Origin of the sequence: Streptomyces sp. NPDC006326 (assembly GCF_040612915.1) — a bacterium.
In the GTDB taxonomy this organism is placed as follows: Bacteria; Actinomycetota; Actinomycetes; order Streptomycetales; family Streptomycetaceae; genus Streptomyces.
In genome coordinates this window covers 1-53,242 of sequence record NZ_JBEXRC010000048.1, presented here as the reverse complement: position 1 = coordinate 53,242, position 53,242 = coordinate 1, and the positions used below count along the sequence as shown (strand labels likewise).

The following is a 53,242-nucleotide window of genomic DNA, read 5'->3' as shown; positions in this document are numbered from 1 at the left end:
GCTCTCTTCGTTCGCGTCGCTTCGCGATGGCCTTCGGCCACCCTTGACCGCCCGGCCCGCCCCGGAAAGACAACAGACTGCCGGGAAGCCCCCGAGGAATGGCCGGGGGGTACGCGTTCCGGGACGGGCCCATCAGCGATGCCCGGGCCGTCTCCCGGTGTCACCACGGTCTCAACGTGCCCACCTGTACGGCGCCGAGGTCGAGGACGGACGCCTCCGCCCGGAACTCCTCGGGCCGCTACGGGGTGACCGCGAAGTGTGCCAGGATCGCGTCGGCCAGTCCGGCGTCGCCCTCGACCTTGACCCGGTCGGCCACCGCCTGGTGCCTGACCCGGCCCGCCGCCAGGCGGACGTACGTCTCCCAGTCCATGGCCAGCGTCACCGCCGGACCGAGCGAAGGCGACTTGTCGACCGTGCCGCGGCCCTCCGCGTCCACCCGTACCGTCCGCATGAACTCCAGCGGTCCGTGCACGTCCAGGACCACCGCCGAGTTGGCCGGGGCCCCGGCCTCCTTCGCGACCACCTTCGGCAGCCCGGCGAGCAGGAGGTCCCGCGCCACGTACGCGCCCGGGGAGTCCCAGTTGCCCGGCACGCCCAGCGCCGTCCGCAGGTCCTGTTCGTGGATCCACACGTCGAACGCCCGCAGCCGCAGCGCGAGCTCCAGCGTCACCTGCTCGCCCAGCGGTCCCCGCACCATCGTGGCCGGATCCCGCTTCTCGTTCCGCAGCTGCCGCGAGCGGCGGATGATCGTGTACTCCAGCTCGGAGGTCATCTCGGGCGCGGTGTGGTGGCGCCGGACGTCGACCTGCACCTCCATGTACCGGCTGAACTCGTCGACCACGTGCCGCAGGTCGCGCGCCACGGTGTGGATCGGCCGCGGGTCCCCGAGCATCTCGCACTCGATGCCGATGATGTGTGACACCACATCACGCACGGACCAGCCCGGGCACGGCGTCGCCCGGTTCCACTCACCTTCCGTCAGGGGGAGGACCAGCTCGGATATCGCCTCGACGGAGTGTGTCCACGCGTCGGCATAGGGCTGGAGGCTGGGATGCGGCTGGACGGTCAACGGGACCCCTCGCGGTGCTGTTCAGTGGCGCGTGGCGCGTTTTTTCGGAAGCGTGTGGACTGGTTCCAAAACTACGCTGCCGGTGAGCACCCCGGCAGTGCTTTCGTGTGACGATCGTAGGCCCGAGTCGAGGGCCTGAACGCCAGGACGGTGGTAGTGTGCGCGCCTCTCTGATCCAAATCGCGGTCCACGACGGGGAGTCGGTGGCCGCCCGCCGGTCCCGGGCGGCCGGTCTCGTCCGCGACCAGGCCGGTTCGGACCTCGTCGTCCTGCCCGAACTGTGGACGGTGGGCGCCTTCGCCTACGAACTCTTCGAGACCGAGGCCGAGCCGCTCGACGGACCCACCTTCGAGGCCATGTCCAATGCCGCCCGCGACGCCGGGGTCTGGCTGCACGCGGGCTCGGTCGTGGAGCGCGCGGGCGACGGCTCCCTCTACAACACCGCCCTCGTGCTCTCCCCGGCGGGCGAGCTGGCCGCCAGTTATCGCAAGATCCACCGCTTCGGTTTCGACCAGGGCGAGGCGGTGCTGATGTCCGCCGGGGACACCCTGACCACCGTCGCCCTGCCGGAGCAGACCCTCGGTATCGCCACCTGCTACGACCTGCGCTTCCCCGAGCTGTTCCGCGGCCTCGTCGACGCCGGTGCCACCACCATGGTCGTGGCGGCCGGCTGGCCGGCCCGCCGCCGGTCCCACTGGACCCTGCTGAACCGGGCGCGCGCCGTGGAGGACCAGGCGTACGTCCTGGCCTGCGGGCTGGCCGGCACGCACGCGGGCGTCGAACAGGCCGGCCACAGCCTGGTCGTCGACCCGTGGGGCGAGGTGCTGGCCGAGGCGGGCCCCGGCGAGGACGTCCTCACCGTGGACCTCGACCCGGCGAAGGTCGCGCAGACCCGCGAGCAGTTCCCGGCGCTGAAGGACCGCCGGCTCGGCCGCTGAGCGCACGGTTTGGAAACCGCCGCAGCGGGTACACCGCGGCGGGAAACGGGAACGGGAAGCCGAGCAGGGGGGACGGGGTCGTGTCCGAGCAGACCGAGGAAGCCGAGGCCGCGATCGAGGCGGCCCTGGAGCCGCACGAGCCCACCCCCGGTGAGATCGCGGCCCGGGACCGGGTGCGGGCCGAGGCCACCGGCATGACGCACCACCAGGCGGCGGCCGCGCTGGAGAAGGCCCTGGAGGCCGCCGGCGACTGGTCGCGGGCGGATGCGTCCGTCCGCGCCGCCCTCGCCGAATGGCAGCGCGTCACCGACCTGACCCTCGACCACGGCGGTCCCTACACCCCGGACACCGACGCCTACGTCCAGGGGCAGCTCGCCGCCCGCAGCCGCCACCGCGGCCGCCGCTGAGCAGCCGGCCGCCCGGCCGCCGCCGCGAGCCGCCTGCGGGGCCCGCGATAGGTTTCGGCCATGGCCCTCCTCTACGTGACCGACCTGGCGTACCCGGCGCGCGGCCGCCGCTACGGCGACGAGGACGTCCTCCTCACCGCCCGGCTGCGCGAGTCCTTCGACCTGGCCCTGTGCCATCCGCGGGACGCCGAGGCCCTCATACCCCTGGGCTTCGACGCGGTCGTCGTCCGCAACAGCGGGCCGGTCCTGCACTACCAGGAGGCGTACGACTCCTTCCGCGCGGCGGCGCTCGCCGCCGGGACCCGCGTCTACAACCCCCTCACCGGCCGTGGCGACATGGCGGGCAAGCAGTACCTCCTGGACCTCACCGAAGCCGGCTACCCGGTGATCCCCACCATCGACGACCCGGCCCGGCTCGCCCTCCTGCCCGACGTCCCCTCGTACGCGGTCAAACCCAAGCAGGGCGCCGACTCCATCGGCCTGACCTTCACCCCGCACCCGGCCGGCCCGGCGGGGGAGCACCTCATCCAGCCGCGGATCGACTTCGCGTACGAGGTGTCCTTCTACTTCGTCGACGACGCCTTCCAGTACGCCCTGTACGCCCCGGACCCGGAGCGCCGCTGGGAGCTGCGCCCGTACGAGGCGACGCCGGCGGACCTGGACTTCGCGCGGACCTTCATCGCGTGGAACACCCTCAGCCACGGCATCCAGCGCGTGGACGCCTGCCGGGCGCCGTCCGGGGAGCTCCTCCTGGTCGAGCTGGAGGACCTCAACCCGTACCTCTCCCTGGACCTGGTGCCCCCGCAGACCCGGGACGCCTTCGTCACCGCACTCACCGCATCCCTCCACTCCTTCCTCACCCTCTGATGTCAGAGGGGGGTGCCAGGCTTCCCCCATGGACACGCAGACGTTCTGGAAGCTGATCGAGACCGCCCGCGCGGAGGCCGGACCGGACCATGTGGCCCCGTGCGCCGCGCAGTTGCTGGCGCGCCGCCCGGCGGCCGAGATAGCCGCCGCCCAGCAGGTGCTGTGGGACCTGCTGGCGCAGTCCTACCGCAGTCCCCTCTGGGCGGCGGCGTACGTGATCAACGGAGGCTGTTCGGACGACGGCTTCGACTACTTCCGCGGCTGGCTCCTGACGCAGGGCGAGGCGGTCTTCACCCGGGCGCTGGCCGACCCGGACTCCCTCGCGGAGCACCCCGCGGTCCGCGAGGCCGCGGCGGAGGGTCTGGAACTGTGGGACGAGGCCGCCCTGTCCATCGCCTGGACGGCGTACGAGTCCGCGACGGGCTGCACCCTGCCGGCGGACTCCTTCACGATCAGCTACCCGCCCCTGGACCCGGCCTGGGACTTCGACTTCGACGACACCGCCGAGACCGGAGCCCGCCTCCCCCGCCTGAGCGCTCTCTTCGCCGCTTCCTAGCGTCCTAGAGCCCGCTGGTGTCGAGGTCGATCCCGAAGGGCTCCGGCAGCCGGACCGTCTCCCCGAACGGGTGCGGCCCGTCGACCTCGGTGTAGCCGAGCCGACCGGGCCCGGAGAACAGGGTGACGGTCTTGTCCAGCCGGTCGACGAGCAGGTACAGCGGTGCGCCGTACTCGGCGTACCGCTTGCGCTTGACGACGCGGTCGGTCTCGGCGTCCGACTCCGAGGTCACCTCGACGATCAGGAGGGTCTGGTCGGGCAACAAGGCCCCGCCGCCCTTCGCCGGCTCTTTCGGAGCCACGGCAAGGTCCGGTACGTACCAGTTCGCCGAGCCCGGGAGGTCGAGGTTGCCGGAGCCGGTCACGCAGCCGAGTTCCCTGACCCGCGGCTTGATCTGATCGCGGATCTCCTCGGCGGCGTTCTCGTGATCCCAGCTCGGCGTCACGTGGTTGAGCACCCCCTCGACGATCTCCGTGCGGTCCCCGAACCAGCGCTGGAGGGCGTACTTCATCGCGCGCTCGGGATCGATGCCCTCGCTGTAGTCCGGTGCGGTGGTCATGCCGGACGCCTCCTTCAGCTGCCTGCGCCCAGCGTCGCACGGCTGTGCGGGCCGCGTCCTCACCCCGGAGGGTGGACCTGCCCGGCGGGGGCCGCTTCGCACGGCCGTGACCGGGCGTTCATGCGCGGATGGCAAGCTTGAAGCATGAACGATGTCGCCCCGGCGCCCACCCCCGCGCCCGCGCCCCGCCGTGCCCGTGTCCGTGCCCCCGAGCTGATCGGCAAGGGCGGCTGGCTGAACACCGGAGGCAAAGACCTCACCCTCGCCGACCTGCGGGGGAAGATCACCATCGTCGACTTCTGGACCTTCTGCTGCGTCAACTGCCTCCACGTCCTCGACGAGCTGCGGGAGCTGGAGGAGAAGCACCGCGACACCGTGGTGATCATCGGCGTGCACTCGCCGAAGTTCGTGCACGAGGCCGAGCACGCCGCCGTCGTCGACGCCGTCGAGCGGTACGAGGTGCACCACCCCGTGCTGGACGATCCCGAGCTGGCCACCTGGAAGCAGTACGCCGTGCGCGCCTGGCCGACGCTGGTCGTGATCGACCCCGAGGGCTACATCGTCGCGCAGCACGCCGGTGAGGGGCATGCGCACGCCCTCGCACGCCTGGTGGAGGAGCTGGAGGCCGAGCACGAGGCCAAGGGCACCCTGCGGCGCGGGGACGGGCCCTACGTGGCGCCCGAGCCGGTGGCCGGCGACCTGCGGTTCCCCGGGAAGGCGCTCGTGCTGCCGTCCGGGAACCTGCTCGTGTCGGACACCACGCGGCACCAGCTGGTGGAGCTGGCCGCGGACGGCGAGAGCGTCGTGCGCCGCATCGGCAGCGGTGAGCGCGGCTTCGGGCCCGAGGCCTTCAGCGAGCCGCAGGGGCTCGCGCTGCTGCCCGACGGGCGGGTCGTCGTCGCCGACACCGTCAACCACGCGCTGCGCACCTTCGACCCCGCCACCGGCGCCGTCGAGACCGTCGCCGGGACCGGCCGGCAGTGGTGGCAGGGCTCCCCCACCTCCGGGCCGGCCCTGGAAGTGGACCTGTCCTCGCCCTGGGACGTGGCCTGGTGGCAGGGCAAGGTGTGGATCGCCATGGCCGGCGTGCACCAGTTGTGGACCTGGGACCCGCAGGCGGGCACCGTGGCCGTCTCCGCCGGCACCACCAACGAGGGGCTCCACGACGGGCCCGCTGCGGAGGCCTGGCTCGCGCAGCCGTCCGGGCTGGCCGCGGCCGGGGACCGGCTGTGGTTCGCCGACTCCGAGACCAGCGCCCTGCGGTACGTGGAACCCGAGGGCGAGGGGTACGCCGTACGGACCGCCGTGGGCACCGGCCTCTTCGACTTCGGGCACCGGGACGGCGACGCCGGGCAGGCCCTGCTCCAGCACCCGCTCGGCGTGACCGCGCTGCCCGACGGCTCGGTCGCGGTGTGCGACACGTACAACCACGCCCTGCGCCGCTTCGACCCGGCGACCGGGCAGGTCTCCACGCTGGCCACCGACCTGCGCGAGCCCAGCGACGCCGTCCTGGCCGGCGAGGACATCGTCGTGGTCGAGTCGGCCCGGCACCGGCTGACCCGGCTGCGGCTGCCCGAGGAGGCCGTACGGGTGGACGCGGTCGCCCACCGCACGCAGCGCGCCGCCACCGAGGTCGCCCCGGGCACGCTCCGCCTCGACGTGGTCTTCCAGGCGCCGGGCGGCCAGAAGCTCGACACCCGCTACGGACCGTCGACCCGCCTGCTGGTGTCCTCGACCCCGCCGGAGCTGCTGGCGGCGGGGGAGGGGGCGGGGACGGACCTGTTCCGGGAGCTGGTGCTGAACCCGGACGTCACCGAGGGCGTCCTGCACGTGTCCGCGATGGCGGCCTCCTGCGACGACGACCCGGAGAACGAGTACCCGGCCTGCCACGTGCACCAGCAGGACTGGGGAGTCCCGGTGACCGTCACCGCGGACGGCGCCACCAGGCTCCCGCTCGTCCTCGCCGGGCTCGACGCCTGACCGGGCCGGCCGCCTGACCCGCTGCCCGGGGCCGGCCGCCTAGCCGCGGTCGCCCCGGGCCCCGTGGCCGCCGCGGCCCGGCCCGTCCTTGGCGTGCTTGGCGTCCTTGCCGTCCTTCTCGGCGTCCGCGACGCGGGCGATCAGCAGGTTCGGGTCGGGCTGCTCGGTCGTGAAGGAGGCGCTGGGCACGTACACCGTGTGGCGGCGCACCGCGACCGACGTGGGGCCGGACAGCCCGTCCCGCGCCGTCAGCAGGACGGTGCGGGTGCCGTCGCGGCGTACCAGGACGAGCTCGTTGCCCGGGTTCAGGGCGGCGAGGACGGTCTCGCTGCGCCCGGCGAAGGCGAAGTCGTCGATTCCGTCGAGCCCGTCGGCACGAGTGGTGATCGCCCCGGCCGAGCCGTCCGCCCCGACCGGGATGCGCAGCAGCGTGCCCCGGTCGTAGTTGGACACCCACACCGCCTGGTGGTGGACCTTGATCCCGTTGGCGCCGATGAACGTGGTGGGTGCGAGGGCGGTGCCGGTGGCCCAGGCCGTGACGGAGGCGTCGCCCAGGGAGATCCGCCGTACCGCGCCGAGGACGGAGTCGGCGGCGTACAGCGCGCCGTGCTTCTCGTCGAGCGCGAGGCCGTTGGCGAAGCCGTCCGGCGGCAGGTCGGCGAACTTGGCGACGGTGCCGTCCGGGGTGATCCGGTAGACGCCCGTCTCGGTCGTGCCGGTGTTGTAGGCGACGTAGAGGGTCCCGTCGTGGGTGCGGACGATGCCGCTGACGACGGCGGCGCCGACGAGGGGCGTCTGCGGGTCGGCCACGGCGGGGAGCTCGGCGAGGACCCGGGTGTTCCCGTGGGGGTCGACCCGGGCCACCTGGCGCGCGAGGGCGAAGGTCAGGTCCGCGGAGCCGTCGGGTTCGAGGGCGATGTTCTCGGGCGTCTGCCCGGCGGCGAAGTCGAAGTGCGCGACGGTGCGCGGATCCTCCAGCGTGAGCGACTCCGAGGAGCCCTGCACCGACGGACCCTGCGTCCGCGGGCCCTGCGCCAAAGGCCCCTGCGCCGCGGCAGCGGGTACGGGAGCGGGCGCCGGCTCGGCGGTGGCGGAGGCCGGTGCGGGCGCCGAGGAGAGCAGGGCGAGGAGGAAGGCCACCACGCCGGAGGCGGCGACCCGCGGCATGCGGAGCCGGACGGGGAGCGGAAGCCGGAGACGCAGCCGGCGGACCGCTCGGTGCTCGCCTGCGGCGGGGGGCGTACGGAGCACGGGACTCTCCTTCTCGACCGGGCACTGCCTGCCGTGCGTGAGGAGAGTCCAGCAGATCATGACGCAGTGTCACGGTCGGTTCATCACACCGCAGTGCCGGCCGGGGATCGCCCGCCCGGCCGAGCCCCCGGGTCTCCCGGCGGGCTCCGGCCGTCGGTCGCGGACCGCCCCGTGCGTCGGCCGTGGGCCGTGGGCCCTCAGCCCTCCAGGAACGCCACCAGCGCGTTGGCCAGCAGGTACGGGTCGTCCGCACCGCACAGCTCGCGGGCGCTGTGCATCGACAGGATCGCGACGCCGATGTCGACCGTCTGGATGCCGTGGCGGGCGGCCGTGATCGGGCCGATCGTCGTACCGCACGGCATCGAGTTGTTGGAGACGAACGTCTGCCACGGCACGCCGGCCCGCTCGCAGGCCGCCGCGAACACCGCGCGCCCGCTGCCGTCCGTCGCGTACCGCTGGTTGACGTTGACCTTCAGGATCGGGCCGCCGTTGGCGCGCGGGTGGTGCGAGGGGTCGTGCCGCTCCGCGTAGTTGGGGTGGACGGCGTGGCCCGTGTCCGAGGACAGGCAGATGGTGCCCGCGAAGGCGCGCGCGCGGTCCTCGAACGAGCCCCCGCGGGCGAAGACTGAACGTTCCAGCACGTTCCCCAGCAGCGGTCCGTCCGCCCCCGTGTCCGACTGCGAGCCGTTCTCCTCGTGGTCGAACGCGGCGAGCACGGGAATGTGGTCCAGCCGCTCGGCGGTCGAGACGGCGGCCAGCGCCGCGACGCCCGCGTGCACCGAGAGCAGGTTGTCCATCCGGGGCCCGGCGAGGAGCTCCTGGTCGCGGCCCAGGTAGGCGGGCGGCTCGATCGAGTGGACCATCAGGTCCCACCCGGCCACCGAGCCCTGCTCCAGGCCCTCTTCCTCTTCCAGGAAGGCGATCAGATCGCCCTCCTGCACCTCGCCCAGGCCCCAGATCGGCTGCATGTGCCGCTGCTTGTCGAGCTTGAGCCCGTCGGAGTTGACCGACCGGTCCAGGTGCACCGCCAGCTGCGGGACGCGCAGCAGGGCGCGGTCCACGTTGACCAGCCGCTCGGAGCCGTCGCGCAGGGTGAGCCGCCCCGCCAGGCCGAGGTCCCGGTCGAGCCAGGTGTTGAGCAGGGTGCCGCCGTAGATCTCGACCGCGATCTGCCGCCAGCCCTGTGAACCCGTGTCAGGCATCGGCTTCACCCGCAGGTTCGGGGAGTCGGTGTGCGCGCCGATGATCCGGAACGGAGTGTGCGCGGCGGCTCCTTCCGGGACGAACCAGGCGACGAGTGCGCCGCCGCGGAGCACGAACCGGCCCCCGCTGCCCGCGTCCCAGGCGTCCGTTTCCGCCAACTGCCTGAAACCGGCCTTCTCCAGCCGCTCCGCCGCCTCGGCCACGGCGTGGTACGGCGACGGACTGGCCGCCAGAAAGGTCATCAGATCGTCGGTGTGTCCGCGGTCGAAGCGGGCGGGAGAGCTCATGTGGTTCACCTTAACGACGGTCGTGTTCGCCATGGCCGGACTGCGGCGGATAGCCGATGCGCCCGGGAGTGCGGGCTGTGTCTCCGCTGTTCCGGCGGCGGCTCAGCCCGGCGGTCGCTCGAATCGGCGCTGCAGCTGCCTGCGCTCGCCCCGGCGGATGCGCGGGAGCATCTCCGGGGTCGTCGCGGAGCGCTGCGCGCGTCTCTTGCGTCCGGCGCAGAAGATACAGGCCTCACCGGGCGGCGCGTCGGGGTCGATCGGCGCGCCGGGATGTTCGGAGCATCCCGAGGCGTTGCGCGGCCGGGACAGTTCGCGGGCCACGATGAACGCGCGGTGGAGATCGTCCGCGATGGCGACGAAGTCCTCGGCGGGCGAGGAGAAGCCCAGGTGGAACCGGCGGTCCTCCACGGTCCGCAGGTGGGCGCGCAGGGCGTGCAGGGTGTACGGGGGGTCCGGTACGGGATAGCCCAGCCGGCGCTGCTCCCCCGCGGGCGGGGCGGCGGCCGGGCGGGCGCCGCGCCCGCCCTGGGCGCGCAGGCCGAGCCGGCGCCGGTCGTTGCAGATCAGGCAGCGGCCCCAGCCGTCGGGCGCCTCGGGGTCGAGGGCGCCGTTGGGGTGCTCGGGGCAGCCGGTGTAGCTCTTGGCCGGGGCGAGCCCGGCGGCGGTCTGGAACGCGGTGTAGAGGGCGTCGGCCACGGCCTCGTACTCCGCGGGGTGGGAGCCGTCGTACAGCTCCCGCAGGTGGTCGCCGAGGCTGCCCAGGGCGGCTTGCAGCTCCCGGAGGGCGTACGGCCGCCCGGTCGGGACGGAGTACCCCCTGCTGTTGCCGTGCTGCTCCTGTGGGCTCATGCCCTCCAGCGTCGCACGGGGGACCGACAACGGGGGAATGCCGGTGCGCCGCGGGGGGCGCCGCAACGGCAGCGGCCGGACCTCCCGTACGGAGATCCGGCCGCTGCGTGTACGTACACCGCGCACAGATGTGGGGGCGAGCCCCGCAGCCTAGAAGGCGGCCTCGTCGAGCTCCATCAGGGAGTTGTCGACGGCCTCGGCCAGGCTGCGCTGGACCGAGACGCCCGGCAGGACCTCCGCGGCGAAGAACTTCGCCGCCGCGATCTTGCCCTGGTAGAAGGGGACGTCCTTGCTGGAGGCGCCGGCCAGCTTCTCGGCGGCCACGGCCGCGCCCTTGAGCAGCAGGTATCCGACGACCACGTCACCCGAGGCCATCAGCAGGCGGGTGGTGTTCTGGCCGACCTTGTAGATGTTCTTGACGTCCTCGCCGGTGGCGGTGAGGTCGACGATCATCTGGCCGACGATGGCCTCCAGGTCGACGGCGGCCTTGGCCAGCGCGTCGCGGGCGCCGGCCAGCTCCTCGCCGCCGACGGCCTCGGCCAGGAACTTCTTGATCGTCTCGGAGAGGACGTTCAGCGAGGCGCCCTGGTCGCGGACGATCTTCCGGAAGAAGAAGTCCTGGCCCTGGATGGCGGTGGTGCCCTCGTAGAGGGTGTCGATCTTGGCGTCCCGGATGTACTGCTCGACCGGGTACTCCTGCAGGTAGCCGGAGCCGCCGAAGGTCTGCAGGGACTGGGCGAGCTGCTCGTAGGACTTCTCGGAGCCGTAGCCCTTCACGATCGGCAGGAGCAGGTCGTTCAGGCCGACCAGCGCGGTGGTGTCCTCGCCCGCGGCCTGCTTGATCTGGATCTCGTCCTGGACGGACGCCGTGTAGAGGACGAGGGCGCGCATGCCCTCGGCGTACGCCTTCTGCGTCATCAGCGAGCGGCGCACGTCGGGGTGGTGCGTGATGGTGACCTTGGGCGCGGTCTTGTCCATGAAGTTCGCCAGGTCCGGGCCCTGCACGCGCTCCTTGGCGTACTCCAGCGCGTTCAGGTAGCCGGTGGAGAGCGTCGCGATGGCCTTCGTGCCGACCATCATGCGGGCGAACTCGATGATCATGAACATCTGGCGGATGCCGTCGTGCTTGTCGCCGATCAGCCAGCCCTTGGCGGGGTGCTGGTCGCCGAAGGTCATCTCGCAGGTGTTGGAGGCCTTCAGGCCCATCTTGTGCTCGACGTTGGTGGCGTAGACGCCGTTGCGCTCGCCCAGCTCGCCGGTCTCCCAGTCGAAGTGGAACTTCGGGACCAGGAAGAGGGACAGGCCCTTGGTGCCCGGGCCGTGGCCCTCGGGGCGCGCGAGGACGTAGTGGAGGATGTTCTCCTCCATGTCGTGCTCGCCGGACGTGATGAAGCGCTTCACGCCCTCGATGTGCCAGGAGCCGTCCTCCTGCTGGATCGCCTTGGTGCGGCCGGCGCCGACGTCGGAGCCGGCGTCCGGCTCGGTGAGGACCATGGTGGAGCCCCAGCGCTTCTCGACCGCGATCTGGGCGATCTTCTTCTGCGCCTCGTTGCCCTCCTCGAAGAGCACGCCGGCGAACGCCGGGCCCGAGGAGTACATCCAGACGGCCGGGTTGGAGCCGAGCAGCAGCTCCGCGTAGGCCCAGATCAGGGAGCGCGGCGAGGTGGTGCCGCCGATCTCCTCGGGCAGGCCCAGGCGCCAGTACTCGGAGTCCATGAAGGCCTGGTAGCTCTTCTTGAACGAGGCCGGGACCGGCGCGGTGTTGGTGGCCGGGTCGAAGACCGGCGGGTTGCGGTCGGCGTCCGCGAAGGACTCGGCCAGCTCGTTCTCCGCGAGCCGGGCGATCTCGGACAGCACGCTCTTGGCGGTCTCGGTGTCCATCTCGCCGAACGGGCCGGTGCCGTACAGCTTGTCGCGGCCGAGCACCTCGAAGAGGTTGAACTCGATGTCGCGGAGATTCGACTTGTAGTGCCCCATGGCGACGGCTCCGTTAAGGCTCGGGGAGACAGATTCCTCGTACATACCAATCGGTAACAACATGATGCTACCCGCGGGTAATAACGGCAACCCTCCGGTGACGACTGTGACCAGTGTCAAATCGCGCGCACGAGCTTCGGTCTCGGACCGGCGGAGAACCCCTGGAGCGCGCCCGGCGGCCCCGCGCCCTCGGTAGGCTGACCGCCATGTACGGCTACGACCAGAACCCGGGTGCCCAGCAGCAGTACGCCCCGCCGCAGCAGCAGATGCCCGGCGCCGGGTACGGCGAGCAGCCGCTGTACCCCGAGCCCTCGCCGCCGTCGCTCGCCGACGCGGTCCGGGCCTTCACGACCGGGTCGCTGTCGGCCGAGGACTTCCAGCAGATCTTCGCCACCTCGAAGGTGTACTGCCCGCGCGGCGAGACCCCGGGCTTCCTGGCGCTGCACAACACGCAGCAGCCGGTGATCCCGATGTTCACCACCCTCAAGGAGCTCCGCCGGTACGCGGGCAAGGAGTCCAAGTACTTCGTGATCACGGGGGCGGAGGTGATCGACCTGCTGCCGACCGGGTACGGCTTCGTCCTCGACATGGAGGGCGACCACCGCATGGTCTTCGACGCGAAGGCCGTCGAGCAGATGGTCGACTTCGCCATGCGCCGCATGTACGGCTGACCGCCCGGCCCCCGGCGTAAAGCCCGCCCCCTCCGCCCCGTGCGGCCGGGCGGGCCTTTCGCGTTCCGGGGACCTCAGGCGGTGCGGCGGGAGCGGCGCCACAGCACCGCCGCCGCCGCGCCGGCGGCCAGCGCCCCGGCCGCGTACGCCCACAGCGGCGTCAGCCCCGGCCGGTGGGCGAGCGAGAGCCGGATGCCCGCGAAGGCGAGGACGGCGACGACGTAGTCGGTGCCCTCGGCCCCGTCGCGGGCGGTCGCCCACCGCAGCAGCAGGCAGCCTGCCAGGCACAGCGCGCCCCAGGTGGCCAGGTACGGCCACGGGGAACCGGGCAGCGGGCTCATCGGCATTCCGGTGGCCGCCCACCGCCACGCCGCCCACCCGAGGGTGACGAGCGCCGCCGAGGTGCCGAGGGCTTTGCCCAGCGGCTTCAAGAAGGTGCCGAAACGCTTGGCCATGCCGTCTCCCCAGGCGGTCATCCGGACGCTTTCCCCTGGAAGGACGGCGTTTGCGGTCCCCGGGTTGACCGCGGGAATGACGGGGCGCGGGGCGCTGTTCTGCCGGGTGTGGCAGAAAGTTCGAGTTTCAACTAAACTCGGCGCAGAAGGAGGTTCCGACCATGCCTGCAGTGACTGTGGAAAACCCGTTGACGCTCCCGCGCGTCGCCGAGCCCACCGCGGAGACCGCCGCCCGCAAGGTGCTGGCCGTCACGACCGCCCCGGGTGGTTTCGAGGGCGAGGGATTCCCGGTGCGCCGCGCGTTCGCCGGGATCAACTACCAGTACCTCGACCCGTTCATCATGATGGACCAGATGGGCGAGGTGGAGTACGCCCCGGGCGAGCCGAAGGGCACCCCGTGGCACCCGCACCGCGGCTTCGAGACCGTGACCTACCTGATCGACGGAACCTTCGTCCACCAGGACAGCAACGGCGGCGGCGGAGTCATCAACGGCGGTGACACCCAGTGGATGACCGCAGGCTCCGGCCTCCTGCACATCGAGGCCCCGCCGGAGTCCCTCGTCGTCAGCGGCGGGCTCTTCCACGGCCTCCAGCTGTGGGTGAACCTCCCGGCGTCCGACAAGATGATGCCCCCGCGCTACCAGGACATCGGCGGCGGCAGCGTCCAGCTGCTGTCCACCCCCGACGGCGGCGCCCTGCTCCGCGTGATCGCCGGTGAACTCGACGGCCACGCCGGCCCGGGCATCACCCACACCCCGATCACGATGATCCACGCGACGATCACCCCGGGCGCGCAGCTCACCCTGCCGTGGCGGGAGGACTTCAACGCCCTCGCCTACGTCATGGCCGGCCGCGGCAGCGTCGGCACCGACCGCCGCCCGGTCCACACCGGCCAGACGGCCGTCTTCGGCGAAGGCGGCTCGCTGACGGTGCGGGCGGACGAGTCCCAGGACTCCAACGCCCCGGACCTGGAGGTCGTCCTGCTCGGCGGCCGCCCGATCCGCGAGCCGATGGCCCACTACGGCCCGTTCGTGATGAACACCCGCCACGAACTCCAGCAGGCCTTCGACGACTTCCAGGCCGGCCGCCTGGGCACCATCCCCACCACCCCCCGCTGACCCGCTCCCGCCTCCAGAGCCTGGAACCCCGGTGACCACCCGTCACCGGGGTTTTGCCGTCGCCCCCTGCGCCGGGCCGCCGTCGGCGGGGGGGCCGCGGAGTTCTGAGGCCACGCCGGAGGCGGCTGCCGTCAGGGGGACGGCGAGGAGCATGCCGAGGATGCCGGCGACGCTCGCGCCGGCCGTGATGGCCAGCATGACCACCGCCGGGTGCATCTGCACCGTCCGGCTCTGGATCAACGGCTGGAGGACGTGCCCCTCCAGCACCTGGACGGCGAGTACCACGCCCACCGCCCACAGCCCGATGACCCAGCCCCGGTCGGCGAAGGCGACCAGGACGGCGACGGTCCCGGAGATGAAGGCGCCGAGGTAGGGGATGTACGCGCCGACGAACACCAGCGCGCCGAGCCCGACCGCGCCGGGGACCCGGAGGATCAGCAGTCCGGCGGTGATGAAGACGGCGTCGATCAGGGCGATGAAGGTGGTTCCCCGCATGAACCCCTCGACCGCCCGGAAGGCGCGGCGGGCGATGGCCACGACGGTGTCACCGGTCGTGCGGGGCGCCAGCGAGCGCAGCGCGCCCGCCGCGCGGTGGGAGTCGCGCAGGAAGAAGAAGATCAGCAGCAGTGCGAGGACGGCGGTCGCGATCACCTCCGCGACGACGCTGATGCCGGTGATCACTCCCGAGGCGGCCGTGGCGCCGAACTTGCCCAGCAGCTCCTTGGCGTGCGAGGCCACGTCCTCCAGGGAGGTGCCGGCGGCACCGAAGTGGGCCGCGAGGTCGTGGCCCGCGCGCTTGAGGGAGCCGACGATCTGGTCACCGGTGCTGATCAGCGCGTGTACGACGACGTACGTGGCCCCGCCGGCCACCGCGAGCACGGCGAGGCAGGTGAGGGCGGCGGCGAGCGAGCGCTGCACCTTCATCCGGACCAGCCGGCGGTACAGCGGCCCGAGCAGGGCGGTTCCGAGCAGGGCGAGCAGGACGGGCGTGACGGCGGTGCGGAAGACGTAGCACAGCCAGATGCCGACCGCGAGCACACCGGTGACGAGCAGCACGACGACGCACCAGGCGGCGAGGCGGCGTACCGGCTCGGGCAGGAGGGTTGAGCTCAGCACGCGGTCATCCAACCACGGGGGTGCTTCTCCGCCCCGTACGTTGCGCGGCGCCGTGCCGGGTCAGGAGCGGCCGGGTCGGGAGCGGCCGGGTCAGGCAGGGCCGGGCTCGGGGTCCGGGTCCCGGTCGCGGTCCGCGTCCAGGAGGTCCAGCTCCTCGTCCAGGAGGTCCACCCCGTCCAGGCCGTCCAGGCCCTCCAGCCCGTCCAGCCCGTCCAAGTCCGCCAGGCCGTCCAGGCCCAGCGCCGCGGCCAGGTCCGCCCCGGCGGGGCGTGCGTCCGGGGCGCCGGAATCCGGTGGGGAGAGCTCCTGCAGCTCGAACCAGATCGACTTGCCCTCGCCCCGCGGGTCCACGCCCCAGGAGTCGGCCAGCATCTCCATCAGCAGGACGCCGCGGCCGCTCGACGCCATTTCCCCGGGCTGCCGCTTGTGCGGCAGTTCGTCGCTGCCGTCCGCCACCTCCACGCGCAGCCTCCGCCTCCCCAGCTCGCCCACCGCCTCCGCCACGAGGAGCGCGTCGCCGTCCGTGTGCATGAGGACGTTGGTCACCATCTCGGAGACCATCAGCACCGCCGAGTCCACCTGCTCCGGGTCCGCCCAGTCGTGCAGCAGCTCCTTGATCTGCTGCCGGGCACCCGCGATTCGCTCGGGCTCGGCCTGCGCCACGGTCAGCATCGTGCGGCGCCCCGGCCGCGCGGGGTGCGCGGCGTCGGTGCCGCAGCCGCAGCGGCCGCCCTCGCGGCACAGCAGGACCAGGGCTATGTCGTCCTCGCGCCGGTCGGCGAGCGGGCCGGTGGTGTGGTGGGAGGAGGGGCCGTGTACGGCCTGGACCAGCAGGTCGGCCAGTTTTTCGAGGTGTCCCCGAGCCTGCCCCCGCCCCTCGCGCCCCTGCGCCCCGGGTCCCCGCGCCCCGGGTCCCCGCGCCTCGTCGCCCCCGTGCAGGTCGGACTCCAGGATCGCCCGCAGCCGGGCCCAGCCCGTGTCCAGGTCGTGCCCGCCGGTCTCGATGAGCCCGTCGGTGCACAGCATCATCGTCTCGCCGGGCTCCAGGGTGAACCGCGTCGTCGGGTAGTCGGTGTCCGGGACGATGCCGAGCGGCAGGCCGCCGGAGGTGGGCCGCATCATCACCGTGCCGTCCGTCATCCGGACCACCGGATCGGGGTGGCCGGCCCGGGCCACCTCCAGCAGCCCGCTCTGCGGATCGCACTCCGCGTACAGGCAGGTCGCGAAGCGGGGGCTGTGGAAGTCGGAGTCCGGGTCGGCCTGGGCGGAGCACAGCCCGGCCAGGAAGCGGGAGGCCCGGGAGAGCACCGCATCGGGCCGGTGGCCCTCGGAGGCGTACGCGCGCACCGCTATCCGCAGCTGGCCCATCAGCCCGGCGGCCCGTACGTCGTGGCCTTGGACATCGCCGATGACCAGCGCGAACCGGCCCGACGGCAGCGGGATCACGTCGTACCAGTCGCCGCCGACCTGGAGGCCGCCGCCCGTGGGCACGTACCGGGCGGCGATGCGCATGCCCGGGATCTCCGGTCCGAGCGTCGGCATCATCGACCGCTGGAGGCCGGTCGTGAGTTCCCTTTCCGATTCGGCCACGCCCGCGCGCTGGAGCGCCTGGGCCAGCATCCGGGCCACGGTCGTCAGCACGGACCGCTCGTCCGGCGAGAAGGACACCGGGTGCTTGAACGCGGCCATCCAGGCGCCCATGGTGCGCCCGGCCACGATCAACGGGAGGAAGGCCCAGGAGATCCGGCCGAAGCGCTGAGCGAGGGGCCAGGTGGCTGGAAACCGGCGTTTGTAGTCCTCGGGGGAGGGGAGGTAGATCGCCCGGCCGGTCCGTACGACCTCTGCCGCGGGGTAGTCCGTGTCCAGCCGCATGTCGGTGAAGGGGCCCTCGTCCCCGGGGCCGTGCCCGTGGTGGCCGATGACCGACAGCCGTTCGCCGTCCACGCCGAAGACGGCCAGCCCGTCGGGGCTGAAGCCGGGCATGGACAGCGAGGCCGCCACGCGCAGCACCTCGGTGGTGGACCGGGCCTCGGCGAGGGCCCGGCCCGCGTCCAGCAGGAAGGCCTCGCGGGAGCGCCGCCAGTCGCCCGTGACGGTGGTGTGTGCAGCCGTGGCGCCGGGCTGGGGCTCGGCGATCTCCTGGATGGTGCCGATCAGCTGGTAGTCGACACGGCCGGTGGCGGAACGGTTCTCCACGGGTTTGGAGCGGCTGCGTACGGTCCTCAGGACCCGTCCGTCCTCGTCCATGATCCGCAGCCGGGCCTCGGCGAGGGTGCCCTCGGCGACCGCGAGGGTGACGATCCCGTTGATCTCGTTCCAGTCCACCGGGTGGAACCGGGACCGCACGGCGACCTCCGGCAGGACGGCCGGCTCGGCGGGCAGCCCGAGGAGCCGGGCGGCCTCGCTGTCGAGGCTGACCGTCCCGGAGGCGTTGTCCCAGCGCCACAGCCCCGTCGCGACGGCGGCGAGGACGTCCTCGGTGCGCACCCGGTCATCTTTACAGGTCATCCCCCCGGTGTGCCTGTTCGCGGGGGCCGCCGGGCGAGCCAGCGCGGTCCCCGGCCCGGACGGTAACCTTGTGAGGGTTGAATCCACCCTGGTATCGCGAAGAACTGGATGACTGATGCATCGGTACAGGTCCCACACCTGCGGCGAGCTCCGCGCCTCTGACGTCAACGCCGACGTCCGGCTGAGCGGCTGGCTGCACAACCGTCGAGACCTGGGCGGCATCCTCTTCATCGATCTGCGCGACCACTACGGCATCACGCAGCTCGTCGCCCGCCCCGGTACCGCCGCGAACGAGGCCCTGAGCCACCTGACCAAGGAGACCGTCGTCCGCGTCGACGGCAAGGTCGTCTCCCGCGGCGCCGAGAACATCAACCCCGAGCTGCCCACCGGCGAGATCGAGATCGAGGTCTCCGAGGTCGAGGTGCTCGGCTCGGCCGCCCCGCTGCCGTTCACGATCAACACGGACGACGGCGTCAACGAGGAGCGGCGCCTGGAGTACCGCTTCCTCGACCTGCGCCGCGAGCGCATGCACCGCAACATCATGCTGCGGTCGGCCGTCATCGCCTCCATCCGCTCCAAGATGGTGGCCCTCGGCTTCAACGAGATGGCGACCCCGATCCTCACCGCGACCTCTCCCGAGGGCGCCCGTGACTTCGTGGTGCCGTCCCGCCTGAACCCGGGCAAGTTCTACGCCCTGCCGCAGGCCCCGCAGCAGTTCAAGCAGCTGCTGATGATCTCGGGCTTCGACCGGTACTTCCAGATCGCCCCGTGCTTCCGCGACGAGGACGCCCGCGCCGACCGCTCGCCGGGCGAGTTCTACCAGCTCGACGTGGAGATGTCCTTCGTCGAGCAGGAGGACGTCTTCCAGCCGATCGAGCGCCTGATGACCGAGCTCTTCACCGAGTTCGGCAACGGCCGCGAGGTCACCTCGCCGTTCCCGCGGATCCCGTTCCGCGAGTCGATGCTGAAGTACGGCAACGACAAGCCCGACCTGCGGGCGAAGCTGGAGCTCGTCGACATCACCGACGTCTTCGAGAACTCCGAGTTCAAGGCCTTCGCCGGCAAGCACGTCCGCGCCCTGCCGGTGCCGGACACCGCCGCCCAGCCGCGCAAGTTCTTCGACGGGCTCGGCGACTTCGCCGTCTCCCTCGGCGCCAAGGGCCTGGCCTGGGTCCGCGTCGGCGAGGACGGCACGCTGTCCGGCCCGATCGCGAAGTTCCTCACCGAGGAGAACGTCAAGGTCCTCACCGAGCGCCTCGGCCTGGCCCCCGGCCACGCCGTGTTCTTCGGCGCGGGCGAGTTCGACGAGGTCTCCAAGATCATGGGCCCGGTCCGGGTCGAGGCCGCCAAGCGCGCCGGCCAGTTCGAGGAGAATGTCTTCCGCTTCTGCTGGATCGTCGACTTCCCGATGTACGAGAAGGACGAGGAGACGGGCCGGATCGACTTCTCGCACAACCCCTTCTCCATGCCGCAGGGCGGCATGAAGGACCTGGAGGAGAAGGACCCGCTCGACATCCTGGCCTGGCAGTACGACATCGTCTGCAACGGCATCGAGCTGTCCTCCGGCGCCATCCGCAACCACGAGCCCGAGGTCATGCTGAAGGCCTTCGAGATCGCGGGCTACGAGGCCGAGACCGTCGAGCGCGAGTTCGCGGGCATGCTGCGCGCCTTCCGCCTGGGTGCCCCGCCGCACGGTGGCATCGCCCCGGGCGTGGACCGCATCGTGATGCTGCTGGCCGATGAGCCGAACATCCGCGAGACCATCGCCTTCCCGCTGAACGGCAACGCGCAGGACCTGATGATGGGCGCGCCCACCGTCCTGGAGGAGTCCCGCCTGCGCGAGCTGAACATCGCCCTGCGCAAGCCGGTGGAGACGAAGACGCCGGACGCGAAGCCGGTCGCCGAGGCCGTCCACCCGGACGCGGCGCGCTGAGCGTACGAGGCTTGAGGCACGGGGAAGGGCCCGGGATCGAGGATCCCGGGCCCTTCCCGCGTAGTGCCGCCGTGTCGTCGACCGGGTCGGTGACGGGGCGGCGGGCCGCCGGCTAGAAGCGGTCGAGGATGCCCTTGAGCAGGGCCGCGGAGGTCAGCTCGGCGGGGGCGGGGCCGGCGTGGAAGAAGCCGGCGTTCTCGGCGTCCAGCTTGCGCAGGAAGTCGAAGGCCTTGGCGTCGTGGTCGCCGAAGGCGACGAACTGCCAGTGCACCTCGGGCGCGGAGGCGGCGGCGTCGGCCAGGGCCTGCTTGGCGGGCTGCCGGTTGTCGGGGGCGCCGTCGGTCTGGAAGACGACCAGCGCGGGGCCCTCGTTGCCGTCCTTCTGGTACCGCTCCAGCACCTGCTCCACGGCACGGTGGTAGCTGGTGCGGCCCATGTGGCCGAGTTCCGCGTGACGGGCCTCGACCCAGGCGGCGTCGTGGCCGTCGAGGCTCAGGTCGGCCGTGCCGTCCACGTCCGTGGAGAAGAACACGGTGTGGACGGTGGCCGCGTCGTCCAGGTGGGCGGCGAGGGCCAGGGCGTGATCGGCCAGGTGCTGCGCGCTGCCGTCCTTGTAGAACGGGCGCATGGAGCCGGACCGGTCCAGCACCAGGTAGACCTTGGCCCGGGCCCCGGCCTTCCCCTTGCCGCGCAGGACCTGCCCGGCAGCCTTGTACGCGCCCACGACACCGGGCGCCCGTCGCCGCACCACGGCCAAGGCGTGCGCGGGTCCCTCGACCGGCTCGACGGCGAGGGCCTCGGGCGCGGCGGCGGGCGCGGCCTCGGCGGCGGGCTCCTCGACGGCGGCGGTGACGGGCTCGGGCTCCGCCTCGGCCTCGGGCTCCTCGGCCTCGGCGGCGACCTCCGGCTCCGCGGCAACCTCGGCCTCGGGCTCGGCGGCCTCGGGCTCGGCCTCTACGGCGACCTCCGGCTCGGCTGCGGGCTCGGCCTCGGCGGTGGCCTCCGGCTCCGCGGCAACCTCGGCCTTGGGCGCTTCGGCCTCCGGCTCGGCGGCCTCGGGCGCTTCGGCCTCGGCGGCGACGGCCTCGGGCTCGGCGGCCTCGGGCTCGGCCTCTACGGCGACCTCCGGCTCGGCGGCGGGCTCGGCCTCGGCGGTGGCCTCCGGCTCCGCGGCAACCTCGGCCTTGGGCGCTTCGGCCTCCGGCTCGGCGGCCTCGGGCGCTTCGGCCTCGGCGGCGACGGCCTCGGGCTCGGCGGCTTCCTCGGCAGCGGGCTCCGCCTCGGCGGCGGGCTCCTCCACCTCGGTGGTGACGGCCTCGACGGCCTCCGGCTCGGCGGCGGGTTCCGGCGCCGGTGCCTCGGTGGCTTCCGCCGCGGGGGTCTCGACGGCCTTGGCCTCCGGCTCCGCGGCGGCCTCGGCGGTGGCCGGTTCCGGCTCGGCGGGAGCCGGGGCGGGGCGCGGCGTGGAACCGGAGCCCGGGGTCTGGGGGCGGCGGGCCTCCGGGACCGTCGGGTCCGTGACCGGCGTCGCCGGGGCGGTCATGACGGTGCCCGGTTCCCGGTCCCGCGGAGCGGACTGCGGCGGCACCGTCGGGTTGTCGAAGGACGCCGCGACCAGTTCGGCCGCCGCATCCAGGGGGGTGCGTTCCGCCTGGTTCGGGACGGCGGCAGCCGAAGTGCCGTCCGACGTCTCCGGAACCGGCTCGGCAGACCGTCCGAACACCTTGCGCAACAAGCTCCGAATACCCATGGGCCAGGCCTTTCGCATGAGTGCGTGCGTCATTTGTCCGTGCTGCGCGGTTGATCCCTGCCCAGAGTGGACACGTAAGGTTATCGGCCCCTCGGCTGGATCTTCGGCAGGGGCGCCCTTCGTGGCGCCTGCCCCGTACAGCACATCTCCCCGTCTGCCCAACTCCCTCACCGACGCGACCGGTTCACCCGACGTTCATCCCCGCGCCGCCGCTCCGGCGCAACCCGGGCCTACCGTCACGGCTGGATTCGACCGACACGCTTTCGGTGTCGGCGCCCGTGCATCTACGGAGGACACTCGTGCGCAAGCTCCTGCCGCTCATCGGCAACCCGCATGGGGGCGGCCGTTCCGCCCTCACCTGTCGTTACCGCTGCGGCGACGCCTGCTTCCACGAGGTGCCGAACACCAGCGACAACGAGTACGTCGGCGATGTCATAGCCCGCGCCTACTCCCGCCGCTCGATGCTGCGCTCGGCCGCCGTCGTCACCGTCGCCTCCGCCGCCGGCACCGCGCTCGCCCTCGGCGGTGACGGCTCCTCCGCCACCGCCGCGCCCGCCGTCGACGCGCAGGGAGCCGGTTCCGCCGACGCCGCGAACGCCCAGGGCGCCCGCGGCCTGCGTTTCAAGCCGGTCGCGCCGAACACCGACGACCGGGTCACCACCCCCGAGGGCTACGAGCAGAACGTGGTCATCCGCTGGGGCGACCCGATCGTCAAGGGCGCCCCCGGCTTCAACGCCGACAAGCAGACGGCCGCCGCCCAGGCCGGCCAGTTCGGCTACAACAACGACTTCCTTTCGCTGCTCCCGCTCGGCAGCGGCTACGAGCGCCGGCAGCTCCTCGTCGCGAACCACGAGTACACCGACGAGAACCTGATGTTCAAGGGTTACGACCCGGCGAACCCGACCCGCGAGCAGGTCGAGATCGCCTGGGCCGCGCACGGCCTCGGCGTGGTCGTCGTCCAGGAGGACCACCGCAGCGGCAAGCTGACCGCGGTGGGCCGCCACCAGCTGAACCGCCGCCTCACCGCCACCAGCGAGTTCCGGCTGTCCGGCCCCGTCGCGGGCAGCGCCCTGGTGAAGACCTCCGCGGACGCCACCGGCACCAAGGTGCTCGGCACGCTCAACAACTGCTCCGGCGGCACCACCCCGTGGGGCACCACCCTCCACGGCGAGGAGAACTTCAACCAGTACTTCGCCAACGCCGGCCAGGTCACCGACCCGGTCCAGGCCGCCCGCCTGAAGCGCTACGGCGTGACCGCCGGCGCCACCGAGCGCAAGTGGGAGCGCTTCGACAAGCGCTTCGACGTCCTCCAGGAGCCCAACGAGCCGCACCGCTTCGGCTGGGTCGTCGAGCTCGACCCGTACGACCCGAACTCCACCCCGCGCAAGCGCACCGCGCTCGGCCGCTTCAAGCACGAGGGCGCGCAGCCCCGCCTCACCGAGGACGGCCGTCCCGTCGTCTACATGGGCGACGACGAGCGTTTTGACTACTTCTACAAGTTCGTCTCGTCGAAGCAGATGAAGAAGGGCGACTCGCGCGCGGCGAAGGAGCACAACCTCACGCTGCTCGACGAGGGCACCCTCTACGTCGCCAAGCTGACCGGCGACTCCCCTGCCGCCGAGATCGACGGTTCCGGCAAGCTCCCCGCCGACGGTCAGTTCGACGGCTCCGGCGTGTGGATCAAGCTCGCCACCGCCTCCCCCTCCGGCAACGTCTCCCACGTCGAGGGCATGACCGCCGAGGAGGTGTACGTCTTCACGCGCCAGGCCGCCGACAAGGTGGGCGCCACGAAGATGGACCGCCCCGAGGACATCGAGCCCTCGCCGCGCACGGGTCGCGTCTACGTCGTGCTCACGAACAACACCGACCGCGGCAAGGCCGGCAAGGCGGGCGCGGACGAGGCCAACCCGCGCAACCTGAACAAGCACGGCCAGATCCTGGAGCTCGCCGAGAACTTCGACGACCCGGCGGGAGACGGCTTCGCCTGGCGGCTGTTCCTGGTCGCCGGCGACCCGAAGGACCCGGCCACCTTCTTCGCGGGCTTCCCGAAGGAGCAGGTCAGCCCGATCTCCTGCCCGGACAACGTGACCTTCGACCCGCACGGCAACCTGTGGATCTCCACGGACGGCAACCAGCTCGGCTCCCACGACGGCCTGTTCGGTGTCGCGACCGCCGGCGAGCGCCGCGGTGAGCTCAAGCAGTTCCTGACGGTTCCGCGCGGCGCCGAGACCTGTGGTCCGCTGGTGCAGGACAAGCGCGTCCTGGTCGCCGTCCAGCACCCGGGCGAGATCGACGGCGCGTCCGTCGAGAAGCCGGAGTCGGTGTGGCCCGACGGTCCGGGCAAGATCGTCCGCCCGGCGGTCGTGGCCGTCTGGCGCAAGGACGGCAAGAACATCGGTATCTGACCGGGCCGTTGAGGGGATGTTTCACGTGAAACATCCCCTCACGGGCTCAACCACCCTCGTCAACCGTCGCTCGTCACCCGCCCGACCGGGAGCCGGAGGGTGGTTTCCGCGCCGCCCTCGGGCGGGTTGCCGAAGGCCAGGGCGATGTCCAGTACCGCCGCCTGGCCGGCCACGATGGTCAGGCCCAGCCCGTGGCCCCGTCCCCGGCCGGGATCTCCGGTGCGGAAGCGCTGCGGTCCCTGTTCGATCAGCTCGGGCGGGTAGCCGGGCCCGTGGTCCCGGACGGTGATCAGGGGGCCCTCGACGCTCACCTCGATCGGCGGCCGCCCGTGCTTGTCGGAGTTGACCAGCAGATTGGTCAGGATCCGGTCCAGGCGCCGCCGGTCGGTGAAGACCACCGCGTCGCGGATCACCCGTACGGAAGCGGGCAGCCGAGTCGCTGAGACGGCCCGCTGCACCGCCCGCCCGAGTTCCACCCGGGCCAGGTCCGCGCGTTCGACGCCGGAGTCCAGCCGGGAGATCTCCAAGAGGTCCTCGGTCAGCAGGTGCAGCGCCTTGAGCCGGTCGTTGATCATCTCCTTGGGGCGGCCCTCCGGCAGCAGGGCAGCGGCGGCCAGGGAGCCGGTGAGCGGGGTGCGCAGCTCGTGCGCCACGTCCGCGGTGAAGCGCTTCTCCGCCTCCAGCCGCTTCTGCAGGGAGGCCGCCATCGAGTCGAGGGCCTGCGCCACGTCCCGTACCTCGTCGCGGTAGCGGGGCCGGCGCCGCGCCTCCGCGGCGCCGGAGCCGCCGTCCGTACCGCCACCGCCTGCGTCGCCGCCATCCCCGGCACCGCGGCCGTCCCCGGCGCCGCCCGCGTACGGGGGCCCGTCGTCATCGACCGGGTAGCCGACGCGGGCGTCCAGGTCGCCCGAGCTGATCCGGCGGGCCACGGCGGCCGTCATCGCCAGCCGCCGGCTGATCCGGTTGGCGAGGAACACGCCCGCCAGCGCCACCACCCCGGCCGCGAGCGCCGAGGAGGCGAGGATGGCGGTGTCGATGTCGCGCAGCCTGGCACGGGTGCTCTCGTACGGGATCCAGACGGCGAGGGGCTTGTCGTCGGCGGGGCCGGCCGCCCACATCACCGGCTTGCCGTCGTGCTCGCCGACCATGCTGCCGGTCATCCCGCGGGTGACGAGCCGCCGCAGCGGCTGCGGCAGCTCGGGCGGGTCGAGGAGCAGGTTCACGTCGCCGTGCGCGGTGCCGTACTGGTAGTGGCCGAAGGCGTGGTCCAGCTCCCGGCCCACGTCCTTGCGCACCTCCCCGACGATCTGCCGGGCGACCACGTTGTGCACCAGGATCCCGAGCGCCGCCGCGACCGCGCAGCACACCGCCGTGACGGTCAGGGCGATCTTCCAGCGCAGACTGCTCGTGATCCGCATCGCGGCCGCCCCTCAGCTGCTCGCGGGGCACGGGATGCCGCTGTCCTGCGCGCCCGCGCACTCGTCGAGGGTGAGCTGGGACAGGTTCATGACCCCGGCTTCCGGGTCCCACACGTAGTCGGAGACGGAGACCTTCTTCGGGTTGGACGTCGGCTCGCGCAGCGCCAGGTGCTTGCCGGCCACCTCCACCCCCTCCAGGATCCCGTGCCGGGACAGGATGCGGGCGATGGAGCCGTCGTCCTGGACGGTGTAGACGCGCAGTTCGCTGGACCGGCCGTCGATGTCGAGGGCGGTGATCAGCTCCTCCCGCCCGTTGCCCGTCACATCGGCCAGCACCGCGGGCCGCACCGGGCAGTCGGGACCGCCGTCCACAGCCTGTGTACAGAGCGCGAGCCGCTGCACGGCCCGCGGGTCGACCAGCCGCCCGCTCCCGCCGTCCTGGGCGGTGGCGGAGGTGACGTCGGCGCGTACGACCTCCAGCGCGTTCACCCCGCGCATGCTCAGGCCGGCGACCTTGGGCAGCCCGGGGACGACGGCGGCCGCGCCGGGTCTCTCGCCGGGCCCCGGCGGCTTCGGATGGATGTCCTTCCACAGTGTCCGGGGGGCGTGCACCGTGCCCAGGTCCCCTTCGCTCTTCACCCCTTCCACGTCGGCGCACCCGGCTGCGGCCGCGAGGACGACGGCGAGGACCGGGACGGCCGCGGTGCGGCGGCGGCCGCGCGGGAAGAGGGTCCGCATGCCCCGATGCTCTCCCGGGCGGCCCGTCCCGGCCCGGGAGCCTGGCCCGTTCGGGGGTGCGGGGCAGCCGGTCGCGGCCACGTCAGCGGTCGGTGGAGGCGATCGCCCGGGCCGCGGCGAGCTCACGGCGCACCGGGGCCAGGACGGAGGCCTCGTCCCCGGCCCGCGGGGGCGGCGGCTCCATCTGGGTCGGGGTGCGCGCGTGCCGGACCCCCTCCGCCAGGGCCCGGAGATCGGCCGTGACGCAGGCGACCTCGTCGGCGCGGGGCGCCGGCGCCCCGTGGTTGACCCGGACCCGGGCGGCGGTCGTGGCGTCCACGATCCTCTCGACGGCGACCACCAGCGGCCACCATGCGGCCGCCCGCGCCCCGGTCGGCGGCGGCTCGGTCAGGGCGCGCTGGAACTCGCTGCGTACGCCCGACAGGTCCCGGTAGATGCGCCGCCTCGCCTGGAGCCGGGCGGTCCGCGCCGCCCGCAGGGCCGCTTCCGTCGGCTCGTGGCCGCCGAAGGCGCGCTCCACGTACCGGGCGGCGTCGTCCACGGCGTCGGCGAGCCGGTCACCGATCCGGGCGTGCCAGCTCTCGGGCCACAGCAGATAGCCCGCGACCAGGGTGATGGCGCAGCCGATCAGGCTGTCCAGCAGCCGGGGCCGGATCAGGTCGAAGCCCTGGTGGTTGAGGAGGTCCGACAGCAGCAGGATCACGGGGGTGATCGCGGCGGTCTGGAAGGCGTACCCCTTGGCGGAGAAGGCCGGGATCAAGGCGGCCAGTACCGCCATCACCGGCACGTCCCACCAGCCGCGCGGCACCTCGGCGAGCACGGCCGCGGCGACGACCAGCCCCGCCGCGGTGCCCAGCGCGCGCAGCACGGCCCGGGAGAACACCGAGCCGAAGTCGGGTTTGAGGACGAAGGTGACGGTCAGCGCCACCCAGTACGACCGCTCGACCGGTACGAGGGAGACCAGGGACTGGGCGAGCCCGATGCACAGGGCGAGCCGCAGTCCGTACCGCCAGGACGACCCGGACAGCATCATGTCGCGGACGGCCCGCCGGGCCCGGACGGTCAGTGCGGCGGGGCGTCCCAGCCGGTCGTCCACGTTGTACCGGTCGGGCTCGTCCGAGTACACGGTCGCCGCCGCATGGCGCAGCGCCGAGTCGAGGGCCCGTTCGGCGGGGGTGTGCGGCTCGGGCAGGGCCGGTACGGGCGCCCCCGTGCGGTCCTCCTCGACGGCGCGTGCCAGCTCCCGTACGGCCGCCGGGAGCGCGGGCGGCAGCGGACGGCCCCGCAGGTGCACGGCGGGAGCGGCCTCGACCAGGCCGATCACCGCGTTCAGCTGGGCCAGCATCCGCACCAGCGAGGGATTGCGGCCGTGCACCCTGGCGCGCCGCCCCAGCACCAGGTCGTAGGCCTGGTTCAGGGCCTGCGTGACCTGCTGGCGCCGGTCCGTGTACGCGGGTCCGCCCGCGGCCTCCAACGCATCCGCGAGGGCGTGGTAGGTGGCGGCGACCGCGGCACGCTCCGGTCGGCGCCCGCGCAGCGGCCAGCCCAGCAGGGTCAGGGCGAGGACGAACAGCCCGCCCGTCGCGAGCAGGACCGGCGCCGTCCACCAGGGGCTGGGCAGCGGCAGGCCGGCGCCGACGACGGCGTTGAGCAGGAGGAGCAGGCCGGAGACGGAGGCGACCGTACCGATCGAGGAGATCATCCCGGAGACCAGGGCGATCAGGGTGAGCGCGCCGACGGCGAGCCAGCCGTGCCCGAAGACCAGGGTCCCCAGGGTGACTCCGGCCGCGCCGAAGAACTGCGGCACGGCGATGTTCAGGATGCGCATCCGGTAGGCGTCCGCGGTGTCGCCGATGACCCCGGACAGGGCGCCCATCGAGGCGAGCGCCCCGAACTCGGGTTCGTCCAGGGCGAAGCCGACGGCGAGCGGAACGGCCATGGCGATGCCCGCGCGGACGACCGCGGCCCAGGGGACGGGGGCGGCGGTGGGCCGCAGGCCCTTGAGCAGCCAGGCGGGTGGAGCCAGCGGACGGTGCCGGGTCCGCCCGGACGGTATGTCTTCGGTGCGTTCGGTGCTCATACCCGTTTCCGTGCGGCCGCTCGTGAATCGGTTCTGCTGCTGTGCCTACTGCGTCGACTGCGTCTTCTGCGTGGTTCCGTACATGTCGGTACCTTCCGAGCTTATGGGGTGCGGCGCACCCGGCCCATCACCCAGGCGGCCAGCGCGGCGGCGAGCCCGATGGCGAGCACCACCCAGGCGGTGGTCCGCAGGAACGCGGTGAGCGCGTCGTAGACCGCCGCCGCGGCCGGCCGGTCGATGTCGGCCGGCAGGTCGTCCAGGGTGAGGCGGCGGCACAGGCCCACCGCGATCCACAGCAGCACCGCCCCGGCGGCGACGCCCAGGCCGGTGGCCAGCACGGCGCGGCGGCGGTGTACCGCGAGGGCCACCGCCGCCGCGGCCAGCACCACGGTCAGTACGGGGAGCCAGACCCCGGCGATCTGGAGCATGCGGAAGCCTTTCCGGAGGGCGCCGAGGTTGTCGTACTCCATGACCTTCACGGAGACGTGCGTCACCGGGATGCGGTCGGCGAGCGGCACCCCGACGGCGATGAGGTCTTGCTTGACCTGGGCGATGACGGGTGCGAGGTCGACGGTGACGGCGTCGCCGTGGCCGGTGGTGAGCGCGTCGAGGAAGGCGGCGTGCGCGGCCCGGTTCGCCGCGTCCCACGCGGTGCGGTAGGCCGGGGTGCCCGCGAAGGAGCGCAGGGCCTCGCCGAGCAGGGCGTCGATCCCGCCCTGGAAGGGGCCCGCGTCGATCTGCCCGGCCAGGGCCCGGCCGGCCTGGGTGACGACGACGTTCTGTACGGCGGGGTCCCCCGCGAGCGGGGACATCGCCGCGGTGTAGCGGTCGGCGTTGCCCAGCTCGTGGTCCGCCCAGTACGCGACCGCGCTCGCCGGCACGAGCAGGGCCACGAGGACGATGAGGACCGCCGAGAGGAAGGTGCGCACGTCACCAGGGAATGCCGGGCCGGGCCGCCCCGCGAGCGGTACTGCTGCGGGCGGGTGGCGCAAGGAGTGCGGGCCGGGAGGCGGCGGGCGGGCCCGCTGATCCACTTGCCGGGCCGGGGCGGCGGGTGTGCTCTGGAGGATGGAAGAGAGGAGCCCTGTCATGGCACATGCGGCACCCACCGCCCAGAGGCGGCACTGGCATGCGACCGGCGCGCACGACGCGAGCAGGGACCAGATGAAGGGCCAGCTGACGCGCGCGCTGCTCCTCGGACTGGTCTACGGCGTCTACGCGGCCTTCATGAACCGCAACATGGGCCCGGTCGACGCGGGCAACGTCTTCTACGGGATCCTGTGCGGCGCGCTCTTCGCCGCCGTCATGTTCGGTCTCGCCCGCGTCGGTCCCCGGCTGAAGCGCGAAGTGCATGCCGCGGGCTACGGAGCCTTCGGCGGCATCGCCGTGGGCTACCTCTACAGCATGGCCGACCACTCGATCCTCCGCTCCTGCTGGGTGGGCCTGATCACCGGTGTCGGGGTGGGTCTGGTCGCGTACTACCGCTACCACACCCGGGAGCCCTGAGCCCGTCGACGACCCCCCGGCGTGACCGAGCCGGGACCGTGCCCCGCCTCGGGCGGCGTGCAGGGTCCCGGCTCGGTCCGTTCACTCGCCCGAGCGGTCCTCTCCCCGGACCGCGGCAGCGGTGTCGGCGGCCGGGGCCGCCTCCTCCGGATCGGGCTGACGGGCCGTCGGCGGGGTGGAGCGGACGGCTTCGGCGCGGAGCATGGCGTTCAGAGCGGCGTAGGGGTCGATGGGCATGCCGGAACCTCACGGTGTTCGGAGGAGTGCTGTGGGGGTGCGCTGCTGCTCGGTCCGCTCAGCAGCGCAGGACCACACTCCGTACCGTCCCCGTGGACGGCGTCGGCCCGGCCGGCCCGCAGGAGGCGCCGGTGCCCGGCTGATCGGCGTGTTTCACGTGAAACACGGGCTGCGGCAGCTGCCGTACGCCCGGGGCCCCGCGCACGGCCGGCCGGACCACTGGCCGTGCCTCGGGTTCCGCGGCCGGATCCGACTCGCCCTCGGCGGGGAAGCCCGGTTCGCCCGGCGCGGTCGAGGCGGGGCGCTCCGCCGCAGCCGCCGCGGTGGCCGGGCCGGCCCCCCACAGGCACAGCAGCACGACGCAGGCCACCGAGAGTGCCCTGACGAGTGCCATCCGCGCGTGCCGCGTCCCGCTCATGCGAGGGGTGTGCCCCGGCGCGCCCGCCCCCTCCCCGCCGGGCCGGTGAAAGCCCCCGACCGGCGGACGAAGTCACCCCCTCGGGATCACCCGCGTCACGCCCCGTGCCCGCGTCACGACCCGTGCCTGCGTCACGCCCCGTGCCCGGGATCAGCGCGTGCGGCGTGTGCCCGTCAGCCGGGCCAGCACGGTCGTCTCCCCGCTGATCAACCGCAGTTGGGCCCGCCCGGCCCGCTGTCCGCGCCGGGTGACCCCGGCGGGCGAGACCCGGTCGACGGTGAACACGGCGATGCGGTGGTCCGCCCGGGCGATCTCCACGGTCAGGCCGCGCCGCAGCTCGGCCAGGCGCAGGTCGTCGGCGGTGATCACCGAGATGCCGGCGGAGCCGGGGGCCGGGCTGTCGGTGTCCCAGGCGGCCTCCTCCCCGTCGTCGGTCAGCGGTACGTCGACCCCCAGGCTCGGGATGTGCAGCCGCAGCGGCCGCACCGCCCGCAGCGGTGCGAGGGCGGCGGCCCGCGCGGGCCGGGTTCCCTTGCCGGACGCCTGGTGCCCGGCATGCTCCAGCTGCGAGACGAGCCGCCGGTGCCCGGACAGGCCGAGAGCACGGGAGGGCAGCGCGTCGGCGGCGGTGGCCGCGCTGGGCCGCGCCCCCTCGGTGCCGCGCAACATCCCCACACCGCCGCAGAGCAGAGCCACCGTCAGCACGCCGACCACCACCTTGGCGCGGGCCATGGACGTCCCTCCTGGTCCGATTCACCGGCACCGGCGGCCGGCTCTCCTGAGAGCAGTGGACCCCCTCGCTGCCCGCCAGTACCGACTACAACGCCGGACACTGACGGCGCGTCACAGCCCCGGCGGCACCAAAATCCGGACGTCTTCGCAGCTGGCGCCGGGTGCACGGCCCGTATCCCGGGGCGGCTCGAACCCCCCACCGAACGGGTGAGCCACCCCTCACCCGGATGCTCAGCTGACCACGAACACCACCGCCGCCGCCCCCATGAGGGCGGCGGCGAGGTGGATGGCCGGGTGGCCGTAGTCACCGGACCAGAGGTGGCGGGCCAGCCCGCCGAGGGCGGCCAGCGCGGTGATGACACCGATCTGTGCCAGTAGCGGCACGGCGGTGAAGGGGGCCAGTGCCAGCAGGACGGAGTTCAGCCAGAACGGGACCGCGCCGGTCCAGCCGCGCCATTCCCAGATCGCCGTCTGCATGTACGAACCGGCCCCTCATCGTCAACTCGTGGGCTGGACAGCCTCCTTGGGTGCGGGGAGGGGCGCAAGGGAGCGTTCGGCTAGATATCCGAAGGCGAGGCCGAAACTCGTCCACAGCACGGTCTGGATGGCCAGGGTGCTGAGCCGGAACTGCCAGATGAGGGTGGCCGGGAAGTCCGCCGGGACCTCGTTGACGGCGGGCAGGGTCGCGTACGCGATGCCGACGGCCGCCACGAAGGCGAGACCGGCGACGACGGAGGCGTTCCAGTTGCCGAGCGAGGGGGCCAGGCGGCGGCCCAGGATGAGCGCGCCGGAGCCGAGCAGCACGCTCAGGGCGATCATCAGGATGAAGAGGGTGGTCCGCTTGACGACCGTGTCGGGGTCGCCGACCGCGGGCGGGTTGGCGGGGTACTTGAGGAACGGGACCAGGTTGACGGTGACGAACAGGCCTGCCGAGACCAGGACGGCGGTGGCCCGCGGCCCGAACCGCCCGATGCGGCCGAGGGCGTAGCAGAAGACGAGTGCGGCGATGCCGCCGAGCGCGACGCCGTAGAGCAGGGTTCCGGTGGCGAGACCGCCGGTGGCCTGGAGGGCCCGGCTGACCGGGGCCATCTCCTCGCCGTGGTCGTGGCCGGCCGAGGCCGCCTCCTCGATGGCGATGGCCGCGTCGACCTTGGACTCTCCGAGCAGGTACGCCACGAGGAAGGCGGCCACACCTGCGAACAGGCCGGCCAGCATGCCCCGCACCAGCAGGATGCGGGGTGAGATGGGGTTCATGTGAGGGCTGTCCTTGCCGCGGTGTCAGTGGCAGGGGAAGCCGAGGAGGTGGCGGCCGTCGTGCATCCACTCGTGGATGCCGTCGCCCTGGAAGATCGCGGTGGCGCCCTGCTCGGCGCCGACGAGGTAGAGCAGGACGAGCATGAGGACGCCGACGAACAGCGCCCAGGGGGCCAGCGCGGAGAGCGAGATGGGCGTGACGGCGGATGCGCCCGTCGACGGCACGGCGGAGTGGGCCATGGCAGTACCTCCAGAGGGAACACGCGTCCCGGTCAGTGGTGCTCACAACGACGGTGGCGGGTCTGACTTCCCGTCCCTCGGTCGGGGCGGGTCCACAGTGGCGCGACCGTGCCGGGTTCTCACCGGACTTCCGTCATACCGTCGTCTTATTTTGTGTTGTCGCGTGTGACCGTACCGCGTTTACGCTCCCCTTATGAAGAGGGCCGTTGTGCGAGTTCAGTTCGTGGTACACCCGTTCGACGACTCGGCGCGGCAGGCGCGATTCGGCCATGGAGCGGAATGCCCCGGTTACTCCGGCTTCCGCGGTCCGGACACCGGCGCCTGGGCGGGCCGCCCCCTGGACGAGGTCGCCGCGCAGGACCCGGCCGCCGTCCGGCTCTGGCTGACCGACCCGGCGTACGCCCCGCCCGGCGGGGAGTCCCTCGACGCGCTGATCGCCCGGGTCGGCGCCGAACTGGCGGGCCTGCCCGGCGGAACGCACCGGGTCCCGGTCGAGCAGGCCGTCGTACGGGCGGCGGCGGTGTACGCGCTGGAGCTGCCCCCGGCCGCCTTCTGGCGGCTCGACGTACGCCCGGACACGGTGACCACCCTCACCGGCCGGGCGGGCCGCTGGAACCTCCTGCTCGGCGCCCCGGCCGAAGGACGGGGCGGTGCGGAGGGCGGGGCCTAGGCGACGATCCAGTCGCTCGTCGCGATCACCGGCTGCACCCCGTCGCGGTGGACGGTGCCCTCGATCAGGCCGTACATCCGGTCCGCCGCGAAGTACACCTCGTTGTCGTTCTTGAGGCCGAAGGGCTCCAGGTCGACGAGGAAGTGGTGCTTGTTGGGCAGGTTGAGGCGCACCTCGTTGACCCGGGGGCAGTTGTCGAGCACCCGCTCGGCCATCTGGTTCAGGGTCTGCTGCAGCGAGTACGAGTACGTCTCCGCGAAGGCCTCCAGCATGTTCTTGCGGACCTTCTTGTACGACTGGTCCCAGTCGTACGCGGAGTCGTCGGCGGCCAGCGCCGAGTGCGCCCACCGCGCGGTGACCTTGGTCGCCAGGATGCGGTCGTACGCCTCCTGCAGCGTCGTGTACTTGTCCTTGATGTAGCCGTGGAACTCGGAGTTCGTCGAGTTCATCACCGTCAGGTCCTTCAGGCCCGAGATCACCTGGAGGCCGGTCGTCTCGCTGTAGGTGATCTGCGCGGTCCGGACCTCCTGGCCCTTGCGCACGAAGGAGTGCTGCTCCTTGCGCGTCGGGACCGGGATCCGCTCCCAGGCGAACTCCTCGATGCGGATCTGCGCCTCGCGGATCGGCGACTGCGAGGAGACGAAGTGCTTGGCGAGGAGGATGCCGAAGGCCTCGGGGGAGGCGATGCCGTGCTCCTTGCCGAAGGCGTACACCGTGTTCTTGGTGGTGTCGGTCGGCAGGCAGTTGGCGTTGTCGCCGGTGAGGTGGACGTCGCGGAACTCGCCGCGCAGTGCGACGGAGACGTTGAGGTCGCGGATCTCGTGCCAGGATCCGTCGTTGCCCTTGCGGGTCACCTTCACGATGCGGTTCTCGGCCTTGCCGTACTGGTTCTGGGCCAAGACGTGCTTGCTCATGCGCGGTCTTCCTTCGGGTACACGGAGTCCGGATGTCTGGATGTCTGGATCCCGTACGCCCGGCGTCCAGCGGTCTGCCCGCTCCCCGCCGTTCGGCCCCGGAGGACCGCCCCGGGACTGACGTGCATCCCGGTCCGTAGGTGCTCTGTCGGATTTCAGCACGTTCACGTGCTGTTCGGCAGGGCGCAGATCCTCCGAGACAGGCACCCACGGCTTGGGGGACTGCACGTCCGGGCAGGTCAGGCCGTGTGCGCGTCCGCCACCAGCAGGGCCTCGTCGAGGATGGCCAATCCCTTGGCCACGTCCTCGGGGGCGATGGTGCAGGGCGGGGCGACGTGGATGCGGTTGCCGGCGATCAGCGGCCACAGCCCGCCCTTCTTGCACGCCGCCCCGAACTCGGCCATCGGCGCGTTGTCCGCTCCCGAGGCGTTGTACGGCACGAGGGGCTCGCGCGTGGCGCGGTCCCGTACGAGCTCCAGCGCCCAGAAGGTGCCCAGGCCCCGGACCTCCCCGACCGAGGGGTGCCGCTCGGCCAGTGCCCGCAGGCCGGGCCCCAGCAGCTGCTCGCCGGTGCGGGCGGACCGCTCGACGACACCCTCCTCCTCCATGACGTTGATCGTCGCCACGGCGGCGGCGCAGGCCAGCACGTGCCCGGAGTACGTCAGCCCGCCCGGGTAGGGCGTGCGGGCGAAGGTCGCGGCGATGGCGCCCGAGATGGCGACCCCGCCGAGCGGGACGTAGCCGCTGGTCACGCCCTTGGCGAAGCACAGCAGGTCGGGGGTGACGTCCCAGTGCTCCGAGGCGAACCACTTCCCGGTGCGCCCGAAGCCGACCATGATCTCGTCGAGGATGAAGACGATGCCGTAGCGGTCGCAGAGCGCGCGTACGCCCGCGAGGTAGCCGTCGGGGTGCACGAGCACGCCCGGGGCGCCGCCGACGGTCTCCAGGATGATCGCGGCGATCGACCGGGGGCCCTCGAAGACGATCGTGTCCTCAAGGTGGCGCAGGGCGCGCTCGCACTCCTCGGCCTCGGTGGTCGCGTAGAACGGCGAGCGGTAGGCGAACGGGCCCCAGAAGTGCACGACGCCGGCGGTCGCGCTGTCGTTGCCGAAGCGGCGGGCGTCGCCCGTCAGATTGATCGCGGTGGACGTGGCCCCGTGGTAGGAGCGGTACGCGGACAGCACCTTGGGCCGGCCGGTGTGCAGCCGGGCCATCCGTACGGCGTTCTCGACGGCCTCGGCGCCGGCGTTGGTGAAGAAGATCTTGTCGAGGTCGCCGGGCGTCCGCTCGGCGATCAGCCGGGCGGCCTCGGACCGCACGTCGACGGCGAAGCCGGGCGCGACGGTGCACAGGCGGGCGGCCTGCTCCTGGATGGCCGCGGTCACCTTGGGGTGCTGGTAGCCGATGTTGGTGTAGACGAGGGCGCTGGAGAAGTCGAGGTAGCGGTTGCCCTGGTAGTCCCAGAAGTGGGAGCCTTCGGCCCCGGCCACGGCGAGCGGGTCGATGAGCTCCTGCGCGGACCAGGAATGGAAGACGTGCTTCCGGTCGGCGTCTTTGACGGCGGCGAGGGCGTCGGCGGCTTCTGCGTTCATGATATGAGCGTAGTTGTCCATGATGTGGTCGGTCCCGTCAGACGATGTGGCGGCCGCCGTCGACCGTGAGGACGTCGCCGGTCGTGTAGGCGGCGTTCACCAGGTGGAGCGTCGCCTCGGCGACGTCCTCCGGAGTGCCGACCCGGCGCAGCGGGGTGTGGGCCGTGATCCAGTCGCGCGAGCTCTCCCAGACCTGCTCCGCCCCGGCGTACCAGGGCGTCTCGATCAGGCCGGGCGCCACCGCGTTCACGCGGATGCCCGGGCCGAGCTGGGAGGCGAGCAGCCGCGTCATGTGGTTGACCGCCGCCTTGCTGACGGCGTACGGGACGGAGCTGCCGAGGGCCCGGGTCGCCGAGACGGACGAGACGTTGACGATGGAGGCGTCGCCCGACGCGCGCAGGTGCGGGGTGGCCGCGGTGATCATCTGCCAGGTGCCGATGACGTTCACGTCGAAGATCTCGCGCCAGGCGTCGGCGTCCGCGCCGTCCAGGTCGTCGAGCGGGACGAAGCGGGTGACGCCCGCGTTGTTCACGAGGATGTCGAGCCGTCCGAACGCCTCGACCGCGCTCCGGACGATGCGCCGCGCGTCGGCGGCGTCGGAGACGTCGCCCTGCACGTACACGGCCTGCGCCAGCTCCGCGGCCAGCGCCTTCCCGGCCTCCTCGCTCCGCGCGGAGTTGATCACCACGCGGATGCCTTCCGAGGCCAGCCGGCGGGCGATGGCGGCGCCGATTCCGGATGAGGAACCGGTGACCAGTGCGACGCGACTCTCGCTCATCTTTCCTCCTGTTGTGCGCTCGGGGCCACCGCATGGCGGAATTTGGTTTCCGAAGTGCGGAACTGTACGAAGGTACACCCCGACCGGGTACCCAGGTGCAATGTGCCGGGCTCCGGCGGACGGCATCGTCAACGGCGTCGTGGAGGACGGATCGCACGGGGGTACCGGGGATGGGCAGCAGCAAGGGCACGGCGGCGGGCGCGGCAGCAGCTTCGAGGGGCCGGACTGCCGCCCGGGCAGGGGTGTTCCTGGCGGTGGCGTTCCTGGCGTCCGGCCTGCTGGGCGGGATGCAGGCGGCGGCGGGGGTGCCCGCCGAGGTCCTGCAACTGACCCAGTTCGGTCCGGCCCTCGCCGTGGCGGCGGTGGCCCTGCTGTGGCCGGGGGAGGTCCGCGCGCTGCTCGCCGGGGCCCTGCGCGGCGCCGGCCGCGGCGGCGAAACCCGGGCCTCAGGGACCGGCGCCCGGGCCTCCCGGACCGGGCTCCGGGCCTCCTGGGCGTTGCCGGCCACCGCGCTGCTGGTCATCGGGGGCTCCGTGGCGGCGTACGGCCTGGTCACCGGTGACGTGCGGTTCACCGGCCCGGCCGAGGTGAGCGGCCACTCCTTCGCCCTGATCGTGGCGGCCCAGTTCCTCGGCGCGTGCGGTGAGGAGATCGGCTGGCGCTGCCTGCTGCAGCCGCTGCTGCGGACCCGGTGGGGCGTGTTCGCCTCGTCGGTGGTGGTGGGGCTGCTATGGGGGGCCTGGCACGTGCCGGTCTTCGCGCAGGCCCCGGCCTACGCGGGGGCGTTCCTCCTCGCGACGGTGGGGATGTCGGTGGTGCTGGGGCGGGCGCTGGACCGGGTGCGCTCGTACCGCCTGCCGCTCGCGGGCGGCTTCCACCTGTTGATCAACTTGGGCATGCTGCTGTTCATGGACGAGGAATCCGGGGCGGTGCTCCCCATGGCCCTGCTCGCCCTCGCCTCCCTGGCGGCGGGTGCGGTATGGACGGGTGCGGTGCGGACGGGTGCGGTGCGGACGTGCGGGCGGCGCCCGTGACGGCTGCCCGGCGGCCGTGGACCGCGCTGGCGCGCTGCCAGCTGCTGAGCCTGCACGCGCTCGCCGTCTCCGCGGTGGGCGGGCTCGTGGTGGGCTCCGTGCTCCTGCTGCCCGTCGGCGCCGGGTTCCCGCTGCTGCCCCGCGCCGCGCGGGCGCTGCGCGCGCTGTCGGACCGCTCGCGCCGGTGGGCCGCCGCCTGGTCGGGGGTGCGGGTCAGTGCGCCCGAGCCCCTGACCGCCGACCGGGCCGCGCGCGTCCTCGGCGACGAGGGCTTCTGGCGGGACCTGCGGTGGGCCTGGCTGGAGCCGCTGGGCGGCGGGCTGCTCGTCGCGGTCCCGCTGGCCCTGGTCGAGTACGGGGCCTTCGGCGCGCTGGTGCAGCCGTTCCTGTGGCGGCGGCTGGGCCCCGGCAACTGGTACGCGTTCATACCGGTGCACAGCACGGCGACCATGCTCGCCGCCCTGCTGCTGGGCCTGGTGTTCGCGGCCGGCGGCCTCGCCCTCGCGCCCGCCGTGCTGCGGTGGCACGGCGGCTGGGCCCGGCGGCTGCTGTCCGCGCCGCGCAGCACCGAACTCGCCCGCCGGGTCGAGCGCCTGACCGACACCCGCGCCGAGGCCCTCGACATCCAGGCCGCCGAACTGCGCCGGATCGAACGGGACCTGCACGACGGCGCCCAGGCCCGGCTCGTCGCCCTCGGCATGGCCCTCGACCGCGCCGCCGCCCTCCTCGCCGCCGACCGCCCCGACCCCGCAGCGGTCCGCGCGCTGCTGCTGGACGGCCGCGAGACCTCGGCCCGCGCCCTGCAGGACCTTCGGGAACTGGTCCGCGGCATCCACCCGCCGGTGCTCGCCGACCGGGGGCTCGGCGACGCGGTACGGGCGCTGGCGCTCGACAGCTTCCTCGACGTCCACGTCGACAGCCGGCTGCCCCAGGGCCGCCGCCTCCCGGCCCCGGTCGAGTCCGCCGCGTACTTCGCGGTCGGTGAGCTGCTGGCGAACGCGGCGAAGCACTCCGGCGCCCGGGAGGTCCGGATCCTCCTGGAGCACGCGTCGGACACCCTGCTGCGGATCACCGTCGCCGACGACGGACACGGCGGTGCCGATCCCGCGGGCGGCAGCGGACTGCGCGGTGTGCAGCGCCGGTTGGGTACCTTCGATGGCGTCCTCGCCCTGCACAGCCCGCAGGGCGGCCCGACCACCGCGACCCTGGAGATCCCGTGCGCGTTGTCCTCGCCGAAGACCTCTTCCTGCTGAGGGACGGGCTGGTGCGCACCCTCCAGGACCACGGCTGCGAGGTCGTCGCGGCGGTGGACAACGGCCCGGCCCTGCTGCGGGCGCTGCTGGATGAGGCGCCGGACGTGGCGGTGGTCGACGTACGCCTGCCGCCCACCTTCACCGACGAGGGTCTCCAGGCGGCGCTGGAGGCCCGCCGCAGGCGGCCCGGCCTGCCCGTGCTCGTGCTGTCCCAGTACGTCGAACAGCTCTACGCCAACGAACTGCTCGCCGACGGGGCGGGAGCCGTCGGCTACCTCCTCAAGGACCGGGTCACCGACACCGGCCAGTTCGTCGACGCGGTACGCCGCATCGCCGCGGGCGGTACGGTCATGGACCCGCAGGTCATCGCCAGGCTCCTGGCGCGCGGCAACGCCCGCGGGCTGACCGGGGAGTTGACCCCGCGCGAGCACGACGTACTGGAGCGGATGGCCGAGGGCCGCTCCAACGCGGCGATAGCGAACGGCCTGCACATCAGCGAGAGCGCGGTGGCCAAGCACACAGCGGCCATCTTCACGAAGCTCCGCATCCCTCCGTCCCCGGACGCCAACCGCCGCGTCCTGGCGGTCCTGGCCTACCTCAAACGCTGAGGGCACGGCCGGGCCCGGTCGGGGCTCGGGCGGGTTCCGTACGCGGGGCTCGTACGATGGCTGCGTGACCTCCGCCGCGCCGCCGACGAGCCGCCGCCCCGCCGGGCGCGGCTTCGTGCTGCTGGTGCTGGCGGTACTGGCCGGGGTCCTGGGCATGCACGGCCTGGCCCCCGGCGCCCCGCCCACCGCGCATCCGCACCGCGTGCACGCGGTCGTCCACGCGGCCCACGGTGTGGCGGAGGACTGCGCGCACCCCCCGGCCGGGGACGGATCCCGCCACCTGGAGCACGCGGACGGCACCTGCGCGGCCGCCGGCATCGGATCGCCCTACGCCCCGCCCGCCCTGACGGCGGCTCCGGCGCACACCCCGGCCGGGGCCGCGCCGCCCGCGGGCCCGCACCGGGCGACCGACCGCGGCCGGGCCCCTCCCGACCTCGCGGAACTGCAACTCCTGCGGATATAGGCCGCGCCGAGCTCCGGCGCGCCCTGATCCGTACACCAGAGGAGTTGCACACCATGACCACGACCACGTTCACCATCCGTACTCGCACCCGCACCCGCTCGCTCGTCGCGCTGGCCACGGCCACCACGGCCCTGGTCCTCACGCTGTCCGCCTGCGGCAGCGGCACCGACGGCCACCCGGCGGCGGGCCACGAGGGCCCCACGGCCTCCGCCCCCGCAGCCCCCGCGCAGTCCCCGGGCGCCGGTCACAACGCGGCGGACGTCGCCTTCGCCCAGGGGATGATCCCCCACCACCGCCAGGCGGTGGAGATGGCCGGACTGGCCGCGTCGCGCGCGGAGTCGGCGGAGGTGAAGAAGCTCGCCGACGAGATCAAGAAGGCCCAGGACCCGGAGATCAACGCGATGTCCGGATGGCTGACCTCCTGGGGTGAGCAGGTGCCCGCCCCGGGCGCCGCGGACCACTCGGCCCACGGCGGCGGCGGTACGCCCTCGGGGATGATGACCGCCGAGGACATGGCCCGCCTGGAGAAGGCCTCGGGCAAGGCGTTCGACACGGCCTTCCTGGAGCTGATGGTCAAGCACCACGAGGGCGCCGTCGCCATGGCCGACACGGAGCGCAAGACCGGCTCCCACGCCCCGGCGAAGACCATGGCCGAGGCGATCACCACGTCCCAGTCGGCGGAGATCACCCACATGCGCACCCTCCTCCGCCCCTGACCCCGAGCGCACCGGCCCCCACCGGGGGCCGGTGCGCCCCGACGGCTCCGAAGGTGCCCGCGGCGCAGTGGCCGCAGTCGCCGGCGCGGCCCGCGGGGCCCGCCTGAACGGAGCACGAACCGCCCACCCGGTCACCCTGACCGCTCCGCTCCGGCGGCGCGGTCACTTCCGGTTCGTCAGCCCTTCCGTACCGCCACGAGGATCTCCCTCTCCCGCAGGTAGGCGCTGTTGTCCGGACGACCGAGGAGTGAGGATTCGGCGCAGTGCCGTGGGGGTGTGGCCCAGGTACTGGCGCATGGTCCGGCAGAGGTGGGCCTGGTCCGAGAAGCCGAGGTCGGCGGCGAGGGCGGCGAGGCTGTCCTCGCCCTCGCCGAGACGGTCGAGGGCGCGGCCGACACGGACCCGGTTGCGGTAATGGGTCAGGGAGACCCCCAGCTCGCGCGTGAAGGAGCGGCTCAGCCGGTAGGGCGAGACGCCCAGGAGCTCCGCGAGCGGCAGCAGCCCCTCGGAGGCGGGATGGGCCTCGCCGATCGCCTGCCGCGCCGCGGCGACGAGCGTCGCCTCCTCCCGGCCGGAACGGACTCCGGGCGGTATTGCTCCGTCGCCGGCCTGGCCGATGGCGGTGGCGAGCAGTCCGAGGAGTTCCTCGGTCACCGCATGGTCCACGTCCCCGGTGCGGGTGGCGGCGAGGACGCGGCGGTGGGCCAGGTCGAGCCGGGCGTCCACGTACACGCTCTGCCGGGCGGGCCGGCCGTCCTCACCCGCCACGGCCTGCCACAGCGCGGGCGTCAGGCTGATGGAGGTGCACTCGTCGCCCCCGCCGGCCGGGTGCGCGAAGCGCTCCTCCTCGCCCGGCGCGCCCAGATAGGCCACGGTCGGGTCGACGTCGGCCGGGGCGCCGGCCGCCCGCCTGCGGAACCGGCCGCGCCGCACGAGTACCACCCGGTAGTCCTCGCGTACCTCCGCCTGCGACCAGCGGGTGTGGTCGTCCCGGCAGCTGACCGCGGTGATGCGGAAGCCGGGCCGGCCGGCGAGGACGGTGGAGGTGAGCACTCTCGAACGCTACGCCGGGGGTCTGACATCGCCCCCCCCCGCAAGAATCTTCAAGACCGGGACCGGGTGCGACGAGCACGCTGGGCGCTGTCGTACTTCATCCCGTACCGCAACCGAGGAGTAGTCGTCATGTCCGCTCTCGCGAAGATCAGCACCGTCGTCATCGAGTGCGGTGACCCGGTTCGGCTCGCCGAGTTCTACAGCAAGGTCACCGGCCACGAGATCACTTACAGCGCCGAGGAGTACGCCTCCCTGGACGGTGGGGAGTACCCCGGCCTGGCTTTCGTACGCATCGAGGGCTACCGGGCCCCCCACTGGCCCGACGACCGCCGGCCCGCCCACCTCGACTTCACGGTCGCCGACCTGGAGGAGGCGGCCGGCCGGATCCTCGCCCTCGGAGCCTCGAAGCCCGAATTCCAGCCCGGCAAGGACCAGTGGGTGGTCCTCACCGATCCCGAGGGGCACCCGTTCTGCCTCACCACCGGCGCCTGACCGGTCACGCGACAGGAGGAGGACACATGGCTCACATCCACAAGGAATTCCTGATCGACAACGCTCCGGAGAGGGTCTGGGAGGCCCTGCGCGACGTCGGAGCCGTGCACCGGCGGCTGGTTCCGGGCTTCGTCACGGACACCCGTATGGAGACCGACACCAGGACCGTGACCTTCGCGAACGGTGTCGTCGTGCACGAGCTGATCGTCGACATCGACGACGCGGCCCGACGCGTGGCCTACGCAGTGATCGGCGGCTCCATGACGCCGAAGCACCACCACGCCTCGATGCAGGTGCTCGCCGCCGGCGAGGGGCGCAGCCGGTTCGTCTGGACGATCGACGTGGCGCCCGACGAACTCGCCGGTCCCATCGACGCAATGGCCGAACAGGGCGCGCACGTCATGCAGGAGACGCTGAAGCACCACCCCGGCCCCCACGGACCCGTGGACACCTCACCCCAGGCCGCCCCGCCGGCATCCCGCGGGCCTGCCCGGGCATCCGGACCGGTCGGCCAACAGCACCGCTGATGACCGCCGTTCGCCGCCGCCCTGCACGGCGCGGCTGGGGCACGGGCCAGGCCTGCGCCGCGGCGAGGGACTCCACCTCAGGGCGAGGCCGGCGGCCCGGCTGATTCGGCGGCGCGGCGGTACTCCTCGTTGATGCGCTGGGCTTCTTCGAGCTGGTCTTCGAGGATGATGATCCGGCAGGCGGCCTCGATCGGGGTGCCCTGGTCGACGAGTTCGCGGGCGCGGGCGGCGATGCGCAGCTGGTAGCGGGAGTAGCGTCGGTGGCCGCCGGCGGAGCGGAGCGGGGTGATCAGACGTGCCTCGCCGAGGGCACGGAGGAAGCCCTGGCTCGTGCCGAGCATTTCGGCGGCCCGGCCCATCGTGTAGGCGGGGTAGTCGTCGTCGTCGAGACGGCCGAACGAGTCGTCTGCTGTCATTGCACCTCTCTCATGGAACGCATGGAGGGGCCTTGGTGCCGTACGGCACCAAGGCCCCGAAGGAACTACTACACCATCTGTCGGCCCTGGAACTGCGCCGACCTCTTGTTTCCGCTGCCCCGACCGAGATGCTGCCGGGACTGCGGGGATCGCGGTTGCTTGACCGGAGACCACCTCACTATCGATGTCCTGCGGTACCCGGGCTCAGAACTTCCACCCGGGCGATCCTGATGGCGGCCGCTCCTCCGTTCTTCCCTCGTCGATCGACTGCTTGCCAAGCGGGTACTTCGTACTGCTGGTGGTACTGGTGGTACGCACTGCTCTGTGGCCTGTGACAGCGCCACTTCACTCTTCGGCAGCCGGCCCGTCGCCCATCCTGCGTCTGCTCGGGCGGCGAACCCCGCTGCCGACTCCCCGGTGCGCGCGCCTGCAGCCGACGCCTTCACCGAGTAGCTCACTGACTTCACTGCTGGGTACTGCGAACTGCACTTTCGGGTGCTGCTGCCCGGCAGTTCGTCTCTGCCGGGCCTGATATCTCTTGGCTACGAGAGAAACCATAACCATGCGACCACCCAATGTCTACCTCAGCCGACATAGATTTTCGCGTGTCCTGGATGGAGGTAGATGTCGACGGTGGTGCCAGGGCGGTGCAGGGCAGCCGGCACCGCCGTCCGCTCAGGCGCTCGGGGACGGCGGCAGTCGAAGCCGGGAGCTCGCGCAGAGAAGTGGTCGGGACGGGGGAGGGCCCGGCCGGCGCGTGCCGGTCGGGCCCTCTTGGCTGTTCGGATGCGTGCTGGCGCCGGCCCCGCCAATCAGACGGTCACCGGGGCGCCGAACATCGCGGAAGCCTGCTGGAGCGGGCTGAGGTCGCGCGTGGGCGCGGCGGCCCCGAGGCCACGGCAGGTGAAGCCGAGCTGGGTCATGGCCCGGATGACTTCTCGGACGCTGAAGTCGCGCCGGTCCTGGCGGGTGATGACCTGGCCGACCTGCTTGGCGGGGTAAGTGCGGCGGCCGATGATCACGGATTCACCGATGACCTGCTCGGGCTTGACACCCTTCATCGATTCCAGGACGCCGCTGTGGGTCAGGTCGAACGGGAAGCGGGCGATGACACAGCGCATGATGCCTCACAGAAGAGAAGGAAGAAGGGGACGGTTGTGCCGCGGGTGAGGCGGTTCAGCCTGCAAGGGCGAGGACACCCGCGCCCCGTTCGGCGACGACGGGCTCGGCATCGACTCGGTGGTGGTGCATCTCTTGCTCCGTCTCGGCCGTCGCGGTCAAGGGCGAGGTGAACGGGAACGGCTCACGGTCGCCGAGGACGTCGCGCAGCCGGACCCGGTCCGTGTACGTGTCGCCCGCACGGAAAGCGGCGAGCCGGGCCTGGGTGACCAGCCCCGTGCGGCCGCCCTCGTCGCAGACGAGCAGGTGCCCCGTGCGAGCACTGGCCATGACCGCCAGGGCCACTTCGACCGTCATGTCGTCACAGACCTGCGGATCGGCCGCCTCCGGGGCATCGACCGCCATCCGGTGCACCGGGCCGGCACCCGCCGAGCGGGACTCCATCTGGACCAGCGTCACCATGTGCCTCCTGCAGAGATGGGTCAGTTGCCTGATCACGTGGCTCTCACGCCGCCGCACCGAAGGTGGAGTGCCGTTCGCTCCCGCGCCGGGCAGCAGACGCAGGCCTGCGCCGGCCGCGGGAGGCGCCGCTGCGCGGGGGTCGCTCGGATACCGGCGCGGCGATGATGACGGGAACCCCGGAGGGGGACTGGGCACCGGTGATGCGGTTCAGAGCCTCTTCGCCCGGGCGGACCGGGGTGGTCTGCGGGGTGATCCCGGCGGCGGCCATCAGCCGGGTCATGTCGCGGCGCTGGTTCGGGGTGACCAGGGTGACGACGCTGCCGGATTCGCCGGCGCGGGCGGTGCGTCCGCCGCGGTGGAGGTAGTCCTTGTGGTCGGTCGGCGGGTCGATGTTCACGACGAGGTCGAGGTTGTCGACGTGGATGCCGCGCGCCGCGACGTTCGTCGCGACCAGGACGGTGACGTGGCCGGTCTTGAACTGGGCAAGGGTCCGCGTGCGCTGGGGCTGGGACTTGCCCCCGTGCAGCGCGGCGGCCCGTACTCCGCTGCCGAGCAGGTGTTCGGCCAGGCGGTCGACGGCGTCCTTGGTGTCCAGGAACATCATCACCCGGCCTTCGCGCGCCGCGATCTGCGTCGTCACCCGCTGCTTGTCGGCGCCGTGGACGTGCAGCACATGGTGCTCCATCGTGGTCACCGCACCGGCCGAGGGGTCCACCGAGTGGACGACCGGGTCGGTCAGGTAGCGACGCACCAGCAGATCGACATTGCGGTCCAGGGTGGCGGAGAACAGCATCCGCTGGCCTTCGGGGCGCACCTGGTTCAGGAGGGCGGTGACCTGGGGCATGAAGCCCATGTCCGCCATCTGGTCGGCTTCGTCGAGGACGGTGATCGCGACCTGGTTCAGGCGGCAGTCGCCACGGTCGATGAGGTCCTTCAGCCGGCCCGGCGTGGCCACGACGACCTCGGCGCCCCCGCGCAGCGCGCCTGCCTGCCTGCCGATCGACATGCCGCCGACGACCGTGGTCAGCCGCAGCTTCACGGAGCGGGCGTACGGGGCGAGGGCGTCGGTCACCTGCTGGGCCAGCTCGCGGGTGGGGACGAGGACGAGAGCGAGCGGCTGGCGGGGCTCGGCGCGCTGCCCGGCGGTGCGGGCCAGCACCGCCAGTCCGAACGCCAGGGTCTTGCCGGAGCCGGTGCGGCCGCGGCCGAGGACGTCACGGCCCGCGAGGGTGTTGGGCAGGGTCGCGCCCTGGATCGGGAAGGGCACGGTCACGCCCTGCGCGCCGAGGGCGGACAGCAGCTCCCGAGGCATGTCGAGATCGGCGAAGGCCAGGGCGGGGGGCAGCGCGGGAGTGATCGTCTTCGGCAGGGCGAACTCGCCCTGGACCGCGGCGGGCCGGCGGCCGTAGCCGCCCGAGCGGCTCGGACTTCCGGAACGGCTCGGGGTGGACGCGCCGAAGCGGCTGCCCCGAGGCGAAGCAGCGCCCGTGCCGAAAACGGGGCCGCCGGTGCGGCTGCGGGTGCGAGAAGAGCGCTCGTTCTTACGGGTGGGGTTCATCAGAACCTTCCTTGATACGGCGCGCAGCAAGGAACTCCCGCAGCAAAAGGGCAGCGCAGGGAATCACGAGAACGGGCCGAATGAAAATGCGAATCGGGCCTGCAGGGAATCTGTACGGACGCAGGCGATGAAATGGGCGACGCCGGTGGATGTGAAATCCAGGGACGTCGCAACCCTGAAAACTCCGTCCCGCAGACGAGACCACTGCGGGAAATGCATGCAGCTGGGGCCCGCACCCCGAGGGATGCGGGCCCCAGCTGCACCATGCGCGTCAGCGTCAGACGGGAACGATGTTCTCGGCCGTCGGGCCCTTCTGGCCCTGCGCGACCTCGAAGGTGACCTTCTGGCCTTCGAGCAGCTCGCGGAATCCTGTGGAGGCGATGTTCGAGAAGTGGGCGAACACGTCGGGGCCGCCGCCGTCCTGCTCGATGAAGCCGAAGCCCTTTGCCGCGTTGAACCACTTCACGGTGCCACTAGCCATGCGATATCTCCTTAGGGGCAGTACACCGGAATCCGCCCTGTGCGGACACCGTGTCGCTGCGATGATGCCCCGCCCGGAAATGACCGGAAATAGCGAGTGCTTCGACCGGCGTGGAAGCCGGCCTGCACTCGAAGTTTTTGGGTACCACAACTGCAACCGAGATTTACGGTAGCACGCCGCAGGGGTTTGTGTACGTTGAATAATCACACCCTGTGCGCCGTGGCAAACACTCTCCCTGCGGCACCCGTCAAACTCTCAGACCGCGGGCACAGATATTGATTCACGGTGTCAGTGGCCGCCGGCTCGCAGGCTCCATGGGATCTCCCCGGTACACGCGGGGCACACCTGTACGGTTTCCGGCGCGTCGAGGCCAGGCTCCTGGAGCGCGAGCCGGACGAGTTCATCCGGACCAGGTAGGCGGGAAGATCCTTTCCGTCATCCGAGCCATTCGAACAGGACGAGCGTCGCGTCGTCCGAGGTGGTTTCGCCGCGTGCCCGCATGAGGGTGTGGGACAGGTCCCGGGCCACCGCGCGGATCCCCTGGTCAGCCTGCTCCAGCTGATTCACCCAGTCGATCAGCTGCTCCTCGCCGAACTGTTCCTGGCCGCTTTGGTGTTCTTCGATCAGGCCGTCGGTGAAGCAGAGGACGCGGTCGCCCGGCTCCAGTGCCACCGCGCTGACCTGTGGCTGGGCCCCTCCGAAGCCGACGGGGAGGGTCGTGGGGCTGTCCAGGCGGCGTACGACGCGGTGCGCGCGGATCAGCATCGGCGCAGGATGCCCCGCGTTGACCCACTGGAGGCGTCCCGTGTCCGTGTCCAGGCGCATCATCTGGGCGGTCACGAAGTGGTCCGGGTCGAACTGCTCGGCGACGGCCCGGTCCATGAAGAGGTAGATCTCGGACAGTTCGATGCTGATCCGCCGGGCGTGGCGGTACGCGCCAATGGCCACCGTGGCCATCGTGGCCGCGTCCAGGCCGTGCCCCATGGCGTCGACCATGGCGAGGTGCAAGACGTCGCCGTTCAGGGCGTAGTCGAAGCTGTCCCCCGCCACGGCGTAGGCGGGCTCCAGGACTCCGGCGACCGCGACGCGCGGCATCACCATCGACAGCGGGGGCAACAGGGACCACTGGATCTCCGCGGCCACGCTCATCGGTTCGCTGCGGCGGGTGCGGAAGAAGAGGTCGGTGTAGCCGTTCTTAGTCTCCAGCAGGCCGGCCACCAGGCCCGCGACCCTGCGCAGGAGCCGGCGGGCGTCGTCGTCGATCCCGTCCAGGGTGACCGCGAGGACCCCCACCTGGTCGCCGCCGTCCAGCAGGGGCAGGTGGACCCGTATGCCGTCGGGGGTCAGGACTTCGACGGGGCGTGACTCCAGGAAGCACCGGCCGGCCTCGGACCGGTCGATGGGCTGCGGATCACCTGCGGTCAAACCGCCGACGGGGAGGGGGGCCAGCCGTTGCTGCCCGTAGTCCTGGAGCAGGATCTGTGGTTCGCGGCCTCCCAGCCGGGCCACCGTCTCGGCGACGAGCGGGCCGACCATGTGCGGCGCCAGCTCGGGCGCCCGGTCCAGCAACACCCCGAGCAGTTCCTCCCCGAAGCTCTCCGAGCGGTCCCGGTCCCCGCGCCCTCCGACGGTCATCCTCTTGCCTCCAACCGGCCGGCGGGCCGGCGTCCGGCTGCACGGGCGGCCTGGCCTCCAGGATGCTCCCCCGCGACCGGCCCCGCCACACGGCTTCCGTGCCCGACGGCCTCCAGCACCCGGATGCCCCGGTGGCCGGTTCACGCAGGGTTTCCACGGTCGGGTCCCGGCGCGCGCCGACGGGTCCTGACCGGGTGCTACCAGGCCTTTTCCGGTTCGCCCGGCGTTCGCGTCCGTACACATCGGCCGAAGCTGAACGCTCGTGATCAATACATCAGGGCGTGCCCTTCGGATCAGGCCGGGCCCTGGCCGTCCCTTCCTCCTCGGCCTCCATGCGCCGGATTCCCTCGTGGGTGAGGGTGACCATCGCGGGGGTGTTGCCCGGATCCCAGTCGACGGTGATCAGCCCTTCGGCCGCCAGGTAGGTGCAGGCGGCGGCCAGATCCTGTTCCGGCACGTGCAGTTCGCGCCGCAGCTGCGCTCCGGTGATGCCGAGGAGGCGGTTGCCCTCGACGGCTTCGTACAGGACCCGGAGCACCTGTTCGCGGTAGGTCTTGCGTTCGCGCAGTGTGGCCATGACCGCGTCCCTTCGTGTGTGGGGTCGGCTCCGAGGCCGGTGGGGGCTTGTCAGGTCTCGTCGGAGTGGGCGCCGGTGCCGGCGGGGGGCCTGCTGGCGGCCAGCCACGAGCGGGCGGGGCCGACGGGTGTCGTCGTGTCCACGGTGAGGTGGAGGCGGGTGTCGCCGTCGAGGCCGGGGTAGCTGCGCTGTTCCGCTCCGGCGAAGCACCCGCGGAGGGCTTCCGCGACCGCGCGGGCGGCTTCGGGTGTGTGGGCGATGATCCGTACCTCCGCGTGCCCGAGCGATGGCAGTGTCTGGCTCTCGATGTACTTCACGTGGGTGTGTTCCCTTCAGGGGGGTGAGAGGCAGACGGGTCGGGGCGCCGTGGCGCCCCGACCGCTGCCCCCGGTCGGAGGAAGGCCTGTTCCTCAGGTCGGAGGAAGGCCTGTTCCTCACCGGTCGGCATCCGTGCGGTGGGCTCGACGACCGGTGCCGTCCGGCAGACCGGGAGGTCTCGGCAGGGGGTCGCTGAAGTGGTAGGCGGCGATCCGCGCGTCGTGCTGGGCGTTCAGCAGGTGGATCCAGCGCATTCCGATGGCGATCGCGAGGATGATCACCGCGATGAGGGCGACGGTCTCCACGAGGCTCACCTCCAGCCGTTTCCGGGCAGTGGGAAGGTGCTTCGGTCCATCGGGGCTCCCGAAGGGGACATGCATGCCCCGCCTTCGCACTCCCAGGTGTCTTCCCCGCGACGGGCGTCGCGGATGCCGCGCCCGATGGCGGCTTCGTTGGCCATCAGTACGCCCGAGGTGCGGACGCTGCCCGGTATCGCCGCGGCGGCCATCAGCCGGGCCGCAGCTGCGGGCTCGGTCTCGGGCGGGACGACGAGGAGATCCCAGCGGCCGACGTTGTAGGAGAGCAGGATCAGCTTGTCGGGGTCCTGTTCGGTGAACCAGCCCACGTGCAGCGTGCGCCCGTCCATGGGCACGGTGCGCGGTACGACGGGCCAGCGGGTGGGGTTCACGGTGACGCGGGTGATGCGGCCCCAGGGCTCGTCCAGGGCAGCCAACAGCACCGGGAGCTCGGCTTCGAGGTCTCGGGAGTAGGGAAACCAGGCACCGTCCAGCTGGCCGGCGAGAGTGCTCTTCGGGGTGAGGGACAAACGAGCCGGAAGCTCTGCGGCGAGGTCGCGGGGCGCGGTCCGTTCGAGGGTCGTGGTCATGATGTGGACCTGCCCCCGAACTGCCCGTCGGCAGCCCGGTTTGTAGGCGATCGCCGGAAATGACACCCGCATGAAAGCCGGTGTGCGAAGTACTTCCGGTTCCTTCACTGTACGCCTGCTCGACGGACTTTGACCCACCTGAGCAGGCATTTTGCGGCGGGCCATGGACAGGGCGGCGGGAGTACCGTGAAAAGGACGGCAGGCCCGCGCACGTCGCCCGACGGCACTGGTGCCGACCTGCGACGCAGTACGGCCGCACCCCGTAGACGGGCGGACCCACATGGCTGACTCCGACACCCCCCACACGCCCCCACTGCTCCTGCCGGATGCGGTCCACCAGGCGATCAAACCGGGCACGGCACTGCTGCGGCTGGAGACCACGCGGTCCCGGGAAGGACTCCTGGACGGCGCGTGGTGGCCGCGCACCCGCGCCATCGAAACCGAGCTGCCCGCGCTGATCAGCGTGTTGACCGGGCATCTCGGCCCGATTACTCGCGTGGGCGTGGACGCGTCCGCCTGGAACGGCCTCCCGACCCGTCTGGTCATCGACGACCAGGTCGTGCACGTCGACGCCGACCCCGTCGGCGACGACACCGTCCTCGTCACGCGCGGCCCCAACGACCACTTCGCCCTGCTGGTGGTCCCCCCGGACACCACCGCCGACGCCGCCCGCGAAGCCATGGCCCGCGCCGTCCGCGCCGACAACATCACGCAGGCCGCTCAGATCCTCATCGCCACCACACCCGAACCTGAGGACAGCGCTGCCGATGCGGCAGGCTGACCACGAATCCTCAGCGGCCGAGCCGAGAGCGCGGCGCCACCGAGGCGGACGGCCCGCTCTCCTCCGGCGTCGGGCGGGATGCCACAGAGCCCGGCCGGAATGACTGCGGACCGGCCGGGCTCTGGGCGGTGTGGGCGAGTCGTGCGCTGGTCAGAGTCCCTCGTCGTGCAGGTCCTCTTCGCGCAGCAGGTCGTCCTCACGGCGGCGCGAGGTCTCTTTCGGGCCGGGCTTCTGTCCCTTCTCGCGGGACGACTTGCCTGCCTGGGGCTGCGCGGGGTCTCCGGGGCGATGGTGCTCCTGCGCCTCGCGGCCCCTGCCCGGCTCCTGACGCTTGCCCTGCCTACCGTCCATGACGGCAACTCCTCTTGATGAGTGGGGTATGGATTCCTCTCGGATCACGCTGACACGCACAGAGGCGGCCCGCATCATGTCGACTGCGAAGCGAGGCACACGGATGAGGCGCCTCCCCAGTGGGCAGCGCCGAAAGGCCGGCCATCCCTCCAGCGCCGAGGAGGACGCGATCCGCACCCCGCCCGTCGGCCTCAGCGTAAAGGCGCCTGACCGGACGGCAGTCACTCGACATCGAGTAGCGCCCGGGGCCCAACCTGACGCCTCCGGGGGCACTTGTGGCACGCGAATGGCATGAGAGCCCAGGGGGATCCGGACAACAAAAGCAAGCCCCAGGTCTGTGACCTGGGGCTTTGTCATGGAGCGGATGACGGGAATCGAACCCGCGCTATAAGCTTGGGAAGCTCATGTTCTACCATTAAACTACATCCGCGCAGGGTGCCAGTCGCCTGGATCCCTATCGTTGGACACTCTACCCCAAGATCGACCCCCGGTGAATCAGCCGCGGGGTCGTTGTCGTGTGTGGGGGGCACGGGGGTTCGTGGGGACGGGAGTTGGGGCGTAACGTACCGGTGCGCGGGGCGGTGGAGTGGCGGCTGGAGCGGGTCCTGCTCATCCCCTAATGTGGCGATTCGTCGCAGTACAGCTGGTTGGGGAAAGGGACTCGATGGAGCACACCGTCGTCCGTTGTGCCGAAGGGCACGTTTTCAGCACCGCCTCGTTCCCGCTGCAGCACCTCGGTGCCGGCCGGATCGGTCCGGGGCGGCTGCTGCGGTGTCCGCGGTGCGCGCGGCTGAGGCATGCCGTGCCCGTGGGCGGGGCGGCCAAGCGCTAGGGAGGCCGGGGCGCGCGGGCCTCCGCTCCCGATTGGGGGTGGCCCGCGCGCCTGCGTATCCTCGGGACGTGCTTCTCTCAGACAAAGACATCCGGGCCGAGATCGACAGCGGACGGGTTCGCATCGACCCGTTCGAGGAATCGATGGTGCAGCCCTCCAGCATCGATGTGCGCCTCGACCGGTTCTTCCGTGTGTTCGAGAACCACCGCTACGCCCACATCGACCCCGCCATCGAGCAGCCCGACCTGACCCGGCTCGTCGAGCCGGAGGGCGACGAGGCGTTCATCCTGCATCCGGGCGAGTTCGTCCTCGCCTCCACGTACGAGGTCATCTCGCTGCCCGAGGACATCGCCTCCAGACTGGAGGGGAAGTCCAGTCTGGGCCGTCTCGGCCTGGTGACGCATTCGACCGCCGGCTTCATCGACCCCGGCTTCTCCGGGCACGTGACCCTGGAGCTGTCGAACCTCGCCACGCTGCCGATCAAGCTCTGGCCGGGCATGAAGATCGGGCAGCTGTGCATGTTCCGGCTCAGCTCGCCCGCCGAGTTCCCGTACGGGAGCGAGCGGTACGGATCGCGGTACCAGGGCCAGCGCGGGCCCACGGCCTCGCGTTCGTTCCAGAACTTCCACCGCACCCAGGTAAGGCACGAGGCATGAGTGACGTACGCGAGAGCCTGGACTACGAGGGCTTCGGGCGCGCCGTGCGCGAGCTGGCGCAGACCATCGCCGACGACGGCTACGAGCCCGACATCATCCTGAGCATCGCCCGGGGCGGGGTCTTCGTCGCGGGCGGGCTGGCGTATGCGCTGGACTGCAAGAACATCCACCTGGTGAACGTCGAGTTCTACACGGGCGTCGGCACCACGCTGGAGATGCCGGTCATGCTGGCGCCGGTGCCGGACGCGATCGACTTCTCCGACAAGAAGGTCCTCATCGCCGATGACGTGGCCGACACGGGCAAGACGCTGAAGCTCGTCCACGACTTCTGCCTGGGGACGGTCGCCGACGTCCGGTCCGCGGTGATCTACGAGAAGGCGCACTCGCTGGTGAAGTGCGAGTACGTCTGGAAGCGCACCGACGACTGGATCGAGTTCCCCTGGTCGGTGGAGCCGCCCGTCGTGAAGCGCGAGGGCCAGGTCCTCGACGCCTGACGAGGGCGTGGACGACGCACCACACGGACGAGGGGCCCGCGCCACCGGCGCGGG

At 72.3% G+C, this 53,242-nt stretch carries 56 protein-coding genes and 1 tRNA gene; 21 read left to right on the top strand and 36 right to left on the bottom strand.

Annotation, left to right across the window (positions count from 1 at the left end; genetic code table 11):
- Positions 1-238: 238 nt before the first annotated feature.
- Complete coding sequence (locus tag ABZ128_RS29320; protein ID WP_356852137.1) at positions 239-1,069, bottom strand: maleylpyruvate isomerase family mycothiol-dependent enzyme; 831 nt, start codon at positions 1,067-1,069, stop codon at positions 239-241.
- A gap of 158 nt (positions 1,070-1,227) precedes the next feature.
- On the opposite strand from ABZ128_RS29320, the gene ABZ128_RS29315 reads away from it, so the two are divergent.
- The 4 genes from ABZ128_RS29315 to ABZ128_RS29300 all read left to right on the top strand — a co-directional run bounded on the left by ABZ128_RS29315 (position 1,228) and on the right by ABZ128_RS29300 (position 3,837).
- Positions 1,228-2,007: a carbon-nitrogen family hydrolase gene (locus ABZ128_RS29315; protein WP_356852135.1), complete on the top strand. Its 780-nt coding sequence runs from the start codon at positions 1,228-1,230 to the stop codon at positions 2,005-2,007.
- Positions 2,008-2,087: 80 nt separating this feature from the next.
- Positions 2,088-2,414: a hypothetical protein gene (locus tag ABZ128_RS29310; RefSeq protein WP_356852134.1), complete on the top strand. Its 327-nt coding sequence runs from the start codon at positions 2,088-2,090 to the stop codon at positions 2,412-2,414.
- Between the two features lie 60 nt (positions 2,415-2,474).
- Complete coding sequence (locus ABZ128_RS29305) at positions 2,475-3,281, top strand: hypothetical protein (protein WP_356852132.1); 807 nt, start codon at positions 2,475-2,477, stop codon at positions 3,279-3,281.
- A 28-nt stretch (positions 3,282-3,309) separates the two neighbouring features.
- A complete protein-coding gene (locus ABZ128_RS29300; protein ID WP_356852130.1) occupies positions 3,310-3,837 on the top strand; it encodes a DUF4240 domain-containing protein in 528 nt (175 codons plus the stop codon).
- A gap of 4 nt (positions 3,838-3,841) precedes the next feature.
- Here the strand turns inward: ABZ128_RS29300 and ABZ128_RS29295 are convergent, their stop codons facing one another.
- Positions 3,842-4,396 carry a Uma2 family endonuclease gene (locus ABZ128_RS29295; RefSeq protein WP_356852129.1) on the bottom strand — a complete coding sequence of 185 codons (555 nt, stop codon included), beginning with the start codon at positions 4,394-4,396 and terminating at the stop codon, positions 3,842-3,844.
- A 144-nt stretch (positions 4,397-4,540) separates the two neighbouring features.
- Between ABZ128_RS29295 and ABZ128_RS29290 the strand changes: the two genes are divergently transcribed.
- Positions 4,541-6,376, top strand: a complete 1,836-nt coding sequence (locus ABZ128_RS29290; RefSeq protein WP_356852127.1) for an NHL domain-containing thioredoxin family protein — start codon at positions 4,541-4,543, stop codon at positions 6,374-6,376.
- Between the two features lie 39 nt (positions 6,377-6,415).
- Here the strand turns inward: ABZ128_RS29290 and ABZ128_RS29285 are convergent, their stop codons facing one another.
- The 4 genes from ABZ128_RS29285 to ABZ128_RS29270 form a co-directional block, all read right to left on the bottom strand.
- Positions 6,416-7,627, bottom strand: a complete 1,212-nt coding sequence (locus tag ABZ128_RS29285) for a hypothetical protein (protein ID WP_356852125.1) — start codon at positions 7,625-7,627, stop codon at positions 6,416-6,418.
- A gap of 197 nt (positions 7,628-7,824) precedes the next feature.
- A complete protein-coding gene (locus tag ABZ128_RS29280; RefSeq protein WP_356852123.1) occupies positions 7,825-9,117 on the bottom strand; it encodes a M18 family aminopeptidase in 1,293 nt (430 codons plus the stop codon).
- 102 nt (positions 9,118-9,219) lie between these two features.
- Positions 9,220-9,966, bottom strand: a complete 747-nt coding sequence (locus ABZ128_RS29275) for a hypothetical protein (protein ID WP_356852122.1) — start codon at positions 9,964-9,966, stop codon at positions 9,220-9,222.
- Positions 9,967-10,116: 150 nt separating this feature from the next.
- The gene (locus tag ABZ128_RS29270; RefSeq protein ID WP_356852141.1) at positions 10,117-11,943 is read right to left on the bottom strand and encodes an acyl-CoA dehydrogenase; all 1,827 of its coding nucleotides are present in this window, start codon (positions 11,941-11,943) and stop codon (positions 10,117-10,119) included.
- 206 nt (positions 11,944-12,149) lie between these two features.
- Between ABZ128_RS29270 and ABZ128_RS29265 the strand changes: the two genes are divergently transcribed.
- The gene (locus tag ABZ128_RS29265) at positions 12,150-12,614 is read left to right on the top strand and encodes an SseB family protein (protein ID WP_356852121.1); all 465 of its coding nucleotides are present in this window, start codon (positions 12,150-12,152) and stop codon (positions 12,612-12,614) included.
- Between the two features lie 74 nt (positions 12,615-12,688).
- On the opposite strand, the gene ABZ128_RS29260 is transcribed toward ABZ128_RS29265, so the two are convergent.
- Entirely contained in the window at positions 12,689-13,069 is a 381-nt protein-coding gene (locus tag ABZ128_RS29260) for a hypothetical protein (RefSeq protein WP_356852119.1), read from the bottom strand.
- 161 nt (positions 13,070-13,230) lie between these two features.
- Here ABZ128_RS29260 and ABZ128_RS29255 point away from each other — a divergent pair, with 161 nt between their 5' ends.
- On the top strand, positions 13,231-14,187 hold the full coding sequence (locus ABZ128_RS29255; protein ID WP_356852118.1) for a pirin family protein: 957 nt from the start codon (positions 13,231-13,233) through the stop codon (positions 14,185-14,187).
- A 42-nt stretch (positions 14,188-14,229) separates the two neighbouring features.
- Here ABZ128_RS29255 and ABZ128_RS29250 read toward each other — a convergent pair whose 3' ends face one another.
- The gene (locus tag ABZ128_RS29250) at positions 14,230-15,303 is read right to left on the bottom strand and encodes an AI-2E family transporter (RefSeq protein WP_356852116.1); all 1,074 of its coding nucleotides are present in this window, start codon (positions 15,301-15,303) and stop codon (positions 14,230-14,232) included.
- Positions 15,304-15,393: 90 nt separating this feature from the next.
- Positions 15,394-17,790 (bottom strand): SpoIIE family protein phosphatase, encoded by a 2,397-nt coding sequence (locus ABZ128_RS29245; protein ID WP_356852139.1) that lies wholly within the window; start codon positions 17,788-17,790, stop codon positions 15,394-15,396.
- A 136-nt stretch (positions 17,791-17,926) separates the two neighbouring features.
- Here ABZ128_RS29245 and aspS point away from each other — a divergent pair, with 136 nt between their 5' ends.
- Positions 17,927-19,744: an aspartate--tRNA ligase gene (gene aspS, locus ABZ128_RS29240; protein ID WP_356852114.1), complete on the top strand. Its 1,818-nt coding sequence runs from the start codon at positions 17,927-17,929 to the stop codon at positions 19,742-19,744.
- A 112-nt stretch (positions 19,745-19,856) separates the two neighbouring features.
- Here aspS and ABZ128_RS29235 read toward each other — a convergent pair whose 3' ends face one another.
- Positions 19,857-21,494, bottom strand: a complete 1,638-nt coding sequence (locus tag ABZ128_RS29235; RefSeq protein WP_356852113.1) for a VWA domain-containing protein — start codon at positions 21,492-21,494, stop codon at positions 19,857-19,859.
- 299 nt (positions 21,495-21,793) lie between these two features.
- Here ABZ128_RS29235 and ABZ128_RS29230 point away from each other — a divergent pair, with 299 nt between their 5' ends.
- Entirely contained in the window at positions 21,794-23,899 is a 2,106-nt protein-coding gene (locus tag ABZ128_RS29230; RefSeq protein ID WP_356852111.1) for a PhoX family phosphatase, read from the top strand.
- A gap of 59 nt (positions 23,900-23,958) precedes the next feature.
- On the opposite strand, the gene ABZ128_RS29225 is transcribed toward ABZ128_RS29230, so the two are convergent.
- The 4 genes from ABZ128_RS29225 to ABZ128_RS29210 form a co-directional block, all read right to left on the bottom strand.
- A complete protein-coding gene (locus ABZ128_RS29225; RefSeq protein ID WP_356852109.1) occupies positions 23,959-25,317 on the bottom strand; it encodes a HAMP domain-containing sensor histidine kinase in 1,359 nt (452 codons plus the stop codon).
- A 12-nt stretch (positions 25,318-25,329) separates the two neighbouring features.
- The gene (locus tag ABZ128_RS29220; RefSeq protein WP_356852108.1) at positions 25,330-26,055 is read right to left on the bottom strand and encodes a hypothetical protein; all 726 of its coding nucleotides are present in this window, start codon (positions 26,053-26,055) and stop codon (positions 25,330-25,332) included.
- An 82-nt stretch (positions 26,056-26,137) separates the two neighbouring features.
- The gene (locus ABZ128_RS29215; protein ID WP_356852106.1) at positions 26,138-28,135 is read right to left on the bottom strand and encodes an FUSC family protein; all 1,998 of its coding nucleotides are present in this window, start codon (positions 28,133-28,135) and stop codon (positions 26,138-26,140) included.
- A gap of 101 nt (positions 28,136-28,236) precedes the next feature.
- Positions 28,237-29,064 (bottom strand): hypothetical protein, encoded by an 828-nt coding sequence (locus ABZ128_RS29210; protein WP_356852105.1) that lies wholly within the window; start codon positions 29,062-29,064, stop codon positions 28,237-28,239.
- 160 nt (positions 29,065-29,224) lie between these two features.
- On the opposite strand from ABZ128_RS29210, the gene ABZ128_RS29205 reads away from it, so the two are divergent.
- Complete coding sequence (locus tag ABZ128_RS29205) at positions 29,225-29,641, top strand: hypothetical protein (protein WP_356852103.1); 417 nt, start codon at positions 29,225-29,227, stop codon at positions 29,639-29,641.
- A gap of 81 nt (positions 29,642-29,722) precedes the next feature.
- Here ABZ128_RS29205 and ABZ128_RS29200 read toward each other — a convergent pair whose 3' ends face one another.
- From ABZ128_RS29200 to ABZ128_RS29175, 6 genes are all read right to left on the bottom strand, one after another.
- A complete protein-coding gene (locus ABZ128_RS29200) occupies positions 29,723-29,878 on the bottom strand; it encodes a hypothetical protein (RefSeq protein WP_356852102.1) in 156 nt (51 codons plus the stop codon).
- Between the two features lie 58 nt (positions 29,879-29,936).
- Positions 29,937-30,296 carry a hypothetical protein gene (locus ABZ128_RS29195; protein ID WP_356852101.1) on the bottom strand — a complete coding sequence of 120 codons (360 nt, stop codon included), beginning with the start codon at positions 30,294-30,296 and terminating at the stop codon, positions 29,937-29,939.
- Between the two features lie 150 nt (positions 30,297-30,446).
- The gene (locus ABZ128_RS29190) at positions 30,447-31,028 is read right to left on the bottom strand and encodes a class F sortase (RefSeq protein WP_356852099.1); all 582 of its coding nucleotides are present in this window, start codon (positions 31,026-31,028) and stop codon (positions 30,447-30,449) included.
- Between the two features lie 231 nt (positions 31,029-31,259).
- Positions 31,260-31,505, bottom strand: coding sequence for a hypothetical protein (locus ABZ128_RS29185; protein WP_356852098.1), 246 nt, complete (start codon positions 31,503-31,505; stop codon positions 31,260-31,262).
- 21 nt (positions 31,506-31,526) lie between these two features.
- On the bottom strand, positions 31,527-32,282 hold the full coding sequence (locus tag ABZ128_RS29180) for a CbtA family protein (RefSeq protein ID WP_356852097.1): 756 nt from the start codon (positions 32,280-32,282) through the stop codon (positions 31,527-31,529).
- A 24-nt stretch (positions 32,283-32,306) separates the two neighbouring features.
- Positions 32,307-32,522, bottom strand: coding sequence for a CbtB-domain containing protein (locus ABZ128_RS29175; protein WP_356852095.1), 216 nt, complete (start codon positions 32,520-32,522; stop codon positions 32,307-32,309).
- Positions 32,523-32,715: 193 nt separating this feature from the next.
- On the opposite strand from ABZ128_RS29175, the gene ABZ128_RS29170 reads away from it, so the two are divergent.
- Positions 32,716-33,192, top strand: a complete 477-nt coding sequence (locus ABZ128_RS29170; RefSeq protein ID WP_356852094.1) for a histidine phosphatase family protein — start codon at positions 32,716-32,718, stop codon at positions 33,190-33,192.
- On the opposite strand, the gene pucL is transcribed toward ABZ128_RS29170, so the two are convergent.
- The 3 genes from pucL to ABZ128_RS29155 all read right to left on the bottom strand — a co-directional run bounded on the left by pucL (position 33,189) and on the right by ABZ128_RS29155 (position 36,476).
- Positions 33,189-34,106: a factor-independent urate hydroxylase gene (gene pucL / locus ABZ128_RS29165; RefSeq protein ID WP_356852092.1), complete on the bottom strand. Its 918-nt coding sequence runs from the start codon at positions 34,104-34,106 to the stop codon at positions 33,189-33,191. The genes ABZ128_RS29170 and pucL overlap by 4 nt on opposite strands.
- A gap of 239 nt (positions 34,107-34,345) precedes the next feature.
- The gene (locus ABZ128_RS29160; protein WP_356852090.1) at positions 34,346-35,698 is read right to left on the bottom strand and encodes an aspartate aminotransferase family protein; all 1,353 of its coding nucleotides are present in this window, start codon (positions 35,696-35,698) and stop codon (positions 34,346-34,348) included.
- Between the two features lie 37 nt (positions 35,699-35,735).
- Entirely contained in the window at positions 35,736-36,476 is a 741-nt protein-coding gene (locus tag ABZ128_RS29155) for a glucose 1-dehydrogenase (RefSeq protein ID WP_356852088.1), read from the bottom strand.
- A gap of 170 nt (positions 36,477-36,646) precedes the next feature.
- Here ABZ128_RS29155 and ABZ128_RS29150 point away from each other — a divergent pair, with 170 nt between their 5' ends.
- The 5 genes from ABZ128_RS29150 (at position 36,647) to ABZ128_RS29130 (ending at position 40,550) form a co-directional block, all read left to right on the top strand.
- Positions 36,647-37,510, top strand: coding sequence for a CPBP family intramembrane glutamic endopeptidase (locus ABZ128_RS29150; protein WP_356852087.1), 864 nt, complete (start codon positions 36,647-36,649; stop codon positions 37,508-37,510).
- A complete protein-coding gene (locus tag ABZ128_RS29145; RefSeq protein ID WP_356852085.1) occupies positions 37,507-38,763 on the top strand; it encodes a sensor domain-containing protein in 1,257 nt (418 codons plus the stop codon). The genes ABZ128_RS29150 and ABZ128_RS29145 overlap by 4 nt, the downstream gene beginning before the upstream one ends.
- Positions 38,727-39,371, top strand: a complete 645-nt coding sequence (locus ABZ128_RS29140) for a response regulator transcription factor (RefSeq protein ID WP_356852083.1) — start codon at positions 38,727-38,729, stop codon at positions 39,369-39,371. The genes ABZ128_RS29145 and ABZ128_RS29140 overlap by 37 nt, the downstream gene beginning before the upstream one ends.
- Positions 39,372-39,435: 64 nt before the next feature.
- The gene (locus ABZ128_RS29135) at positions 39,436-39,834 is read left to right on the top strand and encodes a DUF6153 family protein (protein ID WP_356852082.1); all 399 of its coding nucleotides are present in this window, start codon (positions 39,436-39,438) and stop codon (positions 39,832-39,834) included.
- A 53-nt stretch (positions 39,835-39,887) separates the two neighbouring features.
- Positions 39,888-40,550, top strand: coding sequence for a DUF305 domain-containing protein (locus ABZ128_RS29130; protein ID WP_356852080.1), 663 nt, complete (start codon positions 39,888-39,890; stop codon positions 40,548-40,550).
- A gap of 162 nt (positions 40,551-40,712) precedes the next feature.
- Here the strand turns inward: ABZ128_RS29130 and ABZ128_RS29125 are convergent, their stop codons facing one another.
- A complete protein-coding gene (locus tag ABZ128_RS29125; RefSeq protein ID WP_356852078.1) occupies positions 40,713-41,603 on the bottom strand; it encodes an AraC family transcriptional regulator in 891 nt (296 codons plus the stop codon).
- A gap of 129 nt (positions 41,604-41,732) precedes the next feature.
- Here ABZ128_RS29125 and ABZ128_RS29120 point away from each other — a divergent pair, with 129 nt between their 5' ends.
- Together ABZ128_RS29120 and ABZ128_RS29115 are read left to right on the top strand one after the other, a co-directional pair.
- A complete protein-coding gene (locus ABZ128_RS29120) occupies positions 41,733-42,095 on the top strand; it encodes a VOC family protein (RefSeq protein WP_356852076.1) in 363 nt (120 codons plus the stop codon).
- A 26-nt stretch (positions 42,096-42,121) separates the two neighbouring features.
- Positions 42,122-42,622 carry an SRPBCC family protein gene (locus ABZ128_RS29115; protein WP_356852074.1) on the top strand — a complete coding sequence of 167 codons (501 nt, stop codon included), beginning with the start codon at positions 42,122-42,124 and terminating at the stop codon, positions 42,620-42,622.
- 77 nt (positions 42,623-42,699) lie between these two features.
- On the opposite strand, the gene ABZ128_RS29110 is transcribed toward ABZ128_RS29115, so the two are convergent.
- From ABZ128_RS29110 to ABZ128_RS29065, 10 genes are all read right to left on the bottom strand, one after another.
- Positions 42,700-43,038, bottom strand: a complete 339-nt coding sequence (locus ABZ128_RS29110; RefSeq protein ID WP_356852072.1) for a MerR family transcriptional regulator — start codon at positions 43,036-43,038, stop codon at positions 42,700-42,702.
- 812 nt (positions 43,039-43,850) lie between these two features.
- Positions 43,851-44,159, bottom strand: coding sequence for an SCO5918 family protein (locus ABZ128_RS29105; protein WP_356852070.1), 309 nt, complete (start codon positions 44,157-44,159; stop codon positions 43,851-43,853).
- A 55-nt stretch (positions 44,160-44,214) separates the two neighbouring features.
- Complete coding sequence (locus ABZ128_RS29100) at positions 44,215-44,616, bottom strand: hypothetical protein (RefSeq protein WP_356852138.1); 402 nt, start codon at positions 44,614-44,616, stop codon at positions 44,215-44,217.
- Between the two features lie 46 nt (positions 44,617-44,662).
- Positions 44,663-46,177 (bottom strand): DEAD/DEAH box helicase, encoded by a 1,515-nt coding sequence (locus tag ABZ128_RS29095; protein WP_356852068.1) that lies wholly within the window; start codon positions 46,175-46,177, stop codon positions 44,663-44,665.
- 277 nt (positions 46,178-46,454) lie between these two features.
- Positions 46,455-46,658 (bottom strand): cold-shock protein, encoded by a 204-nt coding sequence (locus ABZ128_RS29090; protein WP_356852067.1) that lies wholly within the window; start codon positions 46,656-46,658, stop codon positions 46,455-46,457.
- Between the two features lie 435 nt (positions 46,659-47,093).
- Positions 47,094-48,293 (bottom strand): PP2C family protein-serine/threonine phosphatase, encoded by a 1,200-nt coding sequence (locus tag ABZ128_RS29085; protein WP_356852065.1) that lies wholly within the window; start codon positions 48,291-48,293, stop codon positions 47,094-47,096.
- 274 nt (positions 48,294-48,567) lie between these two features.
- Positions 48,568-48,870, bottom strand: a complete 303-nt coding sequence (locus ABZ128_RS29080) for a hypothetical protein (RefSeq protein ID WP_356852063.1) — start codon at positions 48,868-48,870, stop codon at positions 48,568-48,570.
- 50 nt (positions 48,871-48,920) lie between these two features.
- The gene (locus ABZ128_RS29075) at positions 48,921-49,187 is read right to left on the bottom strand and encodes a hypothetical protein (protein ID WP_356852061.1); all 267 of its coding nucleotides are present in this window, start codon (positions 49,185-49,187) and stop codon (positions 48,921-48,923) included.
- Between the two features lie 117 nt (positions 49,188-49,304).
- Positions 49,305-49,493, bottom strand: a complete 189-nt coding sequence (locus ABZ128_RS29070) for a hypothetical protein (protein ID WP_356852060.1) — start codon at positions 49,491-49,493, stop codon at positions 49,305-49,307.
- Between the two features lie 5 nt (positions 49,494-49,498).
- The gene (locus tag ABZ128_RS29065; protein ID WP_356852059.1) at positions 49,499-50,074 is read right to left on the bottom strand and encodes a DUF5994 family protein; all 576 of its coding nucleotides are present in this window, start codon (positions 50,072-50,074) and stop codon (positions 49,499-49,501) included.
- A gap of 280 nt (positions 50,075-50,354) precedes the next feature.
- Here ABZ128_RS29065 and ABZ128_RS29060 point away from each other — a divergent pair, with 280 nt between their 5' ends.
- On the top strand, positions 50,355-50,855 hold the full coding sequence (locus tag ABZ128_RS29060; RefSeq protein WP_356852058.1) for a DUF5994 family protein: 501 nt from the start codon (positions 50,355-50,357) through the stop codon (positions 50,853-50,855).
- Between the two features lie 150 nt (positions 50,856-51,005).
- Here the strand turns inward: ABZ128_RS29060 and ABZ128_RS29055 are convergent, their stop codons facing one another.
- Both ABZ128_RS29055 and ABZ128_RS29050 read right to left on the bottom strand, forming a co-directional pair.
- Positions 51,006-51,206, bottom strand: a complete 201-nt coding sequence (locus ABZ128_RS29055; RefSeq protein WP_356852056.1) for a hypothetical protein — start codon at positions 51,204-51,206, stop codon at positions 51,006-51,008.
- 356 nt (positions 51,207-51,562) lie between these two features.
- Positions 51,563-51,636 (bottom strand) — tRNA-Gly (locus ABZ128_RS29050).
- 470 nt (positions 51,637-52,106) lie between these two features.
- On the opposite strand from ABZ128_RS29050, the gene dcd reads away from it, so the two are divergent.
- Together dcd and ABZ128_RS29040 are read left to right on the top strand one after the other, a co-directional pair.
- Positions 52,107-52,694: a dCTP deaminase gene (gene dcd, locus ABZ128_RS29045; protein WP_356852054.1), complete on the top strand. Its 588-nt coding sequence runs from the start codon at positions 52,107-52,109 to the stop codon at positions 52,692-52,694.
- Positions 52,691-53,188: a phosphoribosyltransferase gene (locus ABZ128_RS29040; RefSeq protein ID WP_356852052.1), complete on the top strand. Its 498-nt coding sequence runs from the start codon at positions 52,691-52,693 to the stop codon at positions 53,186-53,188. Before dcd ends, ABZ128_RS29040 begins: the two co-directional genes overlap by 4 nt.
- Positions 53,189-53,242 lie beyond the last annotated feature (54 nt).

Bases quoted from the DNA above. Each gene is read 5' to 3' on its own strand.
- ABZ128_RS29305 (WP_356852132.1), top strand. From the start codon at position 2,475: ATGGCCCTCCTCTACGTGACCGACCTGGCGTACCCGGCGCGCGGCCGC.
- ABZ128_RS29300 (WP_356852130.1), top strand. From the start codon at position 3,310: ATGGACACGCAGACGTTCTGGAAGCTGATCGAGACCGCCCGCGCGGAG.
- ABZ128_RS29295 (WP_356852129.1), bottom strand. From the start codon at position 4,396: ATGACCACCGCACCGGACTACAGCGAGGGCATCGATCCCGAGCGCGCG.
- ABZ128_RS29290 (WP_356852127.1), top strand. From the start codon at position 4,541: ATGAACGATGTCGCCCCGGCGCCCACCCCCGCGCCCGCGCCCCGCCGT.
- ABZ128_RS29280 (WP_356852123.1), bottom strand. From the start codon at position 9,117: ATGAGCTCTCCCGCCCGCTTCGACCGCGGACACACCGACGATCTGATG.
- ABZ128_RS29275 (WP_356852122.1), bottom strand. From the start codon at position 9,966: ATGAGCCCACAGGAGCAGCACGGCAACAGCAGGGGGTACTCCGTCCCG.
- ABZ128_RS29270 (WP_356852141.1), bottom strand. From the start codon at position 11,943: ATGGGGCACTACAAGTCGAATCTCCGCGACATCGAGTTCAACCTCTTC.
- ABZ128_RS29265 (WP_356852121.1), top strand. From the start codon at position 12,150: ATGTACGGCTACGACCAGAACCCGGGTGCCCAGCAGCAGTACGCCCCG.
- ABZ128_RS29260 (WP_356852119.1), bottom strand. From the start codon at position 13,069: ATGGCCAAGCGTTTCGGCACCTTCTTGAAGCCGCTGGGCAAAGCCCTC.
- ABZ128_RS29255 (WP_356852118.1), top strand. From the start codon at position 13,231: ATGCCTGCAGTGACTGTGGAAAACCCGTTGACGCTCCCGCGCGTCGCC.
- aspS (WP_356852114.1), top strand. From the start codon at position 17,927: ATGCATCGGTACAGGTCCCACACCTGCGGCGAGCTCCGCGCCTCTGAC.
- ABZ128_RS29235 (WP_356852113.1), bottom strand. From the start codon at position 21,494: ATGGGTATTCGGAGCTTGTTGCGCAAGGTGTTCGGACGGTCTGCCGAG.
- ABZ128_RS29225 (WP_356852109.1), bottom strand. From the start codon at position 25,317: ATGCGGATCACGAGCAGTCTGCGCTGGAAGATCGCCCTGACCGTCACG.
- ABZ128_RS29220 (WP_356852108.1), bottom strand. From the start codon at position 26,055: ATGCGGACCCTCTTCCCGCGCGGCCGCCGCCGCACCGCGGCCGTCCCG.
- ABZ128_RS29215 (WP_356852106.1), bottom strand. From the start codon at position 28,135: ATGAGCACCGAACGCACCGAAGACATACCGTCCGGGCGGACCCGGCAC.
- ABZ128_RS29205 (WP_356852103.1), top strand. From the start codon at position 29,225: ATGGCACATGCGGCACCCACCGCCCAGAGGCGGCACTGGCATGCGACC.
- ABZ128_RS29200 (WP_356852102.1), bottom strand. From the start codon at position 29,878: ATGCCCATCGACCCCTACGCCGCTCTGAACGCCATGCTCCGCGCCGAA.
- ABZ128_RS29195 (WP_356852101.1), bottom strand. From the start codon at position 30,296: ATGAGCGGGACGCGGCACGCGCGGATGGCACTCGTCAGGGCACTCTCG.
- ABZ128_RS29190 (WP_356852099.1), bottom strand. From the start codon at position 31,028: ATGGCCCGCGCCAAGGTGGTGGTCGGCGTGCTGACGGTGGCTCTGCTC.
- ABZ128_RS29185 (WP_356852098.1), bottom strand. From the start codon at position 31,505: ATGCAGACGGCGATCTGGGAATGGCGCGGCTGGACCGGCGCGGTCCCG.
- ABZ128_RS29180 (WP_356852097.1), bottom strand. From the start codon at position 32,282: ATGAACCCCATCTCACCCCGCATCCTGCTGGTGCGGGGCATGCTGGCC.
- ABZ128_RS29175 (WP_356852095.1), bottom strand. From the start codon at position 32,522: ATGGCCCACTCCGCCGTGCCGTCGACGGGCGCATCCGCCGTCACGCCC.
- ABZ128_RS29170 (WP_356852094.1), top strand. From the start codon at position 32,716: ATGAAGAGGGCCGTTGTGCGAGTTCAGTTCGTGGTACACCCGTTCGAC.
- pucL (WP_356852092.1), bottom strand. From the start codon at position 34,106: ATGAGCAAGCACGTCTTGGCCCAGAACCAGTACGGCAAGGCCGAGAAC.
- ABZ128_RS29160 (WP_356852090.1), bottom strand. From the start codon at position 35,698: ATGAACGCAGAAGCCGCCGACGCCCTCGCCGCCGTCAAAGACGCCGAC.
- ABZ128_RS29155 (WP_356852088.1), bottom strand. From the start codon at position 36,476: ATGAGCGAGAGTCGCGTCGCACTGGTCACCGGTTCCTCATCCGGAATC.
- ABZ128_RS29150 (WP_356852087.1), top strand. From the start codon at position 36,647: ATGGGCAGCAGCAAGGGCACGGCGGCGGGCGCGGCAGCAGCTTCGAGG.
- ABZ128_RS29130 (WP_356852080.1), top strand. From the start codon at position 39,888: ATGACCACGACCACGTTCACCATCCGTACTCGCACCCGCACCCGCTCG.
- ABZ128_RS29120 (WP_356852076.1), top strand. From the start codon at position 41,733: ATGTCCGCTCTCGCGAAGATCAGCACCGTCGTCATCGAGTGCGGTGAC.
- ABZ128_RS29115 (WP_356852074.1), top strand. From the start codon at position 42,122: ATGGCTCACATCCACAAGGAATTCCTGATCGACAACGCTCCGGAGAGG.
- ABZ128_RS29110 (WP_356852072.1), bottom strand. From the start codon at position 43,038: ATGACAGCAGACGACTCGTTCGGCCGTCTCGACGACGACGACTACCCC.
- ABZ128_RS29105 (WP_356852070.1), bottom strand. From the start codon at position 44,159: ATGCGCTGTGTCATCGCCCGCTTCCCGTTCGACCTGACCCACAGCGGC.
- ABZ128_RS29095 (WP_356852068.1), bottom strand. From the start codon at position 46,177: ATGAACCCCACCCGTAAGAACGAGCGCTCTTCTCGCACCCGCAGCCGC.
- ABZ128_RS29090 (WP_356852067.1), bottom strand. From the start codon at position 46,658: ATGGCTAGTGGCACCGTGAAGTGGTTCAACGCGGCAAAGGGCTTCGGC.
- ABZ128_RS29085 (WP_356852065.1), bottom strand. From the start codon at position 48,293: ATGACCGTCGGAGGGCGCGGGGACCGGGACCGCTCGGAGAGCTTCGGG.
- ABZ128_RS29080 (WP_356852063.1), bottom strand. From the start codon at position 48,870: ATGGCCACACTGCGCGAACGCAAGACCTACCGCGAACAGGTGCTCCGG.
- ABZ128_RS29065 (WP_356852059.1), bottom strand. From the start codon at position 50,074: ATGACCACGACCCTCGAACGGACCGCGCCCCGCGACCTCGCCGCAGAG.
- ABZ128_RS29060 (WP_356852058.1), top strand. From the start codon at position 50,355: ATGGCTGACTCCGACACCCCCCACACGCCCCCACTGCTCCTGCCGGAT.
- ABZ128_RS29055 (WP_356852056.1), bottom strand. From the start codon at position 51,206: ATGGACGGTAGGCAGGGCAAGCGTCAGGAGCCGGGCAGGGGCCGCGAG.
- ABZ128_RS29040 (WP_356852052.1), top strand. From the start codon at position 52,691: ATGAGTGACGTACGCGAGAGCCTGGACTACGAGGGCTTCGGGCGCGCC.